This is a genomic window from Roseateles paludis, from assembly GCF_039872745.1.
Lineage (GTDB): Bacteria > Pseudomonadota > Gammaproteobacteria > Burkholderiales > Burkholderiaceae_C > Pelomonas > Pelomonas paludis.
Genome location: NZ_JBDPZD010000001.1, coordinates 826833 through 881298, shown reverse-complemented (window position 1 = coordinate 881298; position 54466 = coordinate 826833). Strand labels below are relative to the sequence as shown.

At 70.3% G+C, this 54466-nt stretch carries 55 protein-coding genes (2 of these 55 only partly in view); 30 read left to right on the top strand and 25 right to left on the bottom strand.

Features of this window, described 5'->3' with window-relative positions; genetic code table 11:
* Together ABDJ85_RS04185 and ABDJ85_RS04180 are read right to left on the bottom strand one after the other, a co-directional pair.
* Window positions 1–648: the 5' portion of a sensor histidine kinase gene (locus ABDJ85_RS04185; RefSeq protein ID WP_347703477.1), read on the bottom strand. 525 nt of this gene lie to the left of the window's left edge; only the first 648 of its 1173 coding nucleotides appear in the window; it begins with the start codon at window positions 646–648; its stop codon lies beyond the left edge, outside the window.
* Window positions 638–1948, bottom strand: coding sequence for a sigma-54-dependent transcriptional regulator (locus ABDJ85_RS04180; RefSeq protein WP_347703476.1), 1311 nt, complete (start codon window positions 1946–1948; stop codon window positions 638–640). The genes ABDJ85_RS04185 and ABDJ85_RS04180 overlap by 11 nt, the downstream gene beginning before the upstream one ends.
* 152 nt (window positions 1949–2100) lie before the next feature.
* On the opposite strand from ABDJ85_RS04180, the gene ABDJ85_RS04175 reads away from it, so the two are divergent.
* From ABDJ85_RS04175 to ABDJ85_RS04120, 12 genes are all read left to right on the top strand, one after another.
* On the top strand, window positions 2101–4590 hold the full coding sequence (locus ABDJ85_RS04175) for an FtsX-like permease family protein (RefSeq protein ID WP_347703475.1): 2490 nt from the start codon (window positions 2101–2103) through the stop codon (window positions 4588–4590).
* Window positions 4591–4597: 7 nt separating this feature from the next.
* The gene (locus ABDJ85_RS04170; protein WP_347703474.1) at window positions 4598–5860 is read left to right on the top strand and encodes an efflux RND transporter periplasmic adaptor subunit; all 1263 of its coding nucleotides are present in this window, start codon (window positions 4598–4600) and stop codon (window positions 5858–5860) included.
* A gap of 2 nt (window positions 5861–5862) precedes the next feature.
* Window positions 5863–6546: an ABC transporter ATP-binding protein gene (locus ABDJ85_RS04165; RefSeq protein WP_347703473.1), complete on the top strand. Its 684-nt coding sequence runs from the start codon at window positions 5863–5865 to the stop codon at window positions 6544–6546.
* Window positions 6543–7331, top strand: coding sequence for a MotA/TolQ/ExbB proton channel family protein (locus ABDJ85_RS04160; protein WP_347703472.1), 789 nt, complete (start codon window positions 6543–6545; stop codon window positions 7329–7331). Before ABDJ85_RS04165 ends, ABDJ85_RS04160 begins: the two co-directional genes overlap by 4 nt.
* Window positions 7321–7746, top strand: a complete 426-nt coding sequence (locus ABDJ85_RS04155) for an ExbD/TolR family protein (protein ID WP_347703471.1) — start codon at window positions 7321–7323, stop codon at window positions 7744–7746. The genes ABDJ85_RS04160 and ABDJ85_RS04155 overlap by 11 nt, the downstream gene beginning before the upstream one ends.
* Window positions 7743–9056 carry a hypothetical protein gene (locus tag ABDJ85_RS04150; protein WP_347703470.1) on the top strand — a complete coding sequence of 438 codons (1314 nt, stop codon included), beginning with the start codon at window positions 7743–7745 and terminating at the stop codon, window positions 9054–9056. Before ABDJ85_RS04155 ends, ABDJ85_RS04150 begins: the two co-directional genes overlap by 4 nt.
* 34 nt (window positions 9057–9090) lie before the next feature.
* Window positions 9091–10575, top strand: a complete 1485-nt coding sequence (glpK, locus tag ABDJ85_RS04145; protein ID WP_347703469.1) for a glycerol kinase GlpK — start codon at window positions 9091–9093, stop codon at window positions 10573–10575.
* 348 nt (window positions 10576–10923) lie between these two features.
* Window positions 10924–11415 (top strand): DUF2938 family protein, encoded by a 492-nt coding sequence (locus tag ABDJ85_RS04140; protein WP_347703468.1) that lies wholly within the window; start codon window positions 10924–10926, stop codon window positions 11413–11415.
* Window positions 11416–11500: 85 nt separating this feature from the next.
* The gene (locus ABDJ85_RS04135; protein WP_347703467.1) at window positions 11501–12598 is read left to right on the top strand and encodes a sensor histidine kinase; all 1098 of its coding nucleotides are present in this window, start codon (window positions 11501–11503) and stop codon (window positions 12596–12598) included.
* Window positions 12595–13401 carry a LytR/AlgR family response regulator transcription factor gene (locus ABDJ85_RS04130; protein WP_347703466.1) on the top strand — a complete coding sequence of 269 codons (807 nt, stop codon included), beginning with the start codon at window positions 12595–12597 and terminating at the stop codon, window positions 13399–13401. Before ABDJ85_RS04135 ends, ABDJ85_RS04130 begins: the two co-directional genes overlap by 4 nt.
* A gap of 190 nt (window positions 13402–13591) precedes the next feature.
* Entirely contained in the window at window positions 13592–14029 is a 438-nt protein-coding gene (locus ABDJ85_RS04125) for a FixH family protein (protein WP_347703465.1), read from the top strand.
* Between the two features lie 56 nt (window positions 14030–14085).
* The gene (locus tag ABDJ85_RS04120) at window positions 14086–15369 is read left to right on the top strand and encodes a cytochrome-c peroxidase (protein WP_347703464.1); all 1284 of its coding nucleotides are present in this window, start codon (window positions 14086–14088) and stop codon (window positions 15367–15369) included.
* Window positions 15370–15375: 6 nt separating this feature from the next.
* On the opposite strand, the gene ABDJ85_RS04115 is transcribed toward ABDJ85_RS04120, so the two are convergent.
* Entirely contained in the window at window positions 15376–16725 is a 1350-nt protein-coding gene (locus ABDJ85_RS04115) for a sensor histidine kinase (protein WP_347703463.1), read from the bottom strand.
* 84 nt (window positions 16726–16809) lie between these two features.
* On the opposite strand from ABDJ85_RS04115, the gene ABDJ85_RS04110 reads away from it, so the two are divergent.
* Window positions 16810–17433 carry a response regulator gene (locus tag ABDJ85_RS04110; protein ID WP_347703462.1) on the top strand — a complete coding sequence of 208 codons (624 nt, stop codon included), beginning with the start codon at window positions 16810–16812 and terminating at the stop codon, window positions 17431–17433.
* A gap of 8 nt (window positions 17434–17441) precedes the next feature.
* Here ABDJ85_RS04110 and ABDJ85_RS04105 read toward each other — a convergent pair whose 3' ends face one another.
* Together ABDJ85_RS04105 and ABDJ85_RS04100 are read right to left on the bottom strand one after the other, a co-directional pair.
* A complete protein-coding gene (locus tag ABDJ85_RS04105) occupies window positions 17442–18092 on the bottom strand; it encodes a LuxR C-terminal-related transcriptional regulator (RefSeq protein WP_347703461.1) in 651 nt (216 codons plus the stop codon).
* Window positions 18093–18154: 62 nt separating this feature from the next.
* Window positions 18155–18925, bottom strand: coding sequence for a substrate-binding periplasmic protein (locus ABDJ85_RS04100; RefSeq protein WP_347703460.1), 771 nt, complete (start codon window positions 18923–18925; stop codon window positions 18155–18157).
* Between the two features lie 199 nt (window positions 18926–19124).
* On the opposite strand from ABDJ85_RS04100, the gene ABDJ85_RS04095 reads away from it, so the two are divergent.
* A complete protein-coding gene (locus ABDJ85_RS04095) occupies window positions 19125–19550 on the top strand; it encodes a tripartite tricarboxylate transporter TctB family protein (protein WP_347703459.1) in 426 nt (141 codons plus the stop codon).
* A 7-nt stretch (window positions 19551–19557) separates the two neighbouring features.
* Window positions 19558–21078, top strand: a complete 1521-nt coding sequence (locus ABDJ85_RS04090; RefSeq protein ID WP_347703458.1) for a tripartite tricarboxylate transporter permease — start codon at window positions 19558–19560, stop codon at window positions 21076–21078.
* An 11-nt stretch (window positions 21079–21089) separates the two neighbouring features.
* On the opposite strand, the gene ABDJ85_RS04085 is transcribed toward ABDJ85_RS04090, so the two are convergent.
* Window positions 21090–21596, bottom strand: a complete 507-nt coding sequence (locus ABDJ85_RS04085) for a hypothetical protein (RefSeq protein WP_347703457.1) — start codon at window positions 21594–21596, stop codon at window positions 21090–21092.
* A 231-nt stretch (window positions 21597–21827) separates the two neighbouring features.
* Here ABDJ85_RS04085 and ABDJ85_RS04080 point away from each other — a divergent pair, with 231 nt between their 5' ends.
* A complete protein-coding gene (locus ABDJ85_RS04080) occupies window positions 21828–23465 on the top strand; it encodes an FGGY-family carbohydrate kinase (protein ID WP_347703456.1) in 1638 nt (545 codons plus the stop codon).
* Window positions 23466–23467: 2 nt separating this feature from the next.
* Here ABDJ85_RS04080 and ABDJ85_RS04075 read toward each other — a convergent pair whose 3' ends face one another.
* Both ABDJ85_RS04075 and ABDJ85_RS04070 read right to left on the bottom strand, forming a co-directional pair.
* Window positions 23468–24964 carry a sulfatase-like hydrolase/transferase gene (locus ABDJ85_RS04075; protein WP_347703455.1) on the bottom strand — a complete coding sequence of 499 codons (1497 nt, stop codon included), beginning with the start codon at window positions 24962–24964 and terminating at the stop codon, window positions 23468–23470.
* A 73-nt stretch (window positions 24965–25037) separates the two neighbouring features.
* Complete coding sequence (locus ABDJ85_RS04070; protein WP_347703454.1) at window positions 25038–25733, bottom strand: phosphatase PAP2 family protein; 696 nt, start codon at window positions 25731–25733, stop codon at window positions 25038–25040.
* 26 nt (window positions 25734–25759) lie between these two features.
* Here ABDJ85_RS04070 and ABDJ85_RS04065 point away from each other — a divergent pair, with 26 nt between their 5' ends.
* From ABDJ85_RS04065 to ABDJ85_RS04050, 4 genes are read left to right on the top strand one after another with little or no spacing between them, the layout of a single operon-like run.
* Window positions 25760–26758, top strand: a complete 999-nt coding sequence (locus ABDJ85_RS04065; RefSeq protein WP_347703453.1) for a KpsF/GutQ family sugar-phosphate isomerase — start codon at window positions 25760–25762, stop codon at window positions 26756–26758.
* The gene (locus tag ABDJ85_RS04060; protein WP_347703452.1) at window positions 26758–27339 is read left to right on the top strand and encodes a KdsC family phosphatase; all 582 of its coding nucleotides are present in this window, start codon (window positions 26758–26760) and stop codon (window positions 27337–27339) included. Before ABDJ85_RS04065 ends, ABDJ85_RS04060 begins: the two co-directional genes overlap by 1 nt.
* On the top strand, window positions 27336–27965 hold the full coding sequence (gene lptC, locus ABDJ85_RS04055) for an LPS export ABC transporter periplasmic protein LptC (protein ID WP_347703451.1): 630 nt from the start codon (window positions 27336–27338) through the stop codon (window positions 27963–27965). Before ABDJ85_RS04060 ends, lptC begins: the two co-directional genes overlap by 4 nt.
* A 5-nt stretch (window positions 27966–27970) precedes the next feature.
* Window positions 27971–28744, top strand: coding sequence for an SDR family oxidoreductase (locus tag ABDJ85_RS04050; protein WP_347703450.1), 774 nt, complete (start codon window positions 27971–27973; stop codon window positions 28742–28744).
* A 6-nt stretch (window positions 28745–28750) separates the two neighbouring features.
* On the opposite strand, the gene ABDJ85_RS04045 is transcribed toward ABDJ85_RS04050, so the two are convergent.
* Complete coding sequence (locus tag ABDJ85_RS04045) at window positions 28751–29452, bottom strand: PEP-CTERM sorting domain-containing protein (RefSeq protein ID WP_347703449.1); 702 nt, start codon at window positions 29450–29452, stop codon at window positions 28751–28753.
* Between the two features lie 416 nt (window positions 29453–29868).
* Between ABDJ85_RS04045 and ABDJ85_RS04040 the strand changes: the two genes are divergently transcribed.
* Window positions 29869–32181: a DUF5916 domain-containing protein gene (locus tag ABDJ85_RS04040; RefSeq protein ID WP_347703448.1), complete on the top strand. Its 2313-nt coding sequence runs from the start codon at window positions 29869–29871 to the stop codon at window positions 32179–32181.
* 112 nt (window positions 32182–32293) lie between these two features.
* Here the strand turns inward: ABDJ85_RS04040 and rbp are convergent, their stop codons facing one another.
* Complete coding sequence (rbp, locus tag ABDJ85_RS04035) at window positions 32294–32794, bottom strand: RNA-binding regulator (protein WP_347703447.1); 501 nt, start codon at window positions 32792–32794, stop codon at window positions 32294–32296.
* Window positions 32795–33142: 348 nt separating this feature from the next.
* Here rbp and ABDJ85_RS04030 point away from each other — a divergent pair, with 348 nt between their 5' ends.
* The 6 genes from ABDJ85_RS04030 (at window position 33143) to ABDJ85_RS04005 (ending at window position 39008) form a co-directional block, all read left to right on the top strand.
* The gene (locus ABDJ85_RS04030; protein ID WP_347703446.1) at window positions 33143–33784 is read left to right on the top strand and encodes a MarC family protein; all 642 of its coding nucleotides are present in this window, start codon (window positions 33143–33145) and stop codon (window positions 33782–33784) included.
* Between the two features lie 23 nt (window positions 33785–33807).
* The gene (locus tag ABDJ85_RS04025) at window positions 33808–35457 is read left to right on the top strand and encodes a GMC family oxidoreductase (RefSeq protein WP_347703445.1); all 1650 of its coding nucleotides are present in this window, start codon (window positions 33808–33810) and stop codon (window positions 35455–35457) included.
* Window positions 35457–36056, top strand: a complete 600-nt coding sequence (locus ABDJ85_RS04020) for a chorismate--pyruvate lyase family protein (protein WP_347703444.1) — start codon at window positions 35457–35459, stop codon at window positions 36054–36056. Before ABDJ85_RS04025 ends, ABDJ85_RS04020 begins: the two co-directional genes overlap by 1 nt.
* A 69-nt stretch (window positions 36057–36125) precedes the next feature.
* Window positions 36126–36677, top strand: coding sequence for a hypothetical protein (locus ABDJ85_RS04015; protein ID WP_347703443.1), 552 nt, complete (start codon window positions 36126–36128; stop codon window positions 36675–36677).
* Between the two features lie 161 nt (window positions 36678–36838).
* Window positions 36839–38002 carry an HPP family protein gene (locus ABDJ85_RS04010; protein WP_347703442.1) on the top strand — a complete coding sequence of 388 codons (1164 nt, stop codon included), beginning with the start codon at window positions 36839–36841 and terminating at the stop codon, window positions 38000–38002.
* Window positions 37992–39008 carry a Gfo/Idh/MocA family protein gene (locus tag ABDJ85_RS04005; protein WP_347703441.1) on the top strand — a complete coding sequence of 339 codons (1017 nt, stop codon included), beginning with the start codon at window positions 37992–37994 and terminating at the stop codon, window positions 39006–39008. Before ABDJ85_RS04010 ends, ABDJ85_RS04005 begins: the two co-directional genes overlap by 11 nt.
* 10 nt (window positions 39009–39018) lie before the next feature.
* Here ABDJ85_RS04005 and ubiA read toward each other — a convergent pair whose 3' ends face one another.
* On the bottom strand, window positions 39019–39930 hold the full coding sequence (gene ubiA, locus ABDJ85_RS04000; RefSeq protein WP_347703440.1) for a 4-hydroxybenzoate octaprenyltransferase: 912 nt from the start codon (window positions 39928–39930) through the stop codon (window positions 39019–39021).
* A gap of 32 nt (window positions 39931–39962) precedes the next feature.
* On the opposite strand from ubiA, the gene ABDJ85_RS03995 reads away from it, so the two are divergent.
* Entirely contained in the window at window positions 39963–40667 is a 705-nt protein-coding gene (locus tag ABDJ85_RS03995) for a glutathione S-transferase N-terminal domain-containing protein (RefSeq protein WP_347703439.1), read from the top strand.
* On the opposite strand, the gene ABDJ85_RS03990 is transcribed toward ABDJ85_RS03995, so the two are convergent.
* From ABDJ85_RS03990 to ABDJ85_RS03970, 5 genes are all read right to left on the bottom strand, one after another.
* Window positions 40651–41532 (bottom strand): DUF2145 domain-containing protein, encoded by an 882-nt coding sequence (locus tag ABDJ85_RS03990; RefSeq protein WP_347703438.1) that lies wholly within the window; start codon window positions 41530–41532, stop codon window positions 40651–40653. The two genes, ABDJ85_RS03995 and ABDJ85_RS03990, sit on opposite strands and share 17 nt — an antisense overlap.
* Window positions 41529–41960, bottom strand: coding sequence for a hypothetical protein (locus tag ABDJ85_RS03985; RefSeq protein ID WP_347703437.1), 432 nt, complete (start codon window positions 41958–41960; stop codon window positions 41529–41531). Before ABDJ85_RS03985 ends, ABDJ85_RS03990 begins: the two co-directional genes overlap by 4 nt.
* 73 nt (window positions 41961–42033) lie before the next feature.
* The gene (locus ABDJ85_RS03980; RefSeq protein WP_347703436.1) at window positions 42034–42393 is read right to left on the bottom strand and encodes a glyoxalase superfamily protein; all 360 of its coding nucleotides are present in this window, start codon (window positions 42391–42393) and stop codon (window positions 42034–42036) included.
* Between the two features lie 17 nt (window positions 42394–42410).
* On the bottom strand, window positions 42411–43511 hold the full coding sequence (locus ABDJ85_RS03975; RefSeq protein ID WP_347703825.1) for an S-(hydroxymethyl)glutathione dehydrogenase/class III alcohol dehydrogenase: 1101 nt from the start codon (window positions 43509–43511) through the stop codon (window positions 42411–42413).
* Window positions 43512–43529: 18 nt separating this feature from the next.
* Entirely contained in the window at window positions 43530–45707 is a 2178-nt protein-coding gene (locus ABDJ85_RS03970) for a prolyl oligopeptidase family serine peptidase (protein WP_347703435.1), read from the bottom strand.
* 156 nt (window positions 45708–45863) lie between these two features.
* Between ABDJ85_RS03970 and ABDJ85_RS03965 the strand changes: the two genes are divergently transcribed.
* The gene (locus tag ABDJ85_RS03965) at window positions 45864–46613 is read left to right on the top strand and encodes a PEP-CTERM sorting domain-containing protein (protein WP_347703434.1); all 750 of its coding nucleotides are present in this window, start codon (window positions 45864–45866) and stop codon (window positions 46611–46613) included.
* A 1-nt stretch (window position 46614) separates the two neighbouring features.
* Here the strand turns inward: ABDJ85_RS03965 and ABDJ85_RS03960 are convergent, their stop codons facing one another.
* Window positions 46615–48240 (bottom strand): DUF885 domain-containing protein, encoded by a 1626-nt coding sequence (locus ABDJ85_RS03960; RefSeq protein WP_347703433.1) that lies wholly within the window; start codon window positions 48238–48240, stop codon window positions 46615–46617.
* A 71-nt stretch (window positions 48241–48311) separates the two neighbouring features.
* A complete protein-coding gene (gshB, locus tag ABDJ85_RS03955; RefSeq protein WP_347703432.1) occupies window positions 48312–49259 on the bottom strand; it encodes a glutathione synthase in 948 nt (315 codons plus the stop codon).
* A 110-nt stretch (window positions 49260–49369) separates the two neighbouring features.
* Between gshB and ABDJ85_RS03950 the strand changes: the two genes are divergently transcribed.
* Window positions 49370–50137 carry a class II glutamine amidotransferase gene (locus ABDJ85_RS03950; protein ID WP_347703431.1) on the top strand — a complete coding sequence of 256 codons (768 nt, stop codon included), beginning with the start codon at window positions 49370–49372 and terminating at the stop codon, window positions 50135–50137.
* A gap of 55 nt (window positions 50138–50192) precedes the next feature.
* Here ABDJ85_RS03950 and ABDJ85_RS03945 read toward each other — a convergent pair whose 3' ends face one another.
* From ABDJ85_RS03945 to ABDJ85_RS03915, 7 genes are all read right to left on the bottom strand, one after another.
* Window positions 50193–50615: a DUF7832 domain-containing protein gene (locus tag ABDJ85_RS03945; protein WP_347703430.1), complete on the bottom strand. Its 423-nt coding sequence runs from the start codon at window positions 50613–50615 to the stop codon at window positions 50193–50195.
* A gap of 66 nt (window positions 50616–50681) precedes the next feature.
* On the bottom strand, window positions 50682–51005 hold the full coding sequence (locus ABDJ85_RS03940; RefSeq protein ID WP_347703429.1) for an SMI1/KNR4 family protein: 324 nt from the start codon (window positions 51003–51005) through the stop codon (window positions 50682–50684).
* Window positions 51006–51457: 452 nt separating this feature from the next.
* Entirely contained in the window at window positions 51458–52390 is a 933-nt protein-coding gene (locus ABDJ85_RS03935) for an alpha/beta hydrolase (RefSeq protein ID WP_347703428.1), read from the bottom strand.
* Window positions 52387–53238, bottom strand: a complete 852-nt coding sequence (locus tag ABDJ85_RS03930) for a hypothetical protein (RefSeq protein ID WP_347703427.1) — start codon at window positions 53236–53238, stop codon at window positions 52387–52389. Before ABDJ85_RS03930 ends, ABDJ85_RS03935 begins: the two co-directional genes overlap by 4 nt.
* An 11-nt stretch (window positions 53239–53249) precedes the next feature.
* Window positions 53250–53855, bottom strand: a complete 606-nt coding sequence (lpoB, locus tag ABDJ85_RS03925; protein WP_347703426.1) for a penicillin-binding protein activator LpoB — start codon at window positions 53853–53855, stop codon at window positions 53250–53252.
* Between the two features lie 19 nt (window positions 53856–53874).
* Entirely contained in the window at window positions 53875–54060 is a 186-nt protein-coding gene (locus tag ABDJ85_RS03920; protein WP_347703425.1) for a hypothetical protein, read from the bottom strand.
* A 17-nt stretch (window positions 54061–54077) separates the two neighbouring features.
* Window positions 54078–54466, bottom strand: the 3' portion of a protein-coding gene (locus ABDJ85_RS03915; RefSeq protein ID WP_347703424.1) for a YcfL family putative periplasmic lipoprotein. The gene runs 7 nt beyond the window's last position; the window shows 389 of its 396 coding nt (coding positions 8–396); the start codon falls outside the window, past its right edge; its stop codon occupies window positions 54078–54080.

The following is a 54466-nucleotide window of genomic DNA, read 5'->3' as shown; positions in this document are numbered from 1 at the left end:
GGCCGAGGCCAGCTCCTCGTGCTCGCCACCCTCCAGCAAGGGCGGTGCGCTGGATGCCAGCGAGGCAATCGGCGTCAGCGAGTTCATGATCTCGTGGGTCAGCACCTGCACCAGCTGGCGCCAGGCGGTGAGGGCCTCGGTCTCCAGCTCCGATTCGATGGGCGCCAGCGCCGCCAGCCGCCAGGCCTGGCCCTGCACGGTGAGGGCCGACACGGCCAGCACGGCGCGCTCCTGCCCGTGCTCAGTGGGCAGCGTGACAACGCGCCGCCCCGGCTGCGCGTCCAGCAGGGCCAGCAAGGCCGCGACATCGACCGCGCGGCCCGGTGCAATGAGCCGGCGCGCGGCGGCGTTCAAGGCGAGCGGCGCGCTGCCAGCCACCAAGCGCCACAGGGCCAGCGGCGCGTGCTCCAGGGTCGCGTCCAGGTCAGCCCGCGGTGGGGATGACTGGGGCGGTGTCGGCTCGGGCGGCAGTGGCACGGGCCGGTGGGCCAGGCGCGTCAGCGCGGCCCAGCCCCAGGCGGCGGCGATGAGGCCGACCAGCGCACAGGCGACCAGAAGGCGCGGCGAATCGAGCCATGCGCCCACACCGGCGGCGCAAGCGGCCAGCACCAGCGCAGCCAGGGCAACACGCCACTGCTCAGAGCCCATGCTTGTCGAGCCGGCGGTAGAGCGCGGCGCGGCTCAGGCCCAGCAGCTTGGCGGCCTGGCTGATGTTGCCCTCGGCTTGCGCCAGCGCCGTCTGCACGGTCTCGCGCTCGCGCCGGCTGAGGTCGAGGCCGGGTTCGGCAGGCGCCGGCATGGCGAGGTCGGTGAGGCCGAAGTCGGCCCAGGTGAACACCGGCCCGCTGGCCAGCAGCGTGGCGCGCTCGCAGGCCTGGCGCAGCTCGCGCACATTGCCGGGCCAGCGGTAGGCCGCGAGGCGGACCAGCGCCTCGGCATCCACGTGACGGGCAGGCTTGCCACGCGCAAAGTGGGCCAGGTAGTGCCGCACCAGCAGCGCCACATCGGCTGCCCCGCGCTCGCGCAGCGGCGGCACGCGCAGCACGACGGTGTTGAGGCGGTAGAGCAGGTCGGGCCGGAAGTGCCGCGCGTCGAACAGCTCGGCCTCGGGCCGGTTGGTTGCGGCCAGCACGCGCACATCGACGGGCACGGGCTTGTCGCTGCCCACGGGCGTCACCTCGCGGCGTTCCAACGCGGCCAGCAGCTTGGCTTGCTGGGGCAGCGGCAGGTTGCCGATTTCGTCGAGGAGCAGCGTGCCGCCCGACGCCGCCACGAAGCGGCCCGGGCGCGACTCGCGCGCATCGGTGAAGCTGCCGCGCCGGTGGCCGAACAGCTCGCTCTCGACCAGCGCCTCGGGCAGCGCGCCCATGTCCACCGCCAGCAGCGGGCCGGCCGAGCGGGGCGAGGCGCGGTGCAGGGCGCGCGCCACCAGCTCCTTGCCCACGCCGTTCTCGCCCAGGATGAGCACGCTGGCCTCGCTGGCGCCAACGTGCGCGATCTGTGCGCGCAGCGAGCGCATGGCCGCTGACTCGCCGAGCAGTTCGTCCGCCGCTGGCGCTACCGACGCTGCAGGAGCCCGGCGCGCCAACGCGGCCTGCACGCAGGCCTCCAGCCGGTCATTGCGCCAGGGCTTGGTGATGAAGTCCACCGCACCAGCCTTGAGCGCCTGGACGGCCAGCTCAACCTCGGCATAGGCCGTCATGACGATGACCGCCGGTGCATCGCGCCGGGCGACAACCTCGTGCAGCAGGGCCAGCCCGGCCGCCCCGTCGCTGGCACCGGGGGTGAAGTTCATGTCGAGCAACAGCAGCTCGGGCGCGATGGCGTCGAGCGCCGGCATCAGCTCATCGGGCGACTGCCGCACAGCCACCGTCGCCAGCTTGCGCAGGGCCAGCCGCGCGGCCTGCGCCACGTCGGGGTCGTCTTCGAGGATGAGGATGTTCGGCATGGGAGGGCGCGACTCTATGTGGGCCACAGAGCCCGGGCAAGACGGTGTTCGGAATCGGACAGTCGGGGTGTCCATTGGCGGACGCTTTGCACGCCGCCCGCCCGCAGCTCCCCAGGCAAACGAGCTGGTCCGCGTCTTGCACAAGGCAGGACATGACATCGCCCGCCTCCTTGCTCACCTCCTCGTCCACCTGGCGCAGCGCCTGGCGCCAGCTGCGTGGCGAGCCCGCTGCGGCAGCACTCGTCATCAGCGGCCTCGCGCTGGGCCTGGCGCTGACGCTGCTGACGGTGGGCTTCCTGCGCGACACGCTGTGGCCCGACGCGCAGCTGCCGCAGGTGGACCGGCTCGTGTCCTTCGAATGGCGCGTGCGCGGCCCCGGCGGCGGCCACTCTGAATGGTGGAGCGAGGTGCCCACCACGGCACTGAGCCGCGCCTTGCGCGATACGGGCGCGCCGGTGGCCGAGATGAGCCGCGTCATCGTCTTCCCGCTGCTGATCAGCGCGGTGGATGCACAAGGCGCCCAGCACCACGCGCGCCTGGTCTCCGTCCTGGCCGACCCCGACCTCGAAGCGCTGTTCGGCATCCGCCCCATCGCCGGCGACCTGCGCGCCGCGCTGAACTCGCCCGACGGCGTGGCACTGACCGAGGACGGCGCGAACCGCTTGTTCGGCACGACCAAGGTCGTCGGCCGGCCGGTCACCATCTCCACCACCGTGGAGGGCGCACCCGGCCAGGCGCAGGCCGCCTTGATCACGCTGACGGTGATGGCCGTCATCCCTTCGCCCAACCTCAACTCCACGCTGATCTACGACGCCCTCGCGGGCTTCAACGCGCCGGCGGCCAAGGCCGTTGTGGACCGCAGCCAAGGCTGGCATTGGGGCAACGGCCGCCTCTACGCGCGCCTGCAGCCCGGCGCGACGGCGGCGCAGATGAGCGAGCTGGCCCAGCACCTGCTCGAACAGCAAGCGCCGCCCAAGGGCATGCCGGCCGACTTCCTGAAGGGGGGCGGCTGGTGGGCCTCGCTGCGCGCGGTGCTGGTGCCGGACATCGGCCTGCACGGCGCGGGCAGCGGTGACCGCCGGCTGCGGCTCGGTGGCCTGGCCACGGCGGCGGCCGGGGTGCTGGCACTGGCCATCATCAACTTCGTCAACCTGTGGAGCGTGCGCACGCTGCGCCGCCAGCGCGAGATCGGCCTGCGCAAGTCGCTCGGCGCCGATGCCCCGGCCCTGGGCCTGCAATTCTTTGCCGAGGCGCTGGCCGTGGCGGGCCTCGCGGGTCTGCTGGGCCTGCTGCTGGCCTGGTGGGCCGAGCCTGCGGTGTCAGTGCTGATGCAGCACAGCTTCGACGCGCCGGTGCTGTCACCGGCCTCGGTGGCGCTCACCGGCTTGCTGTGCGTGCTCATCGCGGCGCTGAGTGCGCTGCCGCTGACGCACATCGCGCTGCGCGTGCGGCCGGCGGAGTCGCTGGCCGGCCGCAGCCACAGCGAGGGCCGCGCCAGCCGCTGGCTGCGCCGCGTGATGACGACCGTGCAGTTTGGCGCCGCCGCGCTGTTCGCCGCCATGGCAATCACCGTGGCCTGGCAGGCGCGGCATGTGGCCGACATGCCCCGTGGCTTCGCGGTGGACGACCGCCTCGCCGTGGACCTGCCGCCGGAGACGATGCCGGCGCAGACGCAGTCGCTGCTGGCCCGGCTCCACACCTGGCCCGACGTCGTCGCTGCAGCGGCCTCGCACGATGTGCCCGGCCGCGACTTGAGGAAGTGGTACTCGCAGTTCAGCGGGCCGAGCGGTCAGCCCGTGAACCTGCGCACCGGGCTGGACTTCACGCCCGGCTGGCTGGAGCTGTACGGCGTGCGCCTGCTGGCCGGCCGCTTGACGGCCGACCACCGTGCCGAAATGGCGCAGAACGCCGCCGTGCTGGACCGCACAGCAGCGGCGCTGCTGGGCTTTGCAAACCCCGAGGCCGCCATCGGGCAGACGGTGAACGTGAACCCGGAGTACCTCGGCGGCCGGCCGGTGACCGTCGTGGCCGTCATCGACGACCTGCGCTTTGACCGGCCGCGCCTGCCGCGCTCGCCCAGCATCCTGACGCCCGTCGTCGAAGGCCCGGGCGTCATCAGCGTGCACAGCCGCGACCCGGCACTGACCCGCCGCAAGCTCGCCGACCTCATCAACGGCATGCTGCCGGCCGCCCAGGCCCAGGTGCTGTCGGTGCGCGAGCACCAGGCCACGACCATGGCCGAAGACACGCGCATCGGCACCCTCATCGGCGTGACCGGCCTGCTCGCCCTGCTGCTGGCCGCCGTGGGCATCTACGCGCTGGCCGCCTACCTGCTCCGCCTGCGTGAGCGCGAGATCGTGCTGCGCAAGCTGCATGGGGCGGGCCCTAGCGCCATCACCCGGCTGCTGACGCGGGAGTTCGCCGGCGTGCTGCTGGCGGCCTGCGTGGTGGCGCTGCCGGTGGCGGCCTTGATCACGCAGGGCTATCTCAGCGGCTTCGTCGAGCGTGCGCCGGTGGGGCCAGGGTCGGTGTGGGTGCTGCTGGCGTCTGTGGCGCTGCTGGCGGTGGTGACGGCGCTGGCCGTGGCCCGCCATCTGCGCGCTGCCTTGGCGCTGCGCCCCTTGCAAGCGCTGCGCGGCTGAACACGAGATGAGTGCCGTGCTGAGCTCTGGCGCCGCGATGGACCGCCGCGTGGCCGTGCCGCGCCGCTACGGCCTGTTCGCGCTCGCCTTTGTCGCGGCCTTGGCGGTGATGTTGCTTCTGGTGCGCTGGTGGCCGCGCGGCGTGCCTGTGGCGAAGGCTGACGTGGAGATCGCAGCGGCCAAACCTGGTGTGTTCCGCGACGTCGTCGTCGGCCGCGCCTTGGCGCAGCCGCTGCAGTCCGTGCTGCTCGACGCCAGCGAAGACGGCCGGGTCGAGCAGGTGCTGGTGAAGGACGGCGCACGGGTCGAGGCCGGCCAGTTGCTGGTGGTGTTGAGCAGCACGCAGCGCGCGCAGGAGCTGATGGCGCGCTCCAGCGAGGCGGCGCAGCAGCTGGCCAACTTCTCGACCCTGCGCGCCGCGTGGATGCAGGCCCAGGCGGTGCTGCGCCGCTCGCTGACCGAGGGCGAGTCAGAGCTGGGACGCGCGCGCCGCCTGCACCAGCGCAACCAGGAGCTGGCGGCCACGGGCTTTTTGTCGCCCTCGGCGCTGGAGGACTCGGCCGACCGGCTCAGCCTGGCCGAGCGCCTGGTGGCGCAGCAGCAGCTGGATGGCCGTGGCGAGCTGGCCGTGCGCGAGCAGTCAGTCCAGGCCATGCAGCGCGCCGTGACGGACCTCAACAGGCGGCTGGACGCCATGCGCGCGGCCAGCGAGGGCCTGGCCGTGCGCGCGCCCGTAGGCGGCCGCGTCACGGGCTTGACCCTGCAGGTGGGTGAGAGCGTGCGCAGCGGCACGCGCATCGCGCGACTGGACAGCCTGGGCCGCTTCAAGCTGGAACTGCGCCTCGACGAGTTCCACCTCGGCCGCGTGCGTGAAGGCCTGGCCGCGTTGCTCACGCACGAGGGGCGCGAGCACCAGCTGCGCGTGGCCCGCATCGACCCGCAGGTCAAGGACGGCCGCTTCAGCATCGAGCTCAGCTTTGATGGCGACCCGCCGCCCTTGCAGGTGGGCCAGGGGCTGGACGTGCGCCTGACCCTGGGCGAGGCCAAACCGGCGCTGCTGCTGCCGGACCGCGGCTTCTACGCCGACACCGGCGGCGCCTGGGCCTTTGTGCTGGACGCCGACGGCCGCCACGCCCCGCGCCGCCCGCTGCAACTGGGGCGCCGTGCCGACGGCGTCGTCGAAGTGCTGGGCGGCCTGCAGCCTGGCGAGCAGGTTGTCGTCTCCCCGTATCGCGCCTTCGTGGGCGCATCAGCCTTGGATCTCCACTGACCATGTTCACGCTAAAACACCTCAGCAAGACCTTCCGCTCTGGCGACATCGAGACCACGGCGCTGGACCGCATCGACCTGGAAATCGAGGCCGGTGAGTACCTGGCTATCACCGGGCCATCCGGCTGCGGCAAGTCCACGTTGTTGGGCATCCTCGGCTTGCTGGATGCGCCGAGCAGCGGTGAGTACTGGTTTGACGGCCAGGACGTGGCCCGCTGGAGCGAGCGCCAGCTCAACACCCTGCGCCGGGGCCGCATCGGCTTCGTGTTCCAGAGCTTCAACCTCATCGACGACCTCAGCGTGGCCGAGAACATCACGCTGGCGCTGGAGTACGGCGACCTGCCCACCCGCGCGCGCCGCGCGCGGGTGGCCGAGGTGATGGAGCGCCTGGGGCTCACGCACCGCGCCGGCCACCGGCCCAGCCAGCTCAGCGGCGGGCAGCAGCAGCGCGTGGCCATCGCCCGTGCCATCGCCGCGCGGCCCGCGCTGCTGCTGGCCGACGAGCCCACCGGCAACCTCGACAGCGCGCATGGCGCCGAGGTGATGCGCCTGCTGCGCGAGCTGAACGCCGAGGGCACGACGCTGGTGATGGTGACCCACTCGCCCGAGCACGCCGCGCAGGCCTCGCGCAGCTTGCGGCTGCTGGACGGGCGGGTGGTGGTGGATGCCGTGGCGGCACTGGCATGAAGCGCGCTGGCTGGGTCCCGCTGCTGCTGTTGGCGGCAGCCCCTCACGCGCTGGCCCAGTCCCAGTCGCTCGACCTCGCCAGCGAGCTGGCCCACGGCGGCACCGGCGTCTGGGTGATCGGTGCGCTCTCGGTGCTGGCCGTCGCGGTGACGCTGGAGCGGCTGACGCGCTTTCGCGCGGGCCGTCTAGCACCGCCGGGACTGGTGGACGAGGTGCTGCCGCTCTGGCGCGCCGGCGACTTCGCCGCCGTCGAGGCTGAGCTGGCCCGGCGGCCCAGCGCCCTGGCCCGCGTGCTGGCCTACCTGGTGCAGCACCGCAAGGCCGAGCCGGCCGCGCTCTCGACCCGCGCGGGCGACATCGCCTCGCTGGCGCTGCGCGAGCAGCAGCAGCGCGCCTACCCGCTGGCCGTGGTGGCCACCATCGCGCCCATCGTCGGCTTGCTGGGCACGGTAGTCGGCATGATCGAGGCCTTCCATGCCATCGCCTTTGCTAGCGGTCTCGGAGACCCGGCCGTGCTGGCCAGTGGCATCTCCAAGGCCTTGGTCAACACGGCGGCGGGCCTCTCGGTCGCGCTGCCGGCGCTGGGCATGCACCACTTCTTCAAGCACCGGCTGACGCTCATCGGCCTGGCGCTGGAGCGCGAGGTGAACCGCGTGTTCGACGAGGTGTTGATCGAGTCGCATGGAAACGCCGGGCCGCCCCAAGTTTCCATGACCCCCTCGGGGGGCGGGCTGGACGCAGGCCAGCCCTGGGGGCACACAGTGACCGAACGCGATGCGCATTGAACTGGGTCACGACGAGGAGCCCGAGATCGGCCTGATCGCGCTGATCGACTGCATCTTCTTCTTGCTGATGTTCTTCATGGTCGCCACCTCCTTCAAGCAGCAGGACGGCCAGAAGAAGCAAAAAGACATCCCCATCCTGCTGCCGGCCTCGCAGGCCAGCCTCGTCAAGGCCGAGGCCGCGCCCACCGAGCCGCTGGTGCTGATGATCGACGCGCAAGGCGGCGTCTACCTCGACAAGCAAAAGCTCAGCCTCCAGACCCTGCACGACCGCCTGCGCGACGAGGCCGCCAAGAACCCCACCCGCCCCATCCGCCTCGACGGCGACCGCCGCACGCCCTACCAGCACATCGTCCACGTGCTGGACCTGTGCCAGTTCGAAGGCCTGACCCAGGTGTCGCTGCGCACCCAGCCATGAGGCAAAGCTCGGGTGTGGAGTTGCTGCGTGCGGCCTGGGGCGCGCTGCGTCGCCAGGCTTTCGTGCTCGGCTCGCTGGCGCTGCATGCACTCATCGCGTTGTGGGGCTGGCAGCTGGGCGTGCAGGCGCAGGCAGCGACCGAGCGCGCTCAGGCTGCCACGGCCGAGGCGCGGCTGCAGGCGGCGCGCAAAGAGCAGGTCCAGCGCCACGAACAGCAGTTGGAGCAGCTCCGCAAGCAGCTGGGCAGCCAGGTGCCGGCGGCAGCAGCCAACCCCGCCAGCAGCCCCCTGGAACGCGCCGAGGCGCTGACCAAGGCCCTGGAAGACACCGAGCGGCAAGCCCGCATCAAGGACCTGGCCCGCCTGCTCAAGATCTCGCAAGAGAAGGCCACCGCCCAGGTCCGGCTCGAAGAAGCCAAGCGCATGAAGCCCCCGCCTGCCGACGCCGCCCAGGCGCTGGCGCAGCTGGTGCAACGCGCCCGCGATGCGGCCGAGAGCCGGCAGGCCCGCGAGCAGCGTGAGCGCGATGGCGTCAAGGTGGCGGGCCTGGCCGGGCAGGGGCCGTCGAGCGCTGGTTCGGGCGCTGGTTCAGGTGCTGGTTCGGGTGCTGGTTCACGCGCTGGATCAGGCGCTGGCTCAACCGCCTACTACGACGGCAAGCCCGACGGCGGCTGGTGGGTGGCCGACCCGGACGGCGCGTCCGCCACCGAGGTGGACTACCGGCGACGCTACGACCGCTTCGCCAAACCGCCCCCGCTCGACACCGCCGACCTGCACCTGGCGTCTGAGACGCGCAGCTTCGGCCCCGGCGGGCCGTTCACCAACCGCGTCTACCTCAACCGCTGGAACGTGATCGGGCCCTTCCACGCGGAAGACCCCCGCGCCATCAACACCGTCTACCCGCCCGAGGTCGCCGTCGACTTGGACGGCGTCTACCCCGGCAAGCGCGGCCTGGTCCGCTGGGCCCCGCAGCAAAGCAGCAGCTACCCCTTCCTGCCCGAGCCCCTGGCCATGAACGCCATCTACTACGCCGCCACCGAGCTGCGCGTGGACCGCGACATGGACGTCTGGCTCGACATCGGCGCCGACGACGACACCAAGCTCTGGCTCAACGACGAGCTGGTCTGGTTCAGCGCCATGGACAAGCCCTGGTACCACCAGTGGTACCGGAACATGCACACCGAGCGCGCCAACTACGCCATGGTCGAAGGCCGCGTGCGCGTCAGCCTGCGCGCGGGCCGCAACCGCTTGCTGCTCAAGCTCTACAACGTGCAGTCGGCCACTTTCTTTGGGGTGGTGTTGGCGCCGTAGGCAAGCGCTGCGGCTGCGGCTAGATTCGCAGCCCATGACACGCACCCACCTCCTCGCCCTCGACCAAGGCACCTCCAGCTCGCGCGCCATCGTGTTCGACCGTGAGGGTCGGCTGGTGGCGATGGCGCAGCGCGAGTTTGCGCAGCACTACCCGCAGCCCGGCTGGGTGGAGCATGAGGCCGAGGAGATCTGGCAAACCCAGCTGGCCACCGCGCGCGAGGCGCTGGCCAAGGCAGGCCTGCAAGCCCAGGACATCGCCAGCATCGGCATCACCAACCAGCGCGAGACCACGGTGCTGTGGGACCGCAAGACGGGCGAGCCCCTGCACCGCGCCATCGTCTGGCAGGACCGCCGCACCGAGCCCTTCTGCGCCGAGCTGCGCGCAAGCAGTGAAGCCGCCGACATCCGCGCCCGCACGGGGCTGGTCATCGACCCCTATTTCTCGGGCACCAAGCTGCGCTGGCTGCTCGAACACATCCCCGGCGCCCGCGCGCGCGCTGAAGGCGGCGAGCTGGCCTTTGGCACCATCGACAGCTGGCTGCTCTGGCGCCTGACCGGCGGGCGCGTGCACGCCACCGATGTGAGCAATGCCTCGCGCACGATGCTGTTCAACCTTGGAGCGGGCGACTGGGACGATGCGTTGCTCGCGCGCCTGCAGGTCCCGCGCTCCTTGCTGCCCGCCGTGCACCCCAGCTGCCACCGCTTTGGCGAGACTGACCCGATGCTGCTGGGTGCGGCCCTGCCCATCGACGGCGTCGCGGGCGACCAGCAGGCGGCCCTCTTCGGCCAGGCCTGCTTTGAGGCCGGCTTGGTCAAGAACACCTATGGCACCGGCTGCTTCATGCTGATGCACACCGGCGCGCAGGCGCGGGCGTCAAGCCAAGGCCTGCTCGGCACGCGCGCCGCGCAGGTGGGCAGCCAAGCCCAGTTCGCGCTGGAGGGCGCCGTCTTCATCGGCGGCGCCGTGGTGCAGTGGCTGCGCGACGGCCTGCACGCCGTGCGCAGCAGCAGCGAGGTCGAGGCCCTGGCGGCCAGCGTGCCAGACACCGGCGGCGTGATGTTCGTGCCCGCCTTCACGGGCCTTGGGGCGCCCTACTGGGACGCCGACGCGCGCGGCGCCATCGTCGGCCTCACGCGCGGCTCCACCACCGCCCACATCGCCCGCGCGGCGGTCGAGGCGATTGCCTTCCAGAGCGCCGCCCTGCTGCAGGCAATGGCCAGTGAGGGCGGCCCCGTGGCCGAGCTGCGCGTGGACGGCGGCGCCAGCGTCAACAACACGCTGATGCAGCTCCAGGCCGACCTCACCGGCGTGCCCGTGGTGCGCCCCCGCGTCACTGAGACCACGGCCCTGGGGGCCGCCTACCTGGCCGGCCTGGGCGCTGGCGTCTGGAGCGGCTTGCCCGAGCTGGCCGCCCACTGGCAGGTGGACCGGCGCTTCGAGCCCCAGATGCCGCGCAGCCAAGCCGCCGAGCGGCTGGCGGCCTGGGAGCACGCGGTGCGGCAGGCCAGGGCGCGCTAGGCCAGCGCGGGACTCAGCGCAACCGTTCGGTCGATTGGCAAGACCGCTCCAGCACTTGGGCCGACGCTTCGTCCGACGGCGCTGGCCGCCCATCGTGGCAACTCCGACAGTGCAGGCATCGAAAACATCCCGTCGTCGATACCACTCAAGGAAACCTGCCATGAACGCCAACCAACACCCCTCCTGCAACTGCAGCCAATGCCCCGGCGCCAGCTGCACCTGCGGCTGCCAGCAAGCGGCTCAGCAACCCGCTTGCGGCTCGCAATGCGCCTGCGGCCCCCAGTGCCACTGCGGTGCGCAATGCCAGTGCAACAGCGGCGCCCCCTGCGCCCAGGCTTGAGGCTGCCCGTGAATCCCTTCGTCCTTGCCTACGCCGGCGGCATCGTCGGTGCCGTCCTGATGGACATCACCGAGGCGTTCGCCGCCCGCGCGGGCCTGACCAGCGGCGTCAGCATTGCGCTGGTGGGCCGCTGGGCGCTTGGGCTGTTGCGCGGGCAATGGGCGCACGCCAACATCGCCCGCACGCCGCCCCAGCCGGGCGAGGTGCGGGCGGGCTGGGCGTTTCACATCCTCATCGGTGGCGGCGCCGTAGCTTTGCTCTATGCCCTGCTGACTGAGGCCACCGGCTGGACCCAGCCGACACATCACCTGTGGGGCGGCGTGGCCTTCGGCCTGGCGACCTCGCTGCTGCCCTGGCTGCTGCTGCTGCCGGCCTTCGGCTGGGGCCGGTTTGGCCGGCGCGGGCCGCCCGGGTCGAACGCGCTGCTGGCCAGCCTGGTCTCGCACCTGCCCTATGGACTCGGCGTCGGCGCCGTGATGGCGCTCGGCACCAGCCTGTAGCGGCAGCCAGCTTGGCGCTGCTCATTGCCGGCCCTACAGTCGATCGCACCCCACCACCTCACTCCCCCGCAGCCGCGCGAGCGCCATGTACCTGTCATCGACGTCCCGCAGCGCGCTGTGGGCCAACACCCGCAAGGGCGCCCTGCAGCTGGTCTCCGCCTCGGCGGTGGTGTGGGCGGTGGCGGCCGCGCTCTTGTTCGTGGTCGTGCCTGGCCTCGACACCTTCGCGCGCCTGCTGGTCTTCTCTGAATGCGTGGGCCTGACGATGGCGGTCTGCGTGGTGCTGCTGCGGCGCCAGCGCCGGCTGGAGCGCCTGGGTGCAGGCACGCGCTGGCTGCTCACCGGCGCGATCGCCATCCCGGTCGGCTACCTGCTCGGCCACCAGATCGCCTTCTTGCTGCTGGGCGAGCCGCTGCGCATGGTGGGCTTCCACCAGGTCAGCCTCGTACCGCTGCTCTTCACCGTGCTGGTGGGAGGGCTGGGGCTGCGCCACTTCGCCATACGCGAGCACCTGGCGCACGAGGCCGCCACGCGCGCCGAGGCCCAGCGGCTGGCCGTCGAGGCCCAGCTGCGGCTGCTGCGCACGCAGCTGGAGCCGCACATGCTGTTCAACACCCTGGCCAACCTGCGCGGCCTGGTGCGGGAGGACGTGGACCGCGCCGAGACCATGATCGACCGCCTCATCGCCTACCTGCGCGCCACGCTGGCGGCATCGCGGACCGAGTCGGTGCCGCTGGGCCGCGAGTTCGCGCAGCTGCGGGCCTACCTGGAGATCATGTCGCTGCGCATGGGCCCCCGCCTGGCATGGCAGCTGGACCTGCCGGCCGCGCTGGAAAACACCCCCGTGCCGCCCATGCTGCTGCAGCCGCTGGCAGAGAACGCCATCAAGCACGGGCTGGAGCCCAAGGTGGGTGCCGGGCGCATTGACATCGTGGCCCGCCAGGTCGAGGCCGGCGTCGAGATTTGCATCGAGGACGACGGCCTGGGCCTGCAGGCCTTGGATGACGAGGCCGCCGGCAGCGGCCACACGACTGAGCCGTCGAGCTACGGCCTGCGCCACGTGCGCGAGCGGCTGCAGGCGGTCTACGGACCCGCCGCCTCGCTCACGCTCGAGCCGCGAGACCCCAAGGGCCTGCGCGCCCTCGTGCTGTTGCCTCATCACCTCCCCCAGGAACCACCATGACCACCAACCGCTCGCCATCCGCCGTGCTCGCCGAGGACGAGCCGGTGCTCGCCCGCACGCTGGCGCGACTGCTGGAGCAGGCCTGGCCCGAGCTGCGCATCGCCGGCGTTGCCCAAGACGGCTTGCAAGCCACCGAGCTGGTGCTGGCCCAGGCCCCCGACATCGTCTTCCTGGACATCAAGATGCCGGGCCGCAACGGCCTGGAGGTGGCAGCGGCCGTGGTGGACGAGTGGCCCGATGGGCAGCCTGAGCCGCTCTTCGTGTTTGTCACCGCGTTTGATGAGTTCGCGGTGGCGGCCTTTGAGCGCGCGGCGGTGGACTACCTGCTCAAGCCCGCCACGGCCGAACGGCTGCAGCAGACCGTGGCGCGGCTCAAAGCCCGGCTGGCTGGCCGCCGCGCAGCGCCTGAGGCCGGTGACCGGGCCGCGCTGGTGCAGCAGATGCAATCCATCACGGCACCCAGCGTCGAGCCTGGCGAGCGCATCAAGGTGATCCGGGCCGGCGTTGGCAACACCGTGCGCATGATCCCGGTGGCCGAGGTGGTCTGCTTCGAGGCGACCGAGAAGTACGTCAACGTCGTGACGCCAACCGGCGAGGCCCTGGTGCGCATGAGCCTGCGCGAGCTGGTGGCGCGCATCGACTCGACCGACTTCCTCCAGGTGCACCGCAGCGTGCTCGTCAACGCGAGCGCCATCCTCAGCGCCACGCGCGACGAGAACGGCCACTACAGCCTCGCGGTGCGCGGCCTGCAGCGGCCCATCAAGGTCAGCCGCGCCTTCGGGCATCTGTTCCGGCCGATGTGAGCGGCGCCGGCAGGCGCGCCTAGCGGTCCGACCAGTCGGTCGACGAGATCGACCGCTGCCGGACGTCCAAGCCCCACTCATCGCGCCTCGCTGGCTCCGCAGCCTCCAGCCTCGGACAGTGCGTCTGGTCCGCCGCCCACAAAGGGCAGTGGCCACACCCACTGAAACACCCGATTGCCTGGAGGCTCTCATGAACCGCTTCTTCACCTTCGCCCTGTCGATCACCGCGCTGGCCGCCATCACCGGCTGCATGTCCCCGCCCAAAGACCTCGACCTCGCGCTCACGCGCACGAGCGCCGAGAGCAAATACCTCGTCACCTTGCTGCCCCCGGCACAGCCGCCCGCCATCAACCAACTGCACACCTGGCAAGTGAAGCTCGCCACCCCGGCCGGCACGCCGGTGACGCAGGCCCGCATCAAGGTGGATGGCGGCATGCCGCAGCACGGCCACGGCCTGCCGACCCGCCCGCAAGTGACGCGCGAGCTCGCCGACGGCACCTACCTGATCGAGGGCATGAAATGGAGCATGACCGGCTGGTGGGAGATCAAGCTCGCCATCGACGGCGCTGCGGGAACCGATCGCGTGAGCTTCAACACCGTCGTCGCCGAGCCCAGCGCTGGCCGCTGAAGCCAGCGTCGCTGCCCCGGGAGACACAGATGTTCAGAGTCCCATCATCGATCTGGATGCTTGGCACCGTCGCTGCCGCCATGTGCGCCGCGCTGACCGTGACGCTGAGCGAAGCCGGTGAGGCTGCACCGGCAACACCTGCGGCGGGCCTGGTGCGCTGGAGCACCGAGGAGCAGGCCGTGCTCGCCTCGCTCAGCCTCAAGCAGCTGCCGCCGCTGCCGGTGGATCCGTCCAACGCCGTGGAGCGCCAACCAGCCGCCCTGGCACTGGGGCAACGCCTCTTCGAGGACAAGCGCCTCAGCCGCAACGGCGCCGTCTCGTGCGCGAGCTGCCACGACCCGGCGCGGCACTTCCAGGACGGCCTGCCGGTCAGCCGCGGAGTCGGCACGGGCTCGCGGCGCGCGATGCCCATCGTTGGCGCCGGGCACGCCACCTGGCTGTTCTGGGATGGCCGCAAAGACAGCCTGTGGGCGCAAGCACTCGGCCCGCTCGAAGACGCGGTGGAGCACGGCACCACGCGCACGCGCGTCGCGCATCTGGTGGCCGAGCACTACGCGGCGGACTACGCGGCGCTCTTCGGTGCGCTGCCGCGCTTGGAGGGGCTGCCACGCGACGCCAGCCCCAAGGGCAACGAGGCCGAGCAGGCGGCGTGGGCCGCCATGGACCCGCGCCGGCGCGGCGAGGTGTCACGCGTGTTTGCCAACGTCGGCAAGGCCATTGCGGCCTATGAGAAATCGCTGACTCACGCGCCGACGCGGCTGGACGCCTACATCGACGCCACGCTGCGCGGCGACCGCGCGGCCGGTGGCCTGCTGCGCGCCGACGAGGCCCGCGGCCTGCGCCTCTTCATTGGCAAGGCGCAGTGCGTGAGCTGCCACCAGGGGCCGCTGCTCAGCGACCAGCAGTTCCACAACACCGGCATCCCGCCGCGCGACGCGGCCCGCCCCGACCGTGGCCGCGCGGCCGCGACCGCCAAGTTGCGCGACGACGAGTTCAACTGCCTCGGCCCCTTCAGTGACGCGCGGCCCGAGCAGTGCCAGGAGCTGCGCTTCATGGTCACCGACGACCCGACGCTGGAAGGCGCATTCAAGACCCCAGGGCTGCGCGGCGTGGCCGACCGACCGCCCTATATGCACGCCGGCCAGCTGGCGACGCTGGAGCAGGTGGTGCGGCACTACGTGGCCGCGCCGCATGCGGCCGTGGGGCACTCGGAGCTGACACACCGGCATCCCGGCGGCGCCAAGCCTCAGCATGCCGAGCGCCCGCCCATCGAACTGACCGAGGCCGAGATCACCGACCTGGTGAGCTTTCTTGGCAGCTTGAGCGAGGCGCCGCGCTGATCCCGCTCAGCCGTTCAGCGCGCCTGGCGCCGCCGCCGGGATCAGCAGGCTGAAGCTGCTGCCCCGCCCGGGCCGCGAACGCACCACCAGCTCGTGCCCGAGCAGCTGGGCCTGCCGCGCCACCAGGGCCAGGCCCAGGCCCTGCCCAGCGTCCTGGGTGCCGCGCTGGCTGTCGTCAAAGCGGCGGTAGGGCGTGCACATCTCGGGCAGCAGGGCCTCGTCAAAGCCGGGGCCGGTGTCCTGCACGGCCAGGCGCCAGCGCCCCTGCCAGCGCCGCAGGCTGACGAGCACGCCGCCCGCCTGGGTGTAGCGCAGCGCATTGCTGACGAGGTTGTCGGCCATGGACTGGAGCAGGCGCGGGTCGGTGTCGAGCCAGACCTCGGGTGGGGCTGAGAAGCGCAGGTCCAGGCCCTTGGACTCGGCCTGGGGCGCGAAGGTGGCGCGCAGCGCATCGAGCAGTTGCGCGGCGGGCAAGGCGCTGCGGTGGACGCGGGCCTCGCCGGCCTCCAGGCGCGAGAGTTCGAGCAAGCGACTGAGCTGGGTGCTCATGGTGCGGCAGGCCGTCTCGATGGGGCTGGCCGCGCGGTCCACGGCGTCGGGCGAGAGTTCGTCCTGGCGCAGGCTGCGCAGCACGTGCAGGTAGAGCGCGATGGCGTGGACGGGCTGGCGCAGGTCGTGGCTGACACCGGCCAGGAACAGGTCCTTGGCGCGCATGGCGTTGCGCACGGCGTCACGCTCCTGGCGCAGGGCCTCGGCCAGGGCCTCGTTCTCGCGCGTGGCGGCCAGCGTGCGGTGGACGATGCGGAAGGCCGAGCGCGCATAGCTGAGCCAGATCAGCATCGTGAAGATGATGAGCAGCCCGCCCGCCAGATAGACCGTGCCGCCGATGAAGACCGACTTGACGACAAAGGGCGAGAAGCCCAGCACGATGTAGCTGCGCAGCGCCAGCGGCACGGCGGCGGCCGACTGCACGGCGCCCGCCGTCATGCCCACCAGCATGGTGATGCTGAAGAAGTCGAGCAGCGGGTTCTCGCCGTGGTAGCTGAGCCAGGGCATCAGGCCCCAGGTCAGCGCGGTGGCAGACATCAGGCCGGCGATCTCCAGGCGCAGGCGCCGCAGCCCGGCGGCGTCGGCATGGGCGATGCGCTCGGTCATGCCGCGCGCGTGCCAGGTCCGCAGGGCGACCAAGGCCAGCACGGTGCCAAACCACAGCGGCACGCCGTCGTGCATGCCGCTGAGCCACAGCACCACGGCCGTGACGCTGCCCACGCCGACATTGCCCACCATAGAGGCGGGCACTTGGCGACGGAAGAGTTCGAGCAGGTCGCGCTCGACCGAGGTGGCCGCCTGCACCATCAGCGCGAGTCCCGGCCTGAGAATGCCAGGGATGGGCGCACGCGGCGCGCGCCGCTGATGACTCGGTCAATGCAAACGATGGGCATGGCGACAGAAACGATTCGACTGCTGGTGGCGGAGGATCATGTCTTGGTCAGGCAGGGCCTGCAATGGCTGATCTCGCGCGAGCCCGGCTACACCTGGGTGGGCGAGGCCGGCGACGGGGACACCGCGCTGGCGCTGACCCGCTCGCTGCGGCCGGATGTGCTGCTGCTGGACCTGGGCCTGCCGCGCCTGGACGGCCTGGCCGTGATGCAGGCCCTGCAGGCCGAGGGCCTGGCCACGCGCGTGCTGGTGGTCACCGCGCGGCAGGACACGCGCTCGGTGCGCGACGCCCTGGCCCTGGGGGCGCATGGCTATCTGCTCAAGACCGAGGACACCGCGCACCTGCTCAAGGCCCTGGCCACGGTGGCGCAAGGCGGCTATTGGGTCAGCCCCGAGCTGGCCGCTGGCCTCGATCGCGAGCCACGTGATGCGCATGAAGGCCTGACCGAGCGCGAGCTGGAGATTGCCGCCTGCGTGGGGCGCGGCATGAGCAGCCGGCAGATCGGGCAGCACTTCGAGATCAGCGCCCACACGGTGCGCAAGCACCGCGAGAACATTGCCCGCAAGCTGGGGCTGCGCAATGCGGCCGAGCTGGTGGCCTGGGCCATCCGCCACGGGCTGTAGCGCAGGCATCACCCCAGGCGCTGCTGCCGCGCCGCCAGCGCCGCCTGCGCGCGGTTGCGCACACCCAGCACGCGGTAGATGACGACCAGGTGCTGCTTCACCGTGGGCTCGGCCACCCCAAGCGCGCGGGCGATCTCCTTGTTGGCCAGGCCCTGCGCCAGGCAGCGCAGCACCTCGCGCTGGCGCTCGGTCAGCTCGGCGCCACCACCGGGCTCGGCCGCCTTGCGGCTGGCCACGAAGGGCGGCACGATGCGCCCTCCCTGCAGCACCAGCGACAGCCCGCCCAGCAAGGCCAGGGTATCTGCCGACTTGGACAACCAGCCCGCCAGCCCCAGCCCGAACGCCGCCATGGCCAGCTCGGGGTCGTCATCGCCCGAGAGCATCACCACCGGGACCTGCGGGTGCTGGCCGCGCCACCAGCGCAAGGCGGCCAGCGGGTCCGCGTCGCCGCTGGCCGGGCCCAGGTGCAGGTCCAGCACCACCAGGTCCAGCGGCGGGCCCTGCAGCTGGGCCATCAAGGCCTGGGCCTGGGCCAGGCCGGCGGCCTGCAGCACCTCGCAGCCACCGCCCAGCGGGGCCAGCAGCTGGGCCAGCCCCTCGCGGACGACGGCATGGTCGTCCAGCACCAGGATGCGCCGCGCCGCCATCACGGCAGACACAGGCGCCAGGTCGGGGGGCAGGCACGAAACGCAAGCATGGCCAGCATTGTGTCGGCAGGCTTCTAGGGCGTCGCGTTGGCCGCCCAGAAGCGTTGCAGCTCGCCACGCTGCAGCAGGGCCCGCACGGCGCCGCTCAGGCGGTCCGCCAGCAGCTGCTGCCCCGGCGCGGCCCACAGGTGCAGGGGCACGGTCTCCAGCAGCTCCAGGTGCAGCGCCGGCTGCGGCGGCAGCTCGTTGGCGGGGGGCACGTTCACGCGGGTCAGCACGCAGGCCTCGACGCGACCCTTGGCCACCATCTCGACGCAGGCCGACGGGCTGTTGACGGCAATCACTTCGGCCTCGTCCCGCAGGCGCTCCTGGGCGAGCAGGGTGCCGCGCATATAGGCCACGCGCTTGCCGACCAGGCCCTTCCAGCCCTGGGCCGCCAGGCCGCTGACCCGCACCAGGGCCACCACGCGCACGGTGTAGACGCTGGGGTCGATGCGGATGACGCCGGGCACGACGCGCTCGTAGCCCGCGTAGCGCCCAAACTCCAGCGGGTAGCGGCCGGCGGCCATGTCTTGCCGCGCACGCTCGGCGGGCAGGATGTCGAGCCGGCACTTGAGCCCCGCCTCGCGGCAGACCAGCGCCACCAGCTCGCCCGACAGTGCCCGTGTGCGCGCCGTGGGCACGGTGCCCAACACCACCGGCACCACCGGCACTTCGGCAGCGCCGGGCTCGGGCGCAGCGCTGGCCAGGAGCGGGCTCAGCAGGGCCCACGCGCAGAGCCACCAGGCTCGGCACCAGCCGCGTCCACTGCCGTTGTCAGGCCTTGTTGTCAAAGAGGCTCCCACGCCTTGGCTCCCCAGCCAGCGTGGCTCAGTATGCCTGCACGGCAGCCCCGTTCGACGTGGCAACCGGGTGCAGCAACGGGCCGCAAAGCTTGCTGCAACTTGTCCTAAGTAATTGCCGCTCGGCACGCTGCGAGGGGCCTTCCTAGAGTGCAGCCTTCCCCAACAGCGCATGCCCTTGCCAGGCATGACAAGCAAGCTCATGAGCATCGATCGCCATCTCGCCCGCGGCCTGGTCCTGGCGGGCATTGCACTGGCCTTTGGCCTGGGCGCCCTGCGCTTTCCCCTGGGCACCATGGCGCACGCCGGCCCGGGTCTGTTCCCGTTGATGGTGAGCGTGATGCTGCTGCTGGTGGCCGTGGTGATGCTGGTGCGCTCGCGCTTCACGCGGCCCGAGCCGCTGGACGGCGGCCTGCGCAATGTGGGTCTGATCATGGCCAGCCTGTGCGCCTTTGCGCTGGCCTCGCACTTCGTGAACATGACGGCCGGCATCGTGGCGCTGGTGTTCGTGTCCTCGTTCGCGGGCGGGCACTACTCGACCTCGCGCAACCTCAAGGTCTCCGCCGGCCTCATCGTCGTGGCGCTGGCCTTCCAGAAGCTGCTGGGCCTGAACCTGCCCCTCTACTGAGCTCCCCATGGACATCCTGCACAACCTCGCCTTCGGGTTCGAGCACGCGCTCACGATGAGCAACCTGATGTACTGCGCCATCGGTTGCGTGGTGGGCACGCTGATCGGGCTGCTGCCGGGCCTCGGGCCGCTGGCCACCATCAGCCTGCTGCTGCCGCTCACCTACAGCATCCCCACGCAGGGCGCGCTGATCATGCTGGCCGGCATCTACTACGGCGCGCAGTACGGCGACAGCGTCAGCGCCATCACGATGAAGATCCCGCACGCCAGCTCCATCGTGGCCTGCATTGACGGCTACCAGATGACGCTCAAGGGCAAGACGGGCCTGGCTCTGTTCACGGCCGGCGTGTCGAGCTTCATCGGCGGCACCGTGGCCATCGTGGTGCTGGCCTGGGCGGCGCCCCAGCTCGGCGAAGTGGCGCTGAAGTTCGGTGCGGCCGACTACTGCTCCTTGATGCTGCTCGGCTTCTTCTGCGTGAGCATCGTCACCACCGGCAGCCTGCTCAATGGCCTGGCCATGTGCTTCGTGGGTGTGCTGCTTGGGCAGATCGGCACCGACGTCATCACCGGCCAGCTGCGCTACACCTTCGACCTGCCCCTGCTGTCCGACGGTGTCGGCCTCGTCAGCATCGCGCTGGGCTGCTTCGGCATTGCCGAGATCACCAAGAACCTGGACGCCAAGGACGAGCGGACCCCGTTCAATGGCGAGATCAAACTCATGCCCACCTGGGCTGAGTTCAAACGCATCATCCCGAGCGCCTTGCGCGGCAGCGCCATCGGCTCCTTCCTCGGCATCCTGCCCGGGGGCGGGCCGGTGATTGCGCAGTTCGCCGCCTATGCGGTAGACAAGAAGTTCAGCAAGCATGCCGACGAGATGGGCACCGGCGCCATCGAAGGCGTGGCCGGCCAGGCGGCGGCCGACGAAGCCGCCGCGCGCACCAGCTTCATCCCCTTGATGAGCATCGGCATCCCCGAGAACCCGGTGATGGCGTTGATGATGGCGGCCTTCGTCATCAAGGGCATCCAGCCCGGGCCCAACATGATTGCCGGCCACCCCGACCTGTTCTGGGGCCTGGTGGCGAGCATGTGGATCGGCAACGTCTTTCTCGTGATCCTGAACGTGCCGCTGGTGCGCTACTGGCTGTCGGTCTTCAAGATCCCCTATGCGGTGCTGTTCCCGTCCATCCTGTTCTTCTGCTGCATCGGGACCTACAGCGTCAACAACAACCTGGACGAGGTCTTCGTCACCGCCGGCTTCGGCTTGCTGGGCTATCTGCTGCTGCGCCTGGGGCTGGACGCCGCGCCGCTGATGCTGGGCTTCATCCTCGGCCCCATGCTGGAGGAGAACTTCCGCCGCGCAATGCTGCTGAGCCGGGGCAGCTTCTCGCCCTTCGTCACGCGGCCCATCAGCGGCAGCTTGCTGGGCCTGATCCTGGTCTTCGTGGGCTGGCAGCTGTTCAGCTTCTTGCGCGCGCAGCGGCGCGAGCGCGTGGCTGCTGCTGCGGCAGCATCGGCCGCTTCAGCCTGATCTCACGAAGCTCAGCGGGGAAGCTCCACCCCGAGCACGTCCGTCAGGAATAGATAGGGCCTGCCGTCGTCGCGCAGCCTGACGACGCCACCCCAGGCGGAGAACGGCTGCTTGGTGCAGAGGAAGGTCCGCTGCTCGTCCGGCAAGCTCGAAAACTCCACGGGCAAGGAGGGGCCAGGCCCACTGTCTCGAAGGCTGCCGCTCGTGGAGCCCGCCCCCGGCTTGCAGTCGTCAACGGACATCTGTCCCATGACGCTCACTTGAGCGTCTCGGTATGTGTTGGGATGCAAGGCGACATAGCTCGCATCTGGCGATGAAAACCTGACCGGGCGCGCATTCACATCGCAGCGCCGCGTCTCCCGGAGGTAGCGCAACTCGGCCTTGAGGCTGATCTGCGTGCAGTTGACCCCGTCGTCGTGCAGTCGGCACGCAGCTTGGTCTCTGCCCCAGGCGCTCCGAATCGCCTTGAGCTCCAACCGTTGAGGATCATTGCAGCCAAGCGACTCTGAGGCTGCCATGACCTGGGCCACCAGTCGCCGCACTGCTGGAGATTGGCATGCGGGGGCGACCCACCCATTCGTCTGCACCTCGCAAGTGAAGTCAGCAAGCGCATGCAGCGCTGGGAACGCCAAGGCGGCGCCAACAACAACAAGCTGTCGAAAACGTGGCGCTCTATGCCGGTCTTGTTTCATGCGGTACGGCCTCCCTGCGAATGTCCTCCCCGGTGCCGCCGGCAGTATGCGCGGGCCGTGCAAGGCACACCAGGGCAGCCCAACACCCTGGGGCTGATCCCGTCGTCCAAACGCGCGGCGCAGCGGCACACTGCGCCGATGCAAGACCTGCTGCTCGCCCTCGACCTCGGCACCCAGTCCGTCCGCGCGCTGCTGTTTGCGCCGGACGGCCGCCTGGTAGCCCGCCGTCAGCAGCTGCTCACTGACTACCAGCGCGCCGAGCCCGGCTGGATGACGCACGACGGCGAGGCCTTCTGGCAGGCCAGCGCCGCCTGCATCCGTGCACTGTGGGCTGGCCCTGATGCGCAAGACCCGTCCCGCGTGGCGGGCCTGGCGGTGACGACGCAACGCGGCTCCATGCTGCCGGTGGATGCGCAAGGCGCGCCGTTGGCGCCGGCCATCATCTGGCCCGACGAGCGCCTGGCCACGCGGCTGCCGCCCGTCTCGCTGGCCTGGCACACGGCCTTCAGGGTGATTGGCATGCGGCACACGCTGGCCCGCTTCCAGCGCGCGGCCGAGCTGAACTGGTGGGCCGAGCACCAGCCCGAGATGCACGCGCGGGCGCACAAGTTCCTGCTGCTGTCGGGCCTGCTGCACCAGCGGCTCACAGGCCGCTTTGTGGACAGCGTGGGCGCCCAGGTGGCCTACCTGCCCTTTGACTACAAGCGCCACACCTGGTGCCGCGCGTGGGACTGGCCCTGGCAGGCGCTGAGCGTGCGGCCCGATCAGCTACCGGACCTCATCCCCGTGGGCCAGCCGATGGGCGGCCTCACGCCCGCTTCGGCGCTGGCCACCGGCTTGCCGCAGGGCCTGCCCGTGATCGCCTCGGCCGCCGACAAGGCCTGCGAGGTGCTGGGCGCCGGGGCGCTGCAGCCGCACATCGGCGCGCTGAGCTATGGCACCACGGCCACGCTCAACATCACCTCGCCGCGCTATCTGGAGTCGCAACGCTTCGTGCCCGCCTACCCGGCGGCGCTGCCTGGTGGCTTCAGCGTGGAGGAGCAGATCTCGCGCGGCTATTGGCTGGTCAGCTGGTTCCGTGACCAGTTCGGCCACCCGGAAGTTGCGGCGGCCGAGTCGCTCGGCATCGCGCCGGAGCGCCTGTTCGATGAGCTCATCACGCAGGTCCCGCCGGGCTGCGAGGGCCTCACCCTGCTGCCCACCTGGAGCCCGGGCGTCTGCATCCCCGGCCCCGAGGCGCGCGGCGCCATCGTCGGCTTCGGGCCGCAGCACACCCGCGCCCACCTCTACCGCGCCATCCTCGAAGGCCTGGCCTATGCACTGCGCGAGGGACGGGGCCGCATCGAGCGCGCCAGCGGTGTGCCGCTGACCGAACTGCGCGCGAGCGGCGGCGGTGCGCAGAGTGACGGCGCACTGCAGCTGACGGCCGACATCTTCCGCTTGCGCGTGGGCCGGCCCCACACGCACGAGACCTCAGGCCTCGGCGCCGCCATCAACCTGGCCGTGGGCTTGGGGCTGCACGCCAACACCCCCGAGGCCGTGGCCGCGATGACGCGCGTGCAGCGCTGGTTTGAGCCGCAAGCGGAGGCGGCCGACCACTACGACCGCCTGTTTGCCGACGTGTACCGGCCGCTCTACGGCCGGCTGCGCCCGGTGCTGCGGGCGCTGAAGCGCCTGGATACCGCGCCGCGCTGAGCTCACGCCCCCCGCAACCACAGCCGCTGAAAGCGCGGCGAGCGGCAGGACAGCCGGCCATTCATCAGCGCCAGTCCATCGCGCTCGGCCAGGGTCGGCTGCGCGGGCGTGGCCAGCAGGGAGCGGCCGAGGCCGAGCTGGTGGGCAGCGGGCTGCCAGCTCAGGCCGATGGCCTCGGCCAGGGTGGGCAGCACGTCCACGTGGGTGAACTCGCGGTGCTGGTCGATCATGGGCAGGGGCTGGCCGTTGGCGTCGTAGCGCGCGAGGGCATGGAAGACGCTGCGGCCGTCGAAGTCGGGCGCCAGGTCGGCGTCACCGAGCAGGGGCTCGGGGTTGAGGTGGTCACCCATCACCCAGACGACCTTGGGGCGGCCATTGCGCTCGGCCACGAAGCGGCGGACGAGGCTGTCCACGGCCTTGTCGGCACAGCGCAGCGCGCTGCGCATCACGTCTTCGGGCGGCACGTCGTCGCGGCGCAAGGTGCAGCCGGGGTCGAGCGTGCCCATGGGGCCGTGGGTGTCCACGGTGAGCAGCAGCGAGAGGCGCGGCGCATTGCGCGGGCGCGGGCGCTGCATGTCGGCCCAGGCCAGCTCGACGAGGCCGGCGTCGAGCACGCCCCAGCCCTCGACCTCGACGCCGGGCGCGATACGGCGCCACTCTTCACGGCCAAAGCGGCGGGCGACCGAGTGGTCCTTGAGGAACTGGCCCTTGCCGGCGAACTTGAGCGAGGCGCCGCCGTAGAAGCTGACGTCCCAGCCCAGGCCGGCCATCACGTCGGTCAGGCAGCGGCCACCGGGGAAGAAGCGGGTGCTGTACTCCAGCGTGTTGCGGCTCATCAGGCCCACGGGCTGCAGCGGCAGGCCGCACAGCGCGGTGAAGATGCCGCCCATGGTCCAGCTGGCACCGCTGAGGTTGCGCAGGCTGCCGAGGGTCTGCAGGTCGTCACGCAGCTGGGTGAGGTGGGGCAGCAGCGGGGCATCGGGGTGGCTGGGGTGCACGTACTCTTCGTCGAGCGACTCGACAAACACCACCAGCACATCGGGCAACTGCGCGGGCGCCTGCGCGGGCCGCTGCCAGTGCTGCTCGGCGGGGTCCACGTAGTAGGTGGCCAGGTAGTCGGCGCCTTCGGGGTCGGGCTCGCAGGGGTCGTGCACGGTGGCCTGTACCGAGACCACGGCACCCAGGCTCAAGGCAGCCCAAACAGCCCACATGGCCACGCGCGGCAGGTGTACGCAACGCCGCACGGCGCACAGGCTCAGCCCGGTCAACACCAGCACGGCCATCAGGCAGCGAAAGCCGCGCCACAGCATGCGCGGGTCGGCGTAGTCGAGCCCGCCGTTTTGCAAATGAAAGAGCACCTGGTCCCAGGTGACCGGGCCGAGGTAGGTGCGCAGGAACCAGGTCGCCCCCACCACCGTCCACAACACCAGCAGGCCCACGCCCGCCAGCCCCCACTTCCAGCGCGCCGCAGGGCCGCCTGTCGCTCGATCTCGCCACATGGGGCGCGACTGTGGCCAGCGCGGGTTGCTGCGAGCGCCTCCGGATGTAGAGAAGTGTTGGCGGGAGGAAAAGCTAGTTGTTCGTGGGGGGCGTGGACGCGGCCGCCCTCAGCCAGCGTTGCGCCCCCAGCGTCACCGCCCAGCAGATCCAGCCGGTCCACAGCGTGTGGCTGGGGTAGTGGGCGCCGCGCAGCATCTGGCCCACGCCGTACACCGCCCCCAGCCCCACCACGGCCACGAGCCAGGCGCGCGCGGCCCGGGGGTAGGCGCGGGCCAGGGCCCAGCCGCCGGCCAGGTAGGCAAACGCGGCGCTGGCGTGGCCCGAGGGGAAACAGTGGCCCGGCCCGCCGTCACGCACACCCAGGCGCCAGTGCGACACGTACTCGGCCATGCCGCCAAAGGCCTGCAAATCCCAGGGGCAGCTGCTGAGGCTGGCGCGCTTGAGCAGGGAGATGCAGGCCAGGGCGACGAGCGTCACCACCAACCACCAGCGCCGCTCGCGGCGCGACAGCAGGGGCAGCACGCGGGGCGAGACATTGGCCGCCACGATCAGCACCATGGCCGCATAGGACACCAGGCGCCCGCCCTCGTGGATCAGCTGCTTGGTGACCCAGGCCTCGCGCAGCGCAAAGCCGCTGGCGTCGCCCACCTGGCGCATCACGGCCAGGTCCAGGCCCAGCGCGTCCCAGGCGAGCAGCAGGAGCAGGCAAACGGCCAGCGCGATCAGCGCGCGGCGGGTGGGCAGGGGGTCGTGCATCGCGTCGGGCATGGAGGGGCATTGTCTACACTGCCCCGATGTCTTCTGCCGTCCCCGCCAGCCCTTTTGATTCCGCCCGCGCCATCCAGATGGGGCGCCAAGCCCTGACCGTGGAATCGCGGGCCCTGGCCGAGCTGGCGCCGCGTCTGGGCGAGGTGTTTGCCGCCGCCGTGGCGCGCATCCTGGCCTGCCAGGGCCGGGTGGCGGTGATGGGCATTGGCAAGAGCGGCCATGTAGGCCGCAAGATCGCCGCCACGCTGGCCTCCACCGGCACGCCGGCCCTCTTCGTGCACCCGGCCGAGGCCAGCCATGGCGACCTGGGCATGGTCACGCCGGGCGACATCGTGCTGGCCCTGTCCAACTCGGGCGAGAGCGAGGAGCTCAACGCCCTGCTGCCCGCGCTCAAACGCCTGGGCGTGCCCCTCTTTGCGATGACGGGCCGCGCCCAGTCCACCCTGGCCTCGCATGCCGACCTGGTGCTCGACAGCGCCGTGGCCGAGGAGGCCTGCCCGCTGCAGCTGGCCCCCACCGCCAGCACCGCCGCGCAAATGGCCCTGGGCGATGCGCTGGCCGTGGCCCTGCTGGATGCGCGCGGCTTCAAGGCCGAGGACTTTGCGCTCTCCCACCCCGGCGGGGCGCTGGGGCGCAAGCTGCTCTCGCACGTGCGTGACCTGATGCGCGAGGGCGAGGCCCTGCCTCGGGTGTCCCCGGGCACCTCATTCACCGACCTGATGCGCGAGATGTCGGCCAAGGCCCTGGGCATGGCCGTGGTGGTGGACGGTGAAGACCGCGTGCAAGGCATCTTCACCGACGGCGACCTGCGCCGCCTCGTCGAGAGCGGCCGCGACCTGCGCGCCCTCACCGCCGCCGAGGTGGCCACGCCACGCCCCCGCACCGTGCTGGCCGACGCCCTGGCCGTGGATGCGGCCGACCTGATGGAAGCCGCACGCATCACCGTCGTGCTGGTGGTGGACGCCGAGCGGCACCTGTTGGGCGCGGTCAGCTTCAACGACCTGATGCGTGCGAAGGTGATCTGATGGCTGCGCTGACCTTCCCCCCCGAGCTGCTGATCCAGGCCCAAGGCCAGGGCCTGGGCTTGAAGGCCGTGATCTTTGATGTGGACGGCGTGCTGACCGATGGCCGCATCTACATCGACGACGGCGGCGAGCGCTTCAAGGCCTTCTCGACGCTGGACGGCCATGGCCTCAAGTCGCTGCGCAGCTGCGGCATCGAGCCCATCGTGATCACCGGCCGCGACAGCCCCGCCGTGCGCCGCCGCATCGCCGACCTGGACCTGGCCCACGCCGCCTATGGCGCGCGTGACAAGCTGGCCCTGGCCGAGCCCCTGCTGGCCCGCCTGGGCCTGAGCTGGGGCGAGGTGGGCGCCATGGGCGACGACTGGCCCGACCTGCCGCTGATGCGCCGTGCCGCCCTGGCCGTGGCCCCGCCCGGCGCCCACCCCGAGGTGCTGGCCGTGGCCCACCACGTGACGCGCGCGGCCGCCGGGCATGGCGCGGCCCGCGAGTGCTGCGACCTGGTGCTGATGGCCGCCGGCCGCTACACCGCGCTGCTGGACGGCCACCTCGACACCCTGGACGGCGGCCGCCCCACCCCATGACCGCCCGGCCCCTGCCCTGGCTGTGGCGGCTGCAGGCCATGCTGGCCGACTCGCTGCCCCTGCTGCTGATGGCCGTGCTGGCCGGCGGCAGCTGGTGGCTGGTCAAGAACACGCCCAGCTTTGATGCCCCCAGCCAGGCCACCACGCTGCGCCATGTGCCCGACTATGTGATGACGGGCTTCGAGATCCGCCGCATCACGCCCGACGGCACGCTGCAGGTGCTGGTCTCGGGCCGCGAGCTGCGCCACTACCCGGACGACGACACCGTCGAGATCGATGACGCCCGCGTGCACGCCGTGGCGCCCGACGGCGCCCGCGCACTGGCCACCGCCCGCCTGGCCCGCAGCAATGCCGATGGCAGCCACCTGCAGCTCGAAGGCGACGTGCGCCTGCGCCGCTTTGCCCCCCAGGCGCCGGAGGACGGCCCCGTCCAGCTCGATGTGCACAGCCCCTTCCTGGAAGTGCTGTCCAACGCCGAGCTGATGCGCACGAGCCGCCCCGTCACCATCGAGCAGGACGGCCTGCGCATCCAGGCCCAGGGCTTTGAGTACCGCCACCTCAGCGGCCAGTGGCGCTTCTTCGGCCGCAGCGAGGCCGTGGTGGCCCCCACCACACGGAAGCGGTGAGGCGCATGTCTGAGCTGGTCTTCATCACCGGCGCCTCCAGCGGCATTGGCCAGGCCCTGGCGCTGCGCTACTACCAGGACGGCGCCCGCCTGGCCCTGGTGGCGCGGCGCACCGACGAGCTGGCCCGCTGGGCTGCTGAGCAGCAGCTGGCGCCCGATCGCTTTGCCATCTACGGCGCCGACGTGGCTGACCTGGAGGCCATGGCCCGCATCGGCCGCGAGTGCATCGCCGCGCAAGGCGTACCGGATGTGGTGATCGCCAATGCCGGCATCAGCGTCGGCATGGACACGGCCGTCTTTGACGACCTGGCGGTGATGCGCCGCACCTTCGAGACCAACAACCTCGGCCTGGCCGCGACCTTCCACCCTTTCGTCGCCGCCATGAACGCACGCGGCCACGGCACCCTGGTGGGCATCGCCAGCGTCGCCTCCATCCGCGGCCTGCCCGGGCACGGTGCCTACTGCGCCAGCAAATCCGCCGTGGTGGCCTACTGCGAGAGCCTGCGTGGCGAGTGCCGACCCTTTGGCGTGCGCGTGGTGACGCTGCTGCCGGGGTACATCGACACGCCGCTGACGCGCAGCAACCGCTACAGCATGCCCTTCCTGATGACGCCCGGGGCCTTTGCCGACCAAGCCGTGCGCGCCATCCGCGCCCAGGTCAGCTACCGCGTGATCCCCTGGCAGATGGGCGTGGTGGCCAAGCTGCTGCGCCTGCTGCCGAACTGGCTCTACGACAAGCTGCTCGCCGGCCGGCCGCGCAAGCAGCGGGCCGGCGGGTAGGCGGCGTCAGCGCCGGCGGCGGCGCAGCGTCAGGCCCAGGGACGCCACCGCCATCAGGGCAAGGCTGGTGGGTTCGGGCAGGTGGCCATCAGGGGCCGGGTCGGCCGCAGCCACCACGCTCCAGACGCCGCCGTTCATTTGGTTGTAGCCCCCTTCGCTACCGGCGTAGCAGTAAGGCTCGCCATGCAGACCGAAGCCCTGGCAGCGGACGTAGTCGTTGTAGTCGACCCGCTCCTGCAGGTAGGTCCCGCTGTAGTCGACGTAGAGCGAGGCATGGGCCGAGCTTGGCAGGCCGGGCACCGTGATGGGCGCAGAGCCGATGTAGAACCGGCTCTCCAGGATCTCGCCCTGACTGCCCGTGCGCAGGAACAGAGAGAAGTAGTTGGCGGCGCTCTGACTGTCCACCCGCGTGAAGTCCCGCCCGCCGTCATAGGACCAGGCGCTGAGCTGCCCGGTGACATTGACGGGGTTGTACTGCGAGCCCAGATTGGCGGCGAGCGGCGCCGCCACCGTGAAGTCCAGTGAGGCCGCGCGCACGGGGTTGGCGAAGGTCTGGAAGTTGTGGCCCGAGTTGTCGATCCAGTAGGCCCAGGGGCTGGCCTCGTAGTGATAGGTGACCGGCGCCGCCCAGGCGGAGGCGGACAAGCTGGTGGTGATGGCGCAGGCCAGGCCCAGCGCGGCGCGTTGAAGGGTGTGAAGCAGGGTCATGGTGTTGGCTCTCGGAGGCGGGGGCGGCGTCCGTGCAGAGCACGGGCCACCATGGGGGGTGACTTTGGTATCCGCGCGATCGGCGGGCGAAACAGCTCAGCCCCTGCCCCCTCGGCTCGGGGGGAGGGCGTGGCAGCGCCTCAGCGTCTGAGTCCGCGCCTGCGTCTGCGGCTCGCAGGCCACACCAAGCGGCATGACCATTGGCAAGGGCACACCCTGGCGCTTAGAGTGCGCGCCTGAGATGGCGGTGGCGCTCAGCCACCAAGGAGGTTGAGATGGCCAAGGTGATTCATCCCTGCTGACAGCGCTGCGTTGAGCCTCAACGCAGACTCGATGTCGCCCGCAGCACCCCGCTGACGGCGCGGCGCCTCACCCACCCGCCCGGGCTTGCGGCCCGGGTTGCTCGTCTCCCATCCATGTTGTCTTTCATCACCCGATGCGTCGGGGCGGTGGTGCTGTGTGCCTTCGGCACTCAGGCGTCTGCCACCACGAGCCCACGCCCTGTCTCTGACGCCCTGACCGCCTGGCGGCTACCCGCCAACGCGGCCGAGCCCGTGATCGACGGCCGCCTTGACGACGCCGTCTGGCGCGAGGCGCCTGTCTACGACCACTTCGTCCAGTTCCTGCCCGAGGACAAGCGCCCCGCGCAGTGGCGCACCACCGTGCAGGTGCTGCTCACGCGCGATGCCCTGGTCTTTGGCATCAAGGCCTTCGACCCCAACCCCGCGTTGATCCGCGCCCCGCTGGCACGGCGCGACCAGGTGCGGCGCGACCAGGACTTTGTCTCCGTGCTGATCGACGCCCTCGGCCAGCGGCGCACCGCGCAGTACGCACGCGTGAACGCGGCCGGTGTCATCGGTGACGGCCTCTTCACCGCCGAGGACGATGTCGAGGACCCGGCCCCCGACTTCGACCTGCAAGCCGCCGTGCAGCATCTGCCCGATGGCTACAGCGTCGAGCTGCGCTGGCCGCTGGCCGCGCTGCGCTATGCGGGCTCGGGCGCGCTGCCCTGGCGCGTGATGGTCACGCGCAGCATCCCGCGCGACAGCAGCGTGCTCAATGTCAGCAGCCCGCAGCTCAACAAGGACGCACTGAGCTTCATCGCCGAGATGCCCGTGCTTGAAGGCCTGGACAAGCTGGCTGAGGAGGTGCGCGGCCGCAGCTTCCTGAGCCTGCGCCCCGAGCTGACCCTGCGCAGCGTGCAGCGCCGCGACGAGACGGGCGCGACCTCGCGCGAGCGCCGCAGCCTGCTGGGCGCCGAGCTCAAGTGGCGCCCCAATGCCGACTGGGTGATCGACGCCACGCTCAACCCCGACTTCTCGCAGGTCGAGATCGATGCACCCCAGCTCAGCGGCAACACCCGCTTTGCGCTCAGCCTGCCGGAGAAGCGCCCCTTCTTCCTGGAAAGCGCCGAGCTGGTGGGCCAGACCTTGCCGGACGAGACCGGCGAGAACCGCACGCTACCGGCCTTCTACACCCGTGCCATCACCGACCCCGACGCCGGCCTGCGCGCCAGTTGGCGCGGCGAAGGGGCCGAGGCCACGCTGCTGAGCCTGCGCGATGCAGGCGGTGGCTTGGTGCTGCGCCCGGGCGCCTTTGGCACGGCCAGCCACGCGCAGCCGCGCCAGTCGCTAGCCAGCTTCGCGCGGGCCCGCCAGCAATGGGGCGACCTGGGGTTGGCAGGCCTGGCCTCGCTGCGCGACTGGCGGGACGGCCGGCGCACCGATGTGCTGGGCGGCGACTTCGTCTGGCGCGCCTCCGAGGCCTCGCTCTTGCGCGGCCACCTGCTGGCCTCGCGCACGACCCTGGGCTTTGACTCGCAGGGCCAGCCGCAGCGCATCGACGCGCAGACCGGTCATCGCGGCTGGCTGGGCTGGCGCTACAAGGACGCCGACTGGATTGCGCACGTGAACGCCGAGGAGGTCAGCCCGCGCTTTGCCAACGACAACGGCTTTGTCAGCCAGAGCGGCGTGCGGCGCGGCATGGCCTGGCTGATCCGGCGCCTGGGCGCTCACGAGGTGGCGGGCTTACCGATCTATGAGTCGGAAGCCCAGCTGCAAGTGCGCCAGACGCGCACCCTGGCCGACCCGCTGCTGGGCGTGCCGGCCGGCCTGGTGGTGGAGCAGCATGTGCAGCCCGGCTTCTGGTTCGCCACGGCGCGCAACACCGGCGTCTGGGGCCATCTCGGCATCGACCGCCAACGCGCCCACGCACAAGGCCGCCTGCACGACACGCCGCATCTGGCGATCGGGTTGGAGAGCATGCCGGGCGAGACCTGGAACTTCCTCAACGTCGATCTCACCGTCGGGCGCCTGCTCGACATCGAGGCCGACCGCGTGGGGCGCGGCGTGCAGGCGCAGACCGAGTCGAAGTGGCGACTGCCGCTGCCGGGAGGGCGCTGGCTGGAGTTCGAGCAGCGCCTGGCGCTGGTGATGGTGGCGAACGCGCAAGGCCAGCAGGCCCTGATCGACCGCAGCGCCCGCAGCCTCGTCGTGCTGCACCTCAGCCCGCGCGACCTGATCCGGCTGATCGCCCAGCAAGGCCGCTACCAACGCCGGGCCGAGCCAGGGCTAGCGGCGGCACAGTCGCGGGACACGCAGTTCACCGCGCTGCTGCAGCACCGCATCGGCCTGACGCGCGTGGTCAGCATCGGCTGGACGCAAGCGCGGCTCAGCCCCGGGCTGCAGCGCTCTCACGAGGTCTTTGTGAAGGCCGCACTGCTGCTCTGATCACGCGGCTCCAGCGGCGCTGGCCGGACTTGCAGGCCCGACACTCAGGCAAGAATTTCAGGCAAGAAAAAAGCGCCCCGAAGGGCGCTTCTTGCTTGGTGAAGCCGTGGGCTCAGTAGCCGCTCGAACGGCCACCGCCGCCGTAGCCGCCACCACCGCCACCGTAGCCACCGCCGCCGCCGGAGCGACCACCGCCGCCACCGCCGTAGCCGCCGCCGCCGGAGCGACCGCCACCGCCGTAGCCGCCACCGCCGCCACCGCCGTAACCACCGCCGCCGCCGCCGAAGCCGCCGGAACGGCCACCGCCGCCGCCGCCAAAGCCGCCACGGCCACCGCCGCCGCCGCCAAAGCCACCGGGACGCTCTTCACGAGGACGTGCCTCGTTGACGACCACGGCACGCCCTTCAAGGGTTTGGCCGTTCATGCCGTTGATGGCTGCTTGCGCTTCCGCGTCCGAGCCCATCTCGACAAAGCCGAAGCCCTTCGAGCGGCCGGTTTCGCGGTCCATCATCACCTTGGCCGAAGCCACATTGCCGAACTGCGCGAACGCCTGCTGCAGCGACTCATCACGCACGCTGTAGGCAAGGTTGCCCACATATAGCTTGTTTCCCATGGGGAAGCCCTTCTCTCTCGTCAAACTCGGAAAACCATGTCGAGCTTCAACCCATCGTGACCAATGTAGGTGCCGCTTGCTGACACAGGCCTCTTGATTATGGGCGCACGCCCCGAGCGCCCATGCCGCGCGTTTCGCCCCTTGTTGTTAATTGTTAACGCACAGAAACCCTGTCCCCAATCCTGTTCCGGCGGCTGCAGCAGCGAACCCGCGCGGGGTTAGCGCTAACGTCGAGTTACAGAGCCGGACACCCACGATGCCAGGCGGGTAAACCCTTGCCTCATCAGCGCCAGCACGGCCAAGACCCGCCGCCACGCCACCCTCACAATGCCGGCGAGGAGTCGTTGGATGGAGATCTTCAAGCCCCTGGTCACCTTGCTGGCCATCGTGAACCCGGTGGGCGTGGTGCCGTTCTTCATCCATTTCACGGCCAGCTTCAGCCCTGCCCAGCGGCGCCGGACGATTGGCGTCAGCGCCTTCACGGCCGGCGCCGTGATCGCGCTGAGCGCGCTCTGCGGGCTGCGCATCATCGAGTTCTTCGGTATCTCGCTGGCCAGCTTCCAGGTCGGGGGCGGCTGCCTGCTGCTGATCTCTTCACTGGCCATGCTCAACGCCCAGCCGGCCGAGGGGCGCAAGGAGGACGTGAGCGAGGGCACCAGCAAGGTGGACGCCGGCGCCAGCATCGCCGTGGTGCCGCTGGCCATCCCGCTGCTGACGGGCCCCGCCACGATCTCGACCATGGTCATCTACGCCGAGAAAACCCGCCAGTGGTGGGAGCTGGCGGTGCTGGTCGGCTACGGCGTCGTGGTGGGCGCCGTGACCTGGGTGGTGTTCATGGCCTCGGGCCGCATCGCCAAGGCGCTGGGCAGCACGGGCATCAACATCATGACCCGGCTGATGGGTCTGATCCTGGCGGCGGTGGCGGTCGAGCTGCTGGCGGACGGGCTGACTAAGCTCTTCCCCATCCTGGGCGCGCGCAACTTGGGCTGAACGCCTGCTATGGTCGCGCACCCATGGCGCAAGGCTTTCACACCATCATCGTTGGCGCCGGCTCAGCCGGCTGCCTGCTGGCCAACCGGCTGAGCCGCGACCCCAAGCGGCGCGTGCTGCTGATCGAGGCCGGGGGGCGGGACGACTACCACTGGGTGCACATCCCCGTGGGCTACCTGAAGTGCATCGGCAATCCGCGCACCGACTGGTGCTACGAGACCGAAGCCGAGCCGGGCCTGCAAGGGCGGAGGCTGCGCTACCCGCGTGGCAAGCTGCTGGGCGGCTCGTCCAGCATCAACGGCATGATCTACATGCGCGGCCAGGCGCGGGACTACGAGGCCTGGGCCGAGGCCACCGGCGACGAGACCTGGCGCTGGGCCTCGGTGCTGCGCGCCTTCAAACGGCACGAGGACCATTGGCGCCTGGACGCGGCCAAGAACGCACCCGAAGGCTTTGCCGACCTGCATGGTCATGGCGGCGAGTGGCGCGTCGAGCGCCAGCGGCTGCGCTGGGAGATCCTCGACGCCTTTGCCGAGGCCGCCAGCCAGGCCGGCATCCCGGCCACGCCGGACTTCAACGCGGGCGACAACTTTGGTGTCGGCTATTTCGAGGTCAACCAGCGCGGTGGCCTGCGCTGGAACACGGCCAAGGCCTTCCTGCGGCCGACCTGCTATGGGCGGCCCAACTTCGAGCTCTGGACCGGCGCCCAGGTCCAGCGCCTGCGCCTGATGCACGACGACAGCGGCCTGCGCTGCGCGGGCGCGGAGGTGCTGACGCCGCACGGCATGGAGCACCCCTGGCTGGAGCCGGGCGGCGAGCTGGTGCTGGCGGCCGGCGCCATTGGCACGCCGCAGATCCTGCAGCTCAGCGGCCTGGGGCCGGCCGAGCTGCTGCAGTCGCTCGGCATCAAGGTCGAGCGCGACATGCCGGGCGTGGGCGCTAATCTGCAAGACCATCTGCAGATCCGCTCGGTGTTCAAGGTGTCGGGCGCGCCCACGCTGAACACGCGCGCCGCGCACTGGTGGGGCAAGGCGGCCATCGGCCTGGAGTACCTGCTGCGCCGCACGGGGCCGATGAGCATGGCGCCCTCGCAGCTCGGAGCCTTTGCGCGCTCCAGCCCCGAGCAGCCCTGGGCCAACCTGCAGTACCACGTGCAGCCACTCTCGCTGGACGCCTTTGGCGAGCCGCTGCACCGCTTCAACGCCTTCACGGCCAGCGTCTGCAACCTCAACCCGACGAGCCGTGGCAGCGTGCGCCTGCGCTCGAACGACCCCGGCGCCGCGCCGCTGATCGCGCCCAATTACCTGAGCACCGAGGCCGACCGCCGGGTCGCCCTGGAGAGCCTGCGCCTCACGCGCCAGATCATGGCCCAGCCGGCCCTGGCGCGCTACCGGCCCGAGGAGTTCCGCCCCGGCGCGCAGTACCAGAGCGACGACGACCTGACGCGCCTGGCCGGCGAGATCGGCACCACCATCTTCCACCCGGTGGGCACCTGCAAGATGGGGCGCGATGACGACCCGCTCGCTGTCACCGACCCGCACCTGCACCTGCGCGGCGTGAGCGGCGTGCGCATTGCCGACGCCAGCGTCATGCCCACCATCACCAGCGGCAACACGGGCTCGCCCACCTTGATGATTGCCGAGAAGGCGGCGCGCTGGATGGCACGCGACTGATGGGGCTGGCAACACGGGGCAGCCTGCGCCCCTGGGTGATGGCGCCGGGTTCGCTGAGCCGGCGGCTGGCCGCATTGGGGCGGGGCTTTGAGGTGCAGCTGCTGCGCCAGGGCCTGGCCCGCCTACAGGCTGCCGAGCGTGCGGCCCTGGGCGCGCGCGGCCCGAGCCTGGTGCGCGAGGTGCTGCTGCATGTGGGCGGCGAGCCGGTGGTCTGGGCTCGCTCGGCCGTGCTGCTCCGCGCCACGCGGGGCCCCTGGAAGGCCCTCAAGGGCCTGGGCACCCGCCCGCTGGCCCACCTGCTCTACGGCGACCCGCGCATCCAGCGCAGTGCTTTGTGCCCGCAGCGGTTGCCACGTGTGGGCGCCACGCGACGCGGCCTTGCACGCAGCTGGCAACAAGCCGGCCAGGGGTTGCCGCCGGCGGGCCTGCAGTGGTCGCGCAGCTCGGTCTTCACGCGCGGTGGCGCGGCCCTGCGGGTGATGGAGGTCTTTGCGCCGGCGCTGGTGGGCCAGCCGCCCGGCGCGCGCCGCATCTCCGGGAAACCGCTCCCCCCGTTTTGGGTTCAAACCCTGCCAGGGCCACCTCGCGGCCCCGCCTAAACTGAAAGTCCTCAGGGGACAAGAGCCACCCGTGGAGACACCAAGTGGCCGCACATGCTCAGACCAGGCATGAACACCAGAGACGTCGTGATCTTTTCCGGCGAGCGCTTTGAGGTGCCCCCTTGCATCCAGCGCATCGACCACCTCTCCACCCACGGGTGGCAACTCCGCTACGGCGGCACCAAGCTGTACTCCGACCACAGCAATGACGGCAGCGGCGCCCGCCGCGCGCTGGCCCTGGCCGTGAAGGAGCTGCTCAAGCGCATCGCCACCTTGCCGGCGCCCTCGCGCCTGCGCCGCACGCCCAGCCGCCGCAAGCAGACCGACCTGCCCTCGGGCATCTCGGGCCCCGTGGTGCGCCAGCGCGCCGGCAGCCGCGTGCGCGACTGCAGCTTTGCCGTGACGCTCCCGCGCTTTGGCGACACCCCGCAGGCGCGCAGCGTCTACATTGGCACCGAGAACACCTACACCCCTGAGCGCTACCAGGAGGCGCTGCTGCAAGCCATCGCGCTGCGCGAGAAGGCCGAAGCTGCCTACCAACGTGCCGCGACCCGTGCCAAGCGGGCCGAGGCCCTGGCGCTCAAGGAGCAGTTCAAGTCCCTGTTGACGCTGGCGCGCTGAGGCGCCCGCGTCCATCACCCACCCCGGGCTGCGCAATGCGCTGGGCCCGGGCTTTTGCGTGGCCGGGTGCCGGGGCAACGAACGGACTCGCGCGCCGAGCTTGAGCGGGAGGGCCGATGCGGCTCGGGCGCCGGGCTTCGCTACGAGAATCCGCCCCGCCCATGCCCGTCACTGCCGTCCGCTCCGCTCTCCAAGTACTCTGGCACCAGCTGCGCCCCGCGCCCATGCAGGTGGACCTGCGCGAGCGCCTGCGCGCCAGCGCCGGGGCCGCACTCGGCATCTTGCTGGCCGGACTGGCCACCGCCGCTGCCGCGCGCGGCTGGCTGGGGCCGACGGCCGCCGCCTCGCCATGGCTGGTGGCGCCGCTGGGCGCCAGCGCGGTGCTGGTGTTCTGCGTGCCCGCCAGCCCGCTGGCCCAGCCCTGGGCGGTGGTGGGCGGCAACACGGTCTCGGCGCTTGCGGGCATTGCCACGCTGCACCTGCTGCACGGGCCGGTCTGGGCACTGGGCGCCGTGGCCGTGGGCAGTGCGATTGCGCTGATGTTCCTGCTGCGCTGCCTGCACCCGCCGGGCGGCGCGTCGGCGCTCTTGATGGTCTTGACGGGCACCACGGCCTGGGGCTTTGCCGCACTGCCCGTGGCCTTCAACTCGCTGCTGCTGGTGCTGGTGGGCACGGCCTACAACCGGCTCAGCGGTCGCCGCTATCCGCACGCCCAGGTCAGCCTGCCCGTGGCGGCGGGCGTCTCGGCAACGCCCCAGCGCTTTGGCGAGGCCGAGCTCGACGCCGTGCTGTCCCGCTACAACCAGGTGCTCGACGTGCCGCGCGACGACCTGGCCGAGCTGCTGCACGAGGCCGAGCTATTGGGCTACCGCAACCGCATGCATGTGCTGCGCTGCAGTGAGGTGATGACGCAGCCGGTGATCACCGTCGTCTACGGCACCTCGCTCGAAGAAGCCTGGGACCTGCTGCAACAGCACCAGATCAAGGCCCTGCCCGTGGTGGACCGGGTGCAGCGCATCGTCGGCATCGTCACGCGCTCGGACTTCTTGCGCGCGGCCGAGGCCGGCCTGCACCAAGGCCTGGCCAGCCGGCTGCAAAACCTGCTCAAGCCCAGCCACACCACGCACTCCGACAAGCCCGAGGTTGTGGGCCAGATCATGACGCGCCATGTGCGCGTGGCCAGCCACGACCGGCCCGTCAGCGAGGTGCTGCCCTACTTCGCCGCCAGCGGCCACCACCATTTGCCCATCGTCGGCGAGCAAGCCCGGCTCGTCGGCATCCTCACCCAGACCGACATCGTCAAGGCCCTGACCCATGAATCCTGATCAAGCTCACCCGTTCCGTTGGGGCGTCATCGGCCCCGGCAACATCGCCCGCCGCTTTGCCGGCGCCTTCAAGGGCGTGCCGGGCGCACAGCTGCACAGCATCTACGGCCGCAGCCCGGAGCGCGCGAAAGTTTTTGCGGCCGAGTTTGGTGGCCGCATCGACACCGACCTCGCGGCCTTCCTGGCCGACCCGCAGCTCGACGGCGTCTACATCGCCACCCCGCACGCCCAGCATGGCGAGTACGTTCGCGCCGCCCTGGAGGCCGGCAAGCCGGTGCTGTGCGAGAAGCCCCTGGTGCCCACGCTGGCTGAAGCCGAGCAACTGATCGCTCTCGCCCGCACACGCGGCGTCTTCCTGATGGAGGCGCTGTGGACGCGCTTCCTGCCCGCGTATGACGTGATGGCCGGCTGGCTGCGCGAGGGCCGGCTCGGCACCCTGCGCGGCATGCTGTCCAACTTCAGCTTCCCCAATGACATGAGCGACCTGGGCAGCCGGATGTGGAACCCGGACCTGGCCGGTGGCTCCCTGCTCGACATCGGCATCTACAACCTCGCGGTGACGCGCTGGGTGCTGGAGCAGGCCTACGGCGAGTGCCCGGCCCTTGAACACCTGCAGGCCGAAGGCCGCCTGGCGCCCACGGGCGTGGACGCCTCGGTCTCGGTCACCATGCGCTTCAAGGGCGGCTTCGTCTCGCAGTTCCGCTGTGGCTTCGACGCGGTCTCGGCCTGCAGCGCCGAGATCTTCGGCAGCAGCGCCGCGATCCGCATGCCGGACTGGTTCCACATGGCCGAGCGCGTCGAGCTGCTGCGCCGCAACGTCGAGCCCGAGCGCGTGCACGCGCCGCATCACGTCAATGGCTTCGAGGGCGAGATTGCCGAGGCACAAGCCTGCATCCGCGCCGGCCTGCTGGAGAGCCCCCGCATGCCGCACCGCGAGAGCCTCGCGCTGCTGGAATGCATGGACGAGATCCGGCGGCAAATCGGGGTGCGTTACCCCTTCGAGTGAGGCCGCTGCTTCAGCGCAACGCTAGGTCCACCACCGTACCCGCAAACACCGCGAACCCCAGCCAGTGGTTCTGGCGGAAGGCCTTGAAGCATTCCTCGCGGCGGCGGTTGCGGATCAACAGGTAGTGCCAGACGGCCTGCGCGGTGGCGGCGGCCATGCCGAGCATGAACCAGTGGCCCAGCCCCACGCGCACGCCCAGCAGGGTCCAGCTGAAGATGTAGACGCAGTAAAAGCCCATCACGCCGGCCACATCCCACTTGCCGAGGGTGATGGCCGAGGTCTTGATGCCGATGCGCAGGTCGTCCTCGCGGTCGACCATCGCGTACTCGGTGTCATAGGCCAGCACCCAGAAGAGGTTGGACACAAACAGGCCCCAGGCCACCGGCGGCAGCGCGGCCAGCAGGGTGGAGAGCTTCCAGTCCGAGCCGCCCAAAGCAGCGGTGAAGGCCATCGGGATGCCGAAGGAGAAGGCCACGCCCAGCACCGCCTGAGGCATGGCGAACACGCGCTTGGCAAAGGGGTAGGCCAGGGCCACACCCAGCGCGAAGAAGCTGAGCGCGATGGTGGGCGGGTTGGTGGTGAGCACCAGCAAAAAGGCCAGCAGCGCCAGCGCGGCGCCCACCAGCAGGGCCTCGCGCACGGGCAGCTCGCCACTGGTCACGGGCCGCTGCGCGGTGCGGCGCACATGGCGGTCGAACTCGCGGTCGGCCACGTCATTGGCACAGCAACCGGCCGAGCGCATGAGGATGGTGCCGAGCGTGAACACGGCCACCAGGTGCCAGCCAGGCCGGCCGTCCGACGCGATCCACAGCGCCGACAGCGTGGGCCAGAGCAGCAACAGCCAGCCGGCCGGGCGGTTCCAGCGGATCAGGTCGAGGTAGATGGCGAGCCGCGAGCGGGCCGCCGTTGCAGCAGGGCGCATGGGGGCATTGTCCTCTGGTCAGAATGCGGGGGATGCAAGCACTTCATCCCGTCCAAGCCGTCATCCAGACAAAGTGGCCCGCCCGGCACCCTGACCGCCTGCAGCTCTACTCGCTGGCCACCCCCAATGGCGTGAAGGTGTCCATTGCGCTGGAGGAGCTGGGCCTGCCCTATGAGGCGCACCGCGTCAGCTTCGACAGCAATGACCAGCTCAGCCCCGAGTTCCTGGCGCTGAACCCGAACAACAAGATCCCGGCCATCATTGACCCGCACGGGCCCGGCGGCCAGCCGCTGCCGCTGTTCGAGTCGGGCGCCATCCTCTGGTACCTGGCCGAGAAGACCGGCCGCCTGCTGCCGGCGGACCCCGCACGGCGGCTTGAGACCCTGCAGTGGCTGATGTTCCAGATGGGCGGCGTGGGGCCGATGTTTGGGCAGGTGGGGTTCTTCCACAAGTTTGCGGGCCGCGAGTACGAGGACAAGCGCCCGCGCGACCGCTATGTGGCCGAGTCGCGCCGTTTGCTGGCCGTGCTCGACAAGCACCTCGCGGGCAAGGCCTGGATGATGGGCGACGACTACACCGTGGCCGACATCGCCACCTTCCCGTGGGTGCGCAACCTCGTGGGCTTTTACGGCGCGGGCGAGCTGGTGGGGTTTGCGGACTTCAGCCACGTGCAGCGCGTGCTGGAGGCCTTCCTGGCACGGCCCGCCGTGCAGCGCGGGCTCACGATCCCGGCGTGAGCTGATCGCCGGGTGCGGCGCGACAGTCAGCGCCCAGCGGCGCGCCGCCTTCACGCATCACCACGCCCTCGGGCCCGACGCAAAACTCCAGCCGCTGAGCCTGCGGCCAGCGCGCCAGCGCAAAGGCTTCTAGCCGGTCGGGCAGGCTGGTCTGCACGCGGCGCTCGGCAATGGCCTCGGGCGGGTGGTCGTCGAAGTGCAGATGGGGCACAAAGGAGCCCGCCAGCCAGACCCAGGCGGACTCGACCTGCACCGGCTCGGGCGCATAGCCGGCCTCGCGCAGCCAGGCCTGGGCGGCGGCTCGGTCGCGCGCGCCGTTGAAGCTGGCGGCCAGCAACTCGGCCACCCACTGGTTGCAGTTTTGGTAGCGGGTGCTGAAGGCATAGGCATTGGCGCTGTAGCGGCTCTCCAGCAGTTGCAGCGCAAGATCTCGATCAAGCGTCGCGCGGGCCAGGGGCTCGGCCGCTTCGGGCGGCAGCAGCAGCACGCTGACAAAAGCGGTTTGCACGTCGTCCGCACCCAGCACAAAGCCCGCGAGGCCTTGGTCAAAGAGCCGGCCCTCGCTGGCCTCGCAGGCATAGAAGAGTTGGCGCACGGCCCAGGGGCTGCCCAGGCCCTCGCGCAGCGCGATGCCGGCGTGCGAGTAGCGCAGGCCGAGGCGGGAGAGGTCGGTGCCGGTGCGGGACACCAGCGCGGCAGCGGCTGGGCTTTGCGCCAATCGCGCCTTGATGGCAGCGGCGAGTTGCAGCAGGCGGTCCTGCTCGGCCGGGCTGCTGCGCGGTGGCGCGTCGCAGGTGCGCAGCACGCCAGCTTGGGCGCTGAGTGCGACTGTGGCCAGCAGCGCAGCGACGAACCAGCGCTTCACAAAGGCTTGGCCGCCAGCTCCTGGTGCCAGGTGTCGTCGAGGGCGAGGAAGAAGGCCTGGCGGTTGTCGGCGTACGCGAACTCGATGCCATAGGGCTTGGCCGTGGCCTGCACGGCGTCACCCACCACGAGCGTGCGCTGCGCCAGTGCTGCGGTGGGCAGGGTCAGGGCAAAAGCCTCACCGCCCTCGGCTGCGGGTGTGAGCTTGAGCGTCAGGCGCCCGTCACCGGCCTCGGCCACGTCGGTCACGCGGTAGCGGCCTTGCGCGCGTTGGCCGCCACCATCAGAGCTGTGGCTGATGCTGTGCAGCGAGGTGGACAGGCTGCCGAGCGAGGCCGAGGCGGCGCTGGAGGCCGACGAGGCCAGGGACTCGGCCTGCGCCGCGCAGGCAAGGCTGAGGCTGCAGAGAACGAGAGCAAGACGGCGCATGGCGGGGCTCCGAAAAAGTGAAGGTCAGGCGCTGCTTAGCGCGGCAGCGTGCGGGGTGGTTGACGCGCAGGGCTCACAGGCGCTGCGCAAAGCCGATGCGGTTGCCGTCGGGGTCCTGCACGGCAAAGTCCACCACGCCCCAAGGCCGGGTTTCGAGGGGGCGGGTCATGGTGGTGCCGGCCTCCTGGCATTGCGCGTAGTAGGGCTCGATGCCGGTCATGTGCACGTAGATCGTGCCATGGCCCGGGGTCTCACCGGGCTCAGCCAGGTGCAGGTGCAGCTCGATGCCGTCGCGCATCACGCCAGCGCGCACAGCCGGGCTGCCCCATTGCCAGTGCACGATGAAACCGAGCTGGTCACGGTAGAAGTGCAGCGCGCGGTTCAGGTCGCTCACCGTGAAGACCGGGAAAGCATTGAGCAGGTAGGGGGCCATCGGTCACACCTCCAGGGTCAGAACTCCACCACCGCGCGGATGGACTCGCCGCGGCGCATCAGCTCGAAGCCTTCGTTGATGCGCTCGAGCGGCAGCTTGTGGGTGATGAGCTCGTCGATCTGGATCTTGCCGTCCATGTACCAGTCAACGATCTTCGGCACATCGGTGCGCCCGCGCGCGCCGCCAAAGGCACTGCCTTCCCACTTGCGGCCGGTGACGAGCTGGAAAGGCCGCGTGCTGATCTCGGCGCCCGCCGGGGCCACGCCGATGATGATGCTGCGCCCCCAGCCCTTGTGCGTGCACTCCAGCGCCTGGCGCATCAGCTGCACATTGCCCACGCACTCGAAGGAGTAGTCGGCGCCGCCGTCGGTCATCTGGACGATGTGGTCCACCACATTGCCCACGTCCTTGGGGTTGATGAAGTCGGTCATGCCGAAGCGGCGCGCCATGGCCTCGCGGGCGGGGTTGATGTCCACGCCGATGATCTTGCCCGCGCCCACCATCTTGGCGCCCTGGATGACGTTGAGCCCGATGCCGCCCAGGCCGAACACCACCACCGTGGCGCCGGCCTCGACCTTGGCCGTGAACAGCACCGCGCCGATGCCGGTGGTGACGCCGCAGCCGATGTAGCAGACCTTGTCGAAGGGCGCGTCGGGCCGGATCTTGGCCAGCGCAATGCCGGGCACCACGATGTGGTTGGCAAAGGTGCTGGTGCCCATGTAGTGGAAGAGCGGCTCGCCGTTCAACTTGAAGCGCGAGGTGCCGTCGGGCATCAAGCCCTTGCCCTGCGTGGCGCGGATGGCCTGGCAGAGGTTGGTCTTGCGGCTGAGGCAGAACTTGCACTGCCGGCACTCGGGCGTGTAGAGCGGGATGACGTGGTCGCCCTTGGCGAGCCAGGGCACCTTGCTCTCCAGCACCACACCCGCGCCCTCGTGGCCGAGGATGGCGGGGAAGAGGCCCTCGGGGTCGGCGCCCGAGAGCGTGTACTCGTCGGTGTGGCAGATGCCGGTGGCCTTGACCTCGACGAGCACCTCGCCGTCGCGCGGGCCCTCCAGATCCACGGTTTCGATGGTCAGCGGAGCGCCGGCCTTCCAGGCCACGGCTGCACGGGTTTGGATGCTCATCGGATCAAGCTTTCAGTTTTTGGGTTGGAAGGCGGCGTCGCCAAACTGCCAGAGGAAGAAGCTCCACACGGCGGCCGTCTCATCGAGGCGCTGGGCCACGCTGGAGCCCATGCCGTGGCCGGCCTCGAAGTCCACGCGCAGCAGCACGGGGCGGCTGCGATAGCTCTCGGGGTTGGCGGCCTGCAGGCGGGCGGCAAACTTGGCCGGCAGCCAGGCCTCGACACGCGGGTCGTTGGCGCCGGTGGTGACGATCACGGCCGGGTAGGCCTTGCCGTCCTGCACGCGGTGGTAGGGGCTGATGGCGTGCATGGCCTTGAAGTGGGCCGGGTTGGTCACGGTGCCGAACTCATGCACATTGGGCGGGCCATTGGGCGTGGTCTCCATGCGCAGCATGTCCGAGAGGCCCACCGCGCTTTGCGCCGCGGCCAGCAGGTCGGGCCGCTGGGTGATGGTGCCACCGATGGTGATGCCGCCCGCGCTGCCGCCGGTGCCGGCCAAGGTCTTGGGGCTGGTGATCTTCTGTGCAATCAAATACTCGGCGCAGGCGATGAAGTCAGCCACCGTGTTCTGCTTGTTCAGGATGTGGGCGCCCTGGTGCCACTCCTCGCCCAGCTCGCCGCCGCCGCGCACATGGCAGGTGGCCGTCACGCCACCACGCTCCAACCACGCCAGCCGCGTCGCGCTGAACTCGGGCTCCCGGGTGATGCCATAGGCGCCATAGGCGGTGAGGATGGTGGGGCGCTGGCCATCAGCCACCATGTCCTTGCGCGACACGATGGACAGCGGCACCAGCACGCCGTCGTGGCTCTTGACCATCACGCGCTGGGACTTGAAGGGCGTGGTGTCGAGGGCCAGCGGCTTTTGCACGGAGACCGTCTCCGTCTTGCCGCTGCGCACATCGACCACCACGCTTTGCGCCGGCTGTGTCCAGCCCGACATCAGCAGCAAGACCTTGCCACCCTTGAGCGGCTCGATCTCACGCAGCGTGCCCTCAAAGGGCAGGGGCACGCTGCTGGCCTTGCCGTCCTTGGCGCCCACGCGCCAGAGCTTGCTCACGCCGGCATCCAGCGCCTTCACGTAGACGGCGTCGTCACCCACGGTCAGGGTCTGCAGCACGCTGTCGCCCACAGTCAGGGTCTGCAGCACGGTCTTGAAGCGGGACTTGGGGTCGCGCAGGTCGAGGCGCAGCAGCTCGCGGCGCGAGGCGGTCTTTTGGCTGATCGCATAGACGGCATCGCCCACCAGGGCGGCGCGGATCACGCGGTCAGCCGGGCTGACGATGCGGCGCCAGGCGGTGGCGGCGCCCTTGATGCCATTGCGGGGCGCGACCCAGAACGAGCGGTCCACCGCGTCACCGTGCAGCATCTGCGCGAGCACGAAGTGCGAGGAGCTGGCGGTGTGCAGATAGGGCAGGTCCTCGATCGCGAGCTTGAGTTTGGGGCTGACCTCCCAGCCGAACTGCGCCGTGTCCTGGGCGGCGTCCTGCCCCAGCTTGTGCAGGTAGACGGCGCTCTTGTTGTAGCGCTCGCCCTCGGGGTGGCGGTTGTAATAAAAGCCCGAGGCATCGGGCAGCCAGCCCACGCCGTACTGGTTGAGGCCGGTGTGGCTGATGGCCTCGGACAGCAGCTTGCCGGTGCTCACGTCCAGCACGCGCAGCACGCTGTTCTCGCTGCCGCCCTTGGACAGGCCCAGGGCCACCAGCTTGCCGCCGGGCGCGACGCCCATCCAGTCGATGGCGTGCTTGCCGGGCTCGCCGGGGATGGCGTTGGGGTCGAGCAAGGCGCGCTCGCTGCCAGCCAGGCCCTGGCGCAGCCACAGCACCGGCTGGTTCTTGCCGGGCTGGCGCTTCATGTAGAACAGCTGGTCGCCTTCGACGGTGTAGTCGCCGGTGCTCTCGCCCGCGTCGACCAGCTCGGCCAGCCGGGCTCGCAAGGCAGCGCGGCCGGGCAGGCGGGCCAGGGTGTCGGCCGCATAGCTGGCCTGGGTCTTGAGCCAGTCCTGGAAGGCGGGGGACTTCATGTCCTCCATCCAGCGGTAGGCGTCCACCACCGGGGTGCCGTGATAGACGTCGGTGACGGGCTTTTGAGGGGTGGCCGGGTAGGGTGCCAGATTAGGCGCCGGGGTGCCGTTGGATTGGGCAATTGCCGCCAGCGGCAGCAGGGCCAGCAGGCCGAGAGAGATGAACTTCATGGGTGATACGCCTTGTGGGCAGGGGTGACACGGTCGGCGGGTTTGCCGAGCGCAGGAATTTACCCCCGGACTGAGGGGGCCCAGCCCCCCATGCTGAGCCTTGTGGTGCTGGCGAGCTGCGTAAACCATCGCAACCACTTGGCAAACCACGGCACCATGAAGCGCACCTCCCACCCCCTGCTCCCCGCCCTCGCCCTGGGTCTGGCGGCTCTCGCCACCGGCCTGCCCGCACAGGCCAGCCTCAGCGCCGGTGCCAGCACCACCGACAACCTGACCAGTGCCCGCCAGAGCTTCATCGACAGCGCCACCACCCTGCACCGCATGAGTTGGACCGACGCCTACGGCTACCCGCTGGCGACCGGCACCGGCGGTAACTACACCTTCCAGCCCACGATCAGCTTGACCCAGGCCGACGGCAACATCACCCAGGCCACCGGCGCGATCTCGCTGGCCAACTGGGTGGATGGCCCCGGCTTTGACGGCCCTGCCGCCACCCCGGCAGCCGACTTGGCGCTCAATGGCTACGAGGACTTTGACCTCCACCTGGGCCACGGCTACACGCGCATTGGCCTGTCCATTGCCACCGGCGTCGGCACCAAGATGACCGAGGTGAACGCGCAGGGCGCGAGCTTTGACTTCCTGGCCTATGACGCCAGCCACCAGCTCATCGGCAGCGCCACCGTGACCCTGCCGGCCGGCGGCGCGGCCAGCACCTGGGTCACCCTCGATGCCAGCGCGCCCGTCGCCCTGCTGCAGGTGCGCGAGAGCGGCACCCGCAGCATCTACGACCAATACTTTGGCGACGTGCTGCTGACCAACACCGCCCCGGTGCCCGAGCCCACCAGCGCCGCGCTGCTGGCCCTGGGTCTCGTGGGCTTGCGGCTGGCACGGCGGCGCCTGCGCTGAATCAACTGGCGAGCATCTCCGCCGCAATCAGCCGCACCGGCGCGCTGCCGTAGCTCAGGAAGCGTTCATGGAAGGCCTTGAGCGCAAAGCCCGGCCGGGCTTGCAGTTGCTCCCGCAGGGCCACGATCTCGCTGTAGCCGCTGAAGTAGCTGGTCAGCTGCACCGAGGTGAGCTGCACGCGGCGCCACTTCTCGCGGGCCTCCTGGGCGGTCTGGAAGGCCTGGCGCTGCAGCAGGTCGAGCGCCGCAGCCTCGGGCATGCCGAGCACGTGGACGCTGTAGTCGAGGATGGTGTTGGTGACCGAGCGCAGGTGCCACTTGCCGTACATCAGCCGCATCTCGGGCGAGTCGCCGTAGCCGCTCTCGATCATCAGGCGCTCGGCGTACACGGCCCAGCCCTCCACCATGGCGCCGTTGCCGAACAAGGCCTTGACGCGGCTCGGGGCGCGGTTGGCGTAGAGCAGCTGCACGTAGTGCCCGGGCACGGCCTCGTGGATGTTGAGGATCTGCAGGATCCAGTGGTTGTACTCGCGCAGCTGGCTCTCGGCCTGCTCGGCGCTGAGCGCGTCGTCGAGCGGGGTGACGTTGTAGAAGGTGGCGTCCTGCGGGCGGTAGGGGCCGGGTGCCTCGATGCCCGCGCCGGCCACGCCGCGTGCGTACTCGGGCGTGTCGCGCACCACGAGCGGCTTGTCGGGGTCGAGCGTGATCAGGTCCTTCTCGCGCACCCAGGCTTCCAGCTGAGGGATCTGGGCGCGGATCTCCTCGACAAAACGCTCGCGCGCAACATGGCGGCTGGAGAGCTGGTCGATCACGCGGCCGATGCGCACGAGGCGGTCCGCCGGCGGTGGCTCGGCGGCAAAGAGCCGCGGCCAGAGCACATCGGCCTCGCGCGCCATGCTGGCCAGCACCTCGTCGCGCCGCTGCAGCGCGAGCTCGTAGGTCTGGCGCGCGCTGCGGCCGGCCTGAATGTCGTGCTGGAACTTGGCCTCGTAGAGCGCGGCCCCGAGCCGGAAGCTGCGGCGCGCACCGGGCAGCAGGCGCTTGAGCTGGGCCTCGTAGCCGGTCACCGCCGCGCGCGCGGCGTTCCAGACGGGCTGGGTGATGGCGCCCTGCCCCACCTGCTGCGCGGCGGACTCGACCTCCTCCAGCACCGAGAGCACGCCGGGCAGTTGCTGCAGCGCCAGCTCGGTGTGCTCACGTGTGACATCGGCCAGGCTCTGGCGCGCGGCCTGGTAGTAGGCGGTCAGCTGCCGCACGCGCTGCTGCAGCGCATGGACGCGCTCGTGCATCGGCGCCCAGTCGGTGTGCAGGATCTTGTCGAGCGCCGAAGCTGGGTTGTGGGTGGCGGGGTTCCAGGCCCACTCGCGCAGTTCGTCAAGCTGCCAGAGATCGCTGCGGATCTGCGCGAGCAGGATGTCGCGGTCCATGCGCTGGGTGGGCGTGAGGCGGGCCGGCGCCAGCGCCTCAAAGCGCGGCAGCCAGGCCTTGTAGAACTTGCGCCGCCGCTCGCGCTGCTCGTGGCTCGGCAGACTGAGGCGCGCTGCAAAGTCAAAGCGGCCCACCGCGATGGCGGCATCGGTGTCGAGCGGCCAGAGCTGCTCCAGGAACTCTTCGGCCAATGCGTCCATGCCCGGAGCCTCCTTCGCCCGTGCAGCCAACGGCAGGGCCGCCAGGGCCAAGGCACCGAGCGCGCGCCGCCTCATGCCAAGGCGGCCTCTAGCGCGTCGATGAACATCGCCGCCACATCAAAGCCGCTTTGCTGCGTGATCTCCTGGAAGCAGGTGGGGCTGGTGACGTTGATCTCGGTGAGCTGCTCGCCGATCACGTCCAGGCCCACCAGCAGCAGGCCGCGCGCGGCGAGGATGGGGCCCAGGGCCTCGGCAATCTCGCGGTCCCGCGCGGTCAGGGGCCGGGCCACGCCCTTGCCGCCCGCCGCCAGGTTGCCGCGCACCTCGCCGCCTTGCGGGATGCGCGCCAGCGCAAAGGGCACCGGCTTGCCGCCGATCACGAGCACGCGCTTGTCGCCCTCTGAGATGGCGGGCAAGAAGCGCTGCACCATCAAGGTTTGCGTGCCGTCCTTGGTGACCGATTCAATGATGGCGCCGAGGTTGAGGCCGTCGTCGCGCACACGGAAGATGCCCATGCCACCCATGCCGTCGAGCGGCTTCAGGATGATGTCGCGGTGCTCGGCATGGAAGGCGCGGATCTCGGCCGCGTCCCGCGTGACCAGCGTGGGCGCGATGAACTCGGGGAACTCCAGGATCGCCAGCTTCTCGGGGTGCTCGCGCAAGCTGCCAGGCTTGTTGAAGACACGTGCGCCTTCACGCTCGGCCTGGCTCAGCAAGTGGGTGGCGTAGAAGAACTCGCTGTCAAAGGGCGGGTCCTTGCGCATCAGCACCGCGCCCGCGTCGGCCAGGGCCAGGTCGGCCACCTGCTCGGTCACAAACCAGTCGGCCGCATCGCCGGTGAGCGCGATGTGCCGCGCACCCCGCGCCGTGACCCGGCCGCCGCGCTGCCACACCAGCTGCGCCGGCTCGCAGGCCACGATCTCATGCCCACGCTTGGCGGCCTCGCGCATCATGGCGAAGGTGGAGTCCTTGTAGGTCTTGAAGGTCTCCAGCGGGTCGGCAACGAACAACAGTTTCATGGCGGTGGCAGGCTCGGCAAAGCGGTAGCTGGGCAGTGTTGCACAGCGAGGCCAACCCGGTGGCCCCTGGGCCCTTGCTGGCGCCCGGCCCGCGCGGAGAGGATGCGCGCATGTGCCGATTCCTCGCCTACGCGGGCGACCCCATCCTGCTGGAAGAGCTGGTCTGCAAGCCCAGCCACTCGCTCGTCAAGCAAAGCCTCAGCGCCGTCCAGGCCCGCACGGTGACCAATGGCGACGGCTTTGGCATCGGCTGGTACGGCGAGCGGCCCGAGCCCGGCATCTACCACGAGGTCATGCCCGCCTGGAGCGACGAGAACCTGCTGAGCCGGTGCGCCAACGTGCGCTCACGCCTCTTCCTCGCGCATGTGCGCGCCGCCACCGGCGGCGGCATCGCGCGGCAGAACTGCCACCCCTTCCACCACGGCCGCTACATGCTCATCCACAACGGCCAGATCGGCGGCTACGCCCGCTTGCGCCGCCAGCTGGAGAGCCAACTGCCCGACGCCCTCTTCGAGCACCGACGCGGCGCCACGGACTCCGAGCTGCTCTTCCTGCTGATCGTTCAGCAACTGCAAGCCGGCATGCCCGCCCCTGAGGCCCTGCGCAGAGTCCTGGCCAGCACCCACGCCGCCATGCAGCAAGCCGGCATCGCCGAACCCCTGCGCTTTGCGGCGGCCCTCACCGACGGCGACACCCTCTGGGCCATCCGCTGGGCCAGCGACGACCAGCCCCCCAGCCTCTACACCAAGCCCCAAGCCGGCGGCTGGGCGATTGCCTCAGAGCCGCTGGGCGACGACAGCGAGCACTGGACGCCACTGGCGCCGGGGGAGATGGTGAGGGTGTGGAGGGGGGAGATGGAGAGGGTAGGAGCGGGGTGAGGGGACTGCGTCAGCGTCCGCTGATGCGAAGGGTTCGGCATCACGCCAACGTTGTTCATGTTGTCGGCCTTTCCAGGACTCCGCTGGCTAGTCTTGAATTCAGCATGGCCGTGAACTTTGCGAAGTCGTGCGCGCCCTCTGATGCAACGTACATCTGATCGCCGAAGTGCTCAGCGTAATCGTTGAGGTACAGCCCGTTTTCGCCGTAGTACCTTGTGGCGAAAGCATTGCCTTCGTCGTTCAAGTCTTCGTCGGTGAACTTGCCATCGCAATACTTGAAGAGAAACGCTGTTGCCGACTCGCGCCCCTGAACCACTCGGGTGACGGCGTCCGGCTCCTCTTCGGTGTGCAGCTCGCCGGCCCAACCCTTGGAGAAGCACCATCTGAGGAAAAGCGCGATGTGGGTCCCGCCATGTGCTTCCGGTTGGTCAGCCGGGAAGTCTCCCCCGTAGTGCCAACTTGCATCGTCGTACTTCATACCACTCCCAGTGATGCTGCACGTGAAGATGAGCGGACGCCGAAGGCGGTCCGCTCCAACGGTAGGCTAACTGGCGATCTCAAAGCGAGCCTCCAACTCTGCGAACGAGTCCGCGATCTTGATTGCGTACTGCGGCTCCACACCAACCATCGGCAGCAGAAATACCGCCCCTGATGCGTCGAAGGCCAGCACCTCACCGCCCCCGTCACCAGCAAACGCTACGAAGCCGGGCGCGTAGTCCTGAACCTGTATGTCGGCGTTGTTGCCGTTGATCTCCGCCATCGGCCAAAGAGCCACGTAGCCGGGTCGCCCCTCACCGGTTGTGAAACCCTCGAAGGCGCCATGCGCCGCGAGAAAGGCTGTGTACTGCGCAGGGATCGGCGGAAGCATTGCCATTCAGCGTGTTGTCGCCAGTCTGCGTAATGCAGACGGCTGACAAATAATGCCACGACCATAAGGTCCAAGTCATTGATTCATAGGGGCGCTGCTCCCTTGCGCGGCACTTGCCAGTCTGCATATTGCCGCCCCTAGTTTTTGCACTTTCTACGCAGACACCCAGCGTCACGCACCAAGGCCCGCCCGGGCTGGCTGGGGCGCGGACTTTTGAGGCGCCGAGGAGCGGAGGTTTGCGGGGCGTGAGCGAAGCGAACTTCAACGACTGACTTCGCGCCGCCTGTTCGAGCAGAGCGTAGCGGCGCGAGTTCGGCGCGGCCCCGCAAACCGAGCACCGCAGGGCAGTCGCGCAGCGACCGCCTCAACTGGAGCGCCCCAGCCAGCCCGGGCGGGCCTTTGCCAACCCACACTCAGCACCAGGCACCAGCTTCAGCGCCACACCACACACGTCAAGGCCACGCCGCGCACACCGAGCCGCCAGCCCCCCGCCGCGACCAGGCCGACAGGCGACTGATGAGGCGAGCAATGCCGTCGCCCTCCGGGCCTTGCAGCGCATGGTTGGCGCTGGGCACAGACCAGTCGCACCAACCAGCATTACGCGCAGCCGCAAGGGCAGCGAAGCGCGCGTAGGCCGATGGCGGGATGCGTTCGTCGTGCTCGCCCCAGACGCGGGCGAGGGGCACGGGCAGGGCGAGCAGGTTGGCTTGCTGGTGCCACTGCAGCAGGTCACGCCAGTAGCCGAGGGAGCGGCCGTCGAGCAGGGTGTCGTCGGGCGCGGCGCTGCTGGCCTGGGCGAGCAGCTCGCGCCAGCCGGCGGTGTCGTGCTCGCGGGCGGCTTGGTCGGCGGCCCAGGCCTGGGGGTCGAGCCCGGGTGATGCGATGAGCAGGACGCCGCTGAGCCCCTCGACGGTGGGCGCCAGCGCGGCCAGGATCTCGCCGCCTTCACTGAGGCCGACGAGCAGGGTGGGCAAAGGGCTGAGCGGCTGGGCGCTGGTGGCAGCGCTTTGGATGGCGAGCCGGGCGGCATGGGCCCAGTCGCGCAGGCGGTCTTGCCGGGGGAAGTCGGCGGCACAGCGGCCTTGGGCATCGATACCGGGCTTGTGCAGCACGCGGATCTCGGCGTCGGGCCAGGCGTTGAGCCAGGCCTGGCCACTGGGCATGAAGCCGGGGCAGCCGGAGCCGGGCACCCACCAGACGCGCACGGAGGGCGGGCCGCTCAGGGCGCCACGCAGCCAGATGCTGGCAGCGCCGGGCAGGACGGGGGGGACAAGGCGCCAGGAGGGCGCCGGTTCAGCAGCGCTTTGCGCCAGCGCCGGGCCGCCGCCGCTCAGTGTGATGAGCGACAGGGCCAGGAGCGTGACGAGCTGCCAGCGGCCTCTCAACGCAGGATCACGGCCTCGCTCTTGGTCGGCTGGGGCGGTGCGTTGGGCGGCGTGACGCGGCCGGTGGCGGGGTCCATGGGCGCGGGCAGGCCCAGCTGATCAGCCATCTGCTGGTAGACGGACAGGGCGAGCGACTGCGAGGTCTCGCGCATCACCTTGCCGCGGTTGGGCGGCTGGATGTCGCCACGGTTGGACAGCATCTTGATGTCGCCACCGTTGCCCTGGGCGCTGAAGGCCGACTTGATCTCGAGGGTCTTGGTGTTGATTAGCGAGAAGTCGGCGACCAGGTCGAGCGTGAACTGGTGGGTGGAGCTGGTGGAGCCTTGCAGCGGCGAGAGGCTGTCGCGGAATTCGAGGCTGCTGAGGGTGCCGAAGAGCACGAAGTCGGCGCCGGGGAACTCGCCCTTCTTGATGCGGTCGACGATGTCCTTGACCTGGGGCTGGCGCACGGGCTGGGCCATCTTGCCGGTCTTGACCTGCTGCAGCACCTGCTCGGCCTTGGTGGGCTGGGGCATGCCGGCATCGAAGGCCTTGGCCTGCACCAGACGGAAGGCGCCGCCCTTGAGGATGGCGCCCTTGATGTCGTTGGTGAAGGAGCCGAGCTCGCGCTGCTCCATGTAGCTGTAGGTGCCAGCCACATAGGTGCCGCTGCTTTGCTGCGTGGCCGCCAGGTGCATGGGCCCGGCGTGCACGGTGCCCGTGCTGCTGCTGGTGCCGACCTCGAAGTACTGGCGCACGTTCTCGGTGTAGGCCAGGTCGGTGACGGCGATCTTGGGGCCGGTCTGGGCGGCGGCGAGGCCGGCCGTGGCCAGCAGGATGCTGGCCAGCAGGAGGTTGCGTCGTTGCATGCCGGTACTCCTCAGCGCTTGGTGGTCTTGCGGATTTCTTTTTCCTCTTGCCACTCGATGGTGCCCTCGGCCACGTCGAACATCTTCAGCGTGAACTTGTAGAACACATCCTTGGTCGAGGAGTTTTGCTTGACGATGGAGGTCAGCTCGCCTTCGAGCTGGTACTTGGCCGCCGTCATCTGGCCCACCTTGGCGGTGGTGTTGTTCTTGTAGAGGCCGCTTTGGTTCTGGCGCTGCAGCTCGTCAACGCCGGCCTGCATTTCCTGGATGGAGCGGGTGAAGCGCACCTTGCCGGACTTGACCAATGCCGTCTGGATGGAGTTCATGACATTGGTGGTGTCGATGTACTCGCTGGTCTTGTTCTTGACGGTGGAGATGGTCACCGTGGGACGGCCCTGGAAGATGCCGGTCTCAAGCAGGCTGCCAACCATCTTCTCGGCAATCATCTGCAGGTCGGTGGAGCCGAATTCGTTGGTGACCAGCTCGGTGGACTTGGCGTCGCCGTAGTTGACCTGGCGCTGCAGGCGCACAACGGGCGAGGAGACGGTTTCACAGGCACTCAGGCTCAGGGCGGCCAGCACCGGCAGCAGCACGGCCAGGGAGGTCTTGAGTTTCATGACGGGGTCCTTCTTGGAATCAGTGAGCGGCGGCGTCCTGGGCCGGGGCGGGCGTGGCCTGCTGGGCGGGCGCAGCGGGCTGGGCATCCGCGTGGTTGACCTGGCGCTGCAGGCGCACGACGGGCGAGGACACGGTCTCACAGCCGCAAAGCAGGGAAGCGGCCAAGGCGGCGGCCAGCACAACGAAAGAGGTACGGGTGGTCATGGCGGGTCTCCCGGGGGTCAGTTGATTTCGACGTTCATTTCGAGGCGCAGATCGACCACGGCCGAGGTGGGCGCCACGCCCTTGATGGTCTGGGTCTGCTCGCCCATCACGGGCAGTTGCTTCCAGGCCTCGCCATCGCCGACCTGGCTGCCGTCGCTGTCGAGCCAGCGGAAGCGGTAGAAGACCGTGCGGTTCTTCTTGGTGACGTTGTAGAGGTCGGCCTGCACCACCAGCACATCGGCCTTGCGCACCAGGCGCATCTCGGCGACCTTGACGCCATTGGGCTTGCCGCGCAGCGCCAGCTTGGCGGCAATGGCGGGGCTGGTGGTGTCGTCGTCGGCCTGGGCCGGCAGCGCGGTGGCCAGCATGGCTACACAGGCGGCTGCGGCCAGGGAAAGGATCCTGC

What these genes read in the sequence shown, in the direction of transcription:
- ABDJ85_RS04180 (WP_347703476.1), bottom strand. Translation starts at nt 1,948, where the DNA reads ATGCCGAACATCCTCATCCTCGAAGACGACCCCGACGTGGCGCAGGCC.
- ABDJ85_RS04175 (WP_347703475.1), top strand. Translation starts at nt 2,101, where the DNA reads ATGACATCGCCCGCCTCCTTGCTCACCTCCTCGTCCACCTGGCGCAGC.
- ABDJ85_RS04170 (WP_347703474.1), top strand. Translation starts at nt 4,598, where the DNA reads ATGAGTGCCGTGCTGAGCTCTGGCGCCGCGATGGACCGCCGCGTGGCC.
- ABDJ85_RS04165 (WP_347703473.1), top strand. Translation starts at nt 5,863, where the DNA reads ATGTTCACGCTAAAACACCTCAGCAAGACCTTCCGCTCTGGCGACATC.
- ABDJ85_RS04160 (WP_347703472.1), top strand. Translation starts at nt 6,543, where the DNA reads ATGAAGCGCGCTGGCTGGGTCCCGCTGCTGCTGTTGGCGGCAGCCCCT.
- ABDJ85_RS04155 (WP_347703471.1), top strand. Translation starts at nt 7,321, where the DNA reads ATGCGCATTGAACTGGGTCACGACGAGGAGCCCGAGATCGGCCTGATC.
- ABDJ85_RS04150 (WP_347703470.1), top strand. Translation starts at nt 7,743, where the DNA reads ATGAGGCAAAGCTCGGGTGTGGAGTTGCTGCGTGCGGCCTGGGGCGCG.
- glpK (WP_347703469.1), top strand. Translation starts at nt 9,091, where the DNA reads ATGACACGCACCCACCTCCTCGCCCTCGACCAAGGCACCTCCAGCTCG.
- ABDJ85_RS04135 (WP_347703467.1), top strand. Translation starts at nt 11,501, where the DNA reads ATGTACCTGTCATCGACGTCCCGCAGCGCGCTGTGGGCCAACACCCGC.
- ABDJ85_RS04130 (WP_347703466.1), top strand. Translation starts at nt 12,595, where the DNA reads ATGACCACCAACCGCTCGCCATCCGCCGTGCTCGCCGAGGACGAGCCG.
- ABDJ85_RS04125 (WP_347703465.1), top strand. Translation starts at nt 13,592, where the DNA reads ATGAACCGCTTCTTCACCTTCGCCCTGTCGATCACCGCGCTGGCCGCC.
- ABDJ85_RS04120 (WP_347703464.1), top strand. Translation starts at nt 14,086, where the DNA reads ATGCTTGGCACCGTCGCTGCCGCCATGTGCGCCGCGCTGACCGTGACG.
- ABDJ85_RS04115 (WP_347703463.1), bottom strand. Translation starts at nt 16,725, where the DNA reads ATGGTGCAGGCGGCCACCTCGGTCGAGCGCGACCTGCTCGAACTCTTC.
- ABDJ85_RS04110 (WP_347703462.1), top strand. Translation starts at nt 16,810, where the DNA reads ATGGCGACAGAAACGATTCGACTGCTGGTGGCGGAGGATCATGTCTTG.
- ABDJ85_RS04095 (WP_347703459.1), top strand. Translation starts at nt 19,125, where the DNA reads ATGAGCATCGATCGCCATCTCGCCCGCGGCCTGGTCCTGGCGGGCATT.
- ABDJ85_RS04090 (WP_347703458.1), top strand. Translation starts at nt 19,558, where the DNA reads ATGGACATCCTGCACAACCTCGCCTTCGGGTTCGAGCACGCGCTCACG.
- ABDJ85_RS04085 (WP_347703457.1), bottom strand. Translation starts at nt 21,596, where the DNA reads ATGGCAGCCTCAGAGTCGCTTGGCTGCAATGATCCTCAACGGTTGGAG.
- ABDJ85_RS04075 (WP_347703455.1), bottom strand. Translation starts at nt 24,964, where the DNA reads ATGTGGCGAGATCGAGCGACAGGCGGCCCTGCGGCGCGCTGGAAGTGG.
- ABDJ85_RS04070 (WP_347703454.1), bottom strand. Translation starts at nt 25,733, where the DNA reads ATGCCCGACGCGATGCACGACCCCCTGCCCACCCGCCGCGCGCTGATC.
- ABDJ85_RS04065 (WP_347703453.1), top strand. Translation starts at nt 25,760, where the DNA reads ATGTCTTCTGCCGTCCCCGCCAGCCCTTTTGATTCCGCCCGCGCCATC.
- ABDJ85_RS04060 (WP_347703452.1), top strand. Translation starts at nt 26,758, where the DNA reads ATGGCTGCGCTGACCTTCCCCCCCGAGCTGCTGATCCAGGCCCAAGGC.
- lptC (WP_347703451.1), top strand. Translation starts at nt 27,336, where the DNA reads ATGACCGCCCGGCCCCTGCCCTGGCTGTGGCGGCTGCAGGCCATGCTG.
- ABDJ85_RS04050 (WP_347703450.1), top strand. Translation starts at nt 27,971, where the DNA reads ATGTCTGAGCTGGTCTTCATCACCGGCGCCTCCAGCGGCATTGGCCAG.
- ABDJ85_RS04045 (WP_347703449.1), bottom strand. Translation starts at nt 29,452, where the DNA reads ATGACCCTGCTTCACACCCTTCAACGCGCCGCGCTGGGCCTGGCCTGC.
- ABDJ85_RS04040 (WP_347703448.1), top strand. Translation starts at nt 29,869, where the DNA reads ATGTTGTCTTTCATCACCCGATGCGTCGGGGCGGTGGTGCTGTGTGCC.
- rbp (WP_347703447.1), bottom strand. Translation starts at nt 32,794, where the DNA reads ATGGGAAACAAGCTATATGTGGGCAACCTTGCCTACAGCGTGCGTGAT.
- ABDJ85_RS04030 (WP_347703446.1), top strand. Translation starts at nt 33,143, where the DNA reads ATGGAGATCTTCAAGCCCCTGGTCACCTTGCTGGCCATCGTGAACCCG.
- ABDJ85_RS04025 (WP_347703445.1), top strand. Translation starts at nt 33,808, where the DNA reads ATGGCGCAAGGCTTTCACACCATCATCGTTGGCGCCGGCTCAGCCGGC.
- ABDJ85_RS04020 (WP_347703444.1), top strand. Translation starts at nt 35,457, where the DNA reads ATGGGGCTGGCAACACGGGGCAGCCTGCGCCCCTGGGTGATGGCGCCG.
- ABDJ85_RS04015 (WP_347703443.1), top strand. Translation starts at nt 36,126, where the DNA reads ATGAACACCAGAGACGTCGTGATCTTTTCCGGCGAGCGCTTTGAGGTG.
- ABDJ85_RS04010 (WP_347703442.1), top strand. Translation starts at nt 36,839, where the DNA reads ATGCCCGTCACTGCCGTCCGCTCCGCTCTCCAAGTACTCTGGCACCAG.
- ABDJ85_RS04005 (WP_347703441.1), top strand. Translation starts at nt 37,992, where the DNA reads ATGAATCCTGATCAAGCTCACCCGTTCCGTTGGGGCGTCATCGGCCCC.
- ubiA (WP_347703440.1), bottom strand. Translation starts at nt 39,930, where the DNA reads ATGCGCCCTGCTGCAACGGCGGCCCGCTCGCGGCTCGCCATCTACCTC.
- ABDJ85_RS03995 (WP_347703439.1), top strand. Translation starts at nt 39,963, where the DNA reads ATGCAAGCACTTCATCCCGTCCAAGCCGTCATCCAGACAAAGTGGCCC.
- ABDJ85_RS03985 (WP_347703437.1), bottom strand. Translation starts at nt 41,960, where the DNA reads ATGCGCCGTCTTGCTCTCGTTCTCTGCAGCCTCAGCCTTGCCTGCGCG.
- ABDJ85_RS03980 (WP_347703436.1), bottom strand. Translation starts at nt 42,393, where the DNA reads ATGGCCCCCTACCTGCTCAATGCTTTCCCGGTCTTCACGGTGAGCGAC.
- ABDJ85_RS03970 (WP_347703435.1), bottom strand. Translation starts at nt 45,707, where the DNA reads ATGAAGTTCATCTCTCTCGGCCTGCTGGCCCTGCTGCCGCTGGCGGCA.
- ABDJ85_RS03965 (WP_347703434.1), top strand. Translation starts at nt 45,864, where the DNA reads ATGAAGCGCACCTCCCACCCCCTGCTCCCCGCCCTCGCCCTGGGTCTG.
- ABDJ85_RS03960 (WP_347703433.1), bottom strand. Translation starts at nt 48,240, where the DNA reads ATGGACGCATTGGCCGAAGAGTTCCTGGAGCAGCTCTGGCCGCTCGAC.
- gshB (WP_347703432.1), bottom strand. Translation starts at nt 49,259, where the DNA reads ATGAAACTGTTGTTCGTTGCCGACCCGCTGGAGACCTTCAAGACCTAC.
- ABDJ85_RS03950 (WP_347703431.1), top strand. Translation starts at nt 49,370, where the DNA reads ATGTGCCGATTCCTCGCCTACGCGGGCGACCCCATCCTGCTGGAAGAG.
- ABDJ85_RS03945 (WP_347703430.1), bottom strand. Translation starts at nt 50,615, where the DNA reads ATGAAGTACGACGATGCAAGTTGGCACTACGGGGGAGACTTCCCGGCT.
- ABDJ85_RS03940 (WP_347703429.1), bottom strand. Translation starts at nt 51,005, where the DNA reads ATGCTTCCGCCGATCCCTGCGCAGTACACAGCCTTTCTCGCGGCGCAT.
- ABDJ85_RS03930 (WP_347703427.1), bottom strand. Translation starts at nt 53,238, where the DNA reads ATGCAACGACGCAACCTCCTGCTGGCCAGCATCCTGCTGGCCACGGCC.
- lpoB (WP_347703426.1), bottom strand. Translation starts at nt 53,855, where the DNA reads ATGAAACTCAAGACCTCCCTGGCCGTGCTGCTGCCGGTGCTGGCCGCC.
- ABDJ85_RS03920 (WP_347703425.1), bottom strand. Translation starts at nt 54,060, where the DNA reads ATGACCACCCGTACCTCTTTCGTTGTGCTGGCCGCCGCCTTGGCCGCT.